The organism is Microcoleus sp. B3-D2 (assembly GCF_036705345.1).
Taxonomy (GTDB): domain Bacteria; phylum Cyanobacteriota; class Cyanobacteriia; order Cyanobacteriales; family Microcoleaceae; genus Microcoleus.
Map to the genome: position 1 here is coordinate 1 of NZ_JAUBUG010000045.1, position 57,544 is coordinate 57,544.

53 protein-coding genes, 2 tRNA genes and 2 pseudogenes are annotated in these 57,544 nt (G+C 45.5%); 33 read left to right on the forward strand and 24 right to left on the reverse strand.

Annotation, left to right across the window (positions count from 1 at the left end):
- From QUB14_RS17655 to QUB14_RS17690, 8 genes and pseudogenes are all read left to right on the forward strand, one after another.
- On the forward strand, positions 1-1,560 hold a 1,560-nt coding region (locus QUB14_RS17655; RefSeq protein ID WP_333218375.1), incomplete at its 5' end, for a reverse transcriptase domain-containing protein.
- Between the two features lie 24 nt (positions 1,561-1,584).
- A pseudogene (locus QUB14_RS17660) lies at positions 1,585-1,929 on the forward strand (four helix bundle protein); the annotation flags it as partial.
- A 62-nt stretch (positions 1,930-1,991) separates the two neighbouring features.
- On the forward strand, positions 1,992-3,515 hold the full coding sequence (locus tag QUB14_RS17665; RefSeq protein ID WP_333218376.1) for an MlaD family protein: 1,524 nt from the start codon (positions 1,992-1,994) through the stop codon (positions 3,513-3,515).
- Positions 3,516-3,695: 180 nt separating this feature from the next.
- On the forward strand, positions 3,696-4,451 hold the full coding sequence (locus QUB14_RS17670) for a Uma2 family endonuclease (protein WP_333218426.1): 756 nt from the start codon (positions 3,696-3,698) through the stop codon (positions 4,449-4,451).
- Between the two features lie 115 nt (positions 4,452-4,566).
- The gene (locus tag QUB14_RS17675; RefSeq protein ID WP_333218377.1) at positions 4,567-4,719 is read left to right on the forward strand and encodes a hypothetical protein; all 153 of its coding nucleotides are present in this window, start codon (positions 4,567-4,569) and stop codon (positions 4,717-4,719) included.
- Between the two features lie 96 nt (positions 4,720-4,815).
- Positions 4,816-5,346 carry a tetratricopeptide repeat protein gene (locus QUB14_RS17680; protein WP_333218378.1) on the forward strand — a complete coding sequence of 177 codons (531 nt, stop codon included), beginning with the start codon at positions 4,816-4,818 and terminating at the stop codon, positions 5,344-5,346.
- Between the two features lie 90 nt (positions 5,347-5,436).
- Positions 5,437-7,674 (forward strand): methyltransferase domain-containing protein, encoded by a 2,238-nt coding sequence (locus QUB14_RS17685; RefSeq protein ID WP_333218379.1) that lies wholly within the window; start codon positions 5,437-5,439, stop codon positions 7,672-7,674.
- Positions 7,675-8,279: 605 nt separating this feature from the next.
- A complete protein-coding gene (locus tag QUB14_RS17690; protein WP_333218380.1) occupies positions 8,280-9,314 on the forward strand; it encodes a hypothetical protein in 1,035 nt (344 codons plus the stop codon).
- A 59-nt stretch (positions 9,315-9,373) separates the two neighbouring features.
- Here the strand turns inward: QUB14_RS17690 and QUB14_RS17695 are convergent, their stop codons facing one another.
- The 3 genes from QUB14_RS17695 to QUB14_RS17705 form a co-directional block, all read right to left on the reverse strand.
- Complete coding sequence (locus tag QUB14_RS17695; RefSeq protein ID WP_333218381.1) at positions 9,374-11,614, reverse strand: O-linked N-acetylglucosamine transferase family protein; 2,241 nt, start codon at positions 11,612-11,614, stop codon at positions 9,374-9,376.
- A gap of 110 nt (positions 11,615-11,724) precedes the next feature.
- On the reverse strand, positions 11,725-12,255 hold the full coding sequence (locus tag QUB14_RS17700) for a type IV pilin-like G/H family protein (RefSeq protein ID WP_333218382.1): 531 nt from the start codon (positions 12,253-12,255) through the stop codon (positions 11,725-11,727).
- Between the two features lie 113 nt (positions 12,256-12,368).
- Positions 12,369-13,688, reverse strand: a complete 1,320-nt coding sequence (locus QUB14_RS17705) for a methyltransferase domain-containing protein (protein ID WP_333218383.1) — start codon at positions 13,686-13,688, stop codon at positions 12,369-12,371.
- Positions 13,689-13,814: 126 nt separating this feature from the next.
- Between QUB14_RS17705 and QUB14_RS17710 the strand changes: the two genes are divergently transcribed.
- The 4 genes from QUB14_RS17710 to QUB14_RS17725 all read left to right on the forward strand — a co-directional run bounded on the left by QUB14_RS17710 (position 13,815) and on the right by QUB14_RS17725 (position 18,021).
- Positions 13,815-14,003 carry a hypothetical protein gene (locus QUB14_RS17710; RefSeq protein WP_333218384.1) on the forward strand — a complete coding sequence of 63 codons (189 nt, stop codon included), beginning with the start codon at positions 13,815-13,817 and terminating at the stop codon, positions 14,001-14,003.
- 147 nt (positions 14,004-14,150) lie between these two features.
- Complete coding sequence (locus tag QUB14_RS17715; protein ID WP_333218427.1) at positions 14,151-14,726, forward strand: Uma2 family endonuclease; 576 nt, start codon at positions 14,151-14,153, stop codon at positions 14,724-14,726.
- A 165-nt stretch (positions 14,727-14,891) separates the two neighbouring features.
- Positions 14,892-16,064 carry an AI-2E family transporter gene (locus tag QUB14_RS17720; RefSeq protein WP_190660080.1) on the forward strand — a complete coding sequence of 391 codons (1,173 nt, stop codon included), beginning with the start codon at positions 14,892-14,894 and terminating at the stop codon, positions 16,062-16,064.
- A gap of 781 nt (positions 16,065-16,845) precedes the next feature.
- On the forward strand, positions 16,846-18,021 hold the full coding sequence (locus tag QUB14_RS17725; protein WP_333218385.1) for a homocysteine biosynthesis protein: 1,176 nt from the start codon (positions 16,846-16,848) through the stop codon (positions 18,019-18,021).
- Between the two features lie 85 nt (positions 18,022-18,106).
- Here QUB14_RS17725 and QUB14_RS17730 read toward each other — a convergent pair whose 3' ends face one another.
- A complete protein-coding gene (locus QUB14_RS17730) occupies positions 18,107-19,354 on the reverse strand; it encodes a hypothetical protein (protein WP_333218386.1) in 1,248 nt (415 codons plus the stop codon).
- Positions 19,355-19,936: 582 nt separating this feature from the next.
- On the opposite strand from QUB14_RS17730, the gene QUB14_RS17735 reads away from it, so the two are divergent.
- On the forward strand, positions 19,937-20,845 hold the full coding sequence (locus QUB14_RS17735; RefSeq protein WP_333218387.1) for a tetratricopeptide repeat protein: 909 nt from the start codon (positions 19,937-19,939) through the stop codon (positions 20,843-20,845).
- A gap of 206 nt (positions 20,846-21,051) precedes the next feature.
- Here QUB14_RS17735 and QUB14_RS17740 read toward each other — a convergent pair whose 3' ends face one another.
- The 3 genes from QUB14_RS17740 to QUB14_RS17750 all read right to left on the reverse strand — a co-directional run bounded on the left by QUB14_RS17740 (position 21,052) and on the right by QUB14_RS17750 (position 27,491).
- Positions 21,052-25,092 carry an AAA domain-containing protein gene (locus tag QUB14_RS17740; protein ID WP_333218388.1) on the reverse strand — a complete coding sequence of 1,347 codons (4,041 nt, stop codon included), beginning with the start codon at positions 25,090-25,092 and terminating at the stop codon, positions 21,052-21,054.
- Positions 25,093-25,319: 227 nt separating this feature from the next.
- The gene (locus QUB14_RS17745) at positions 25,320-27,047 is read right to left on the reverse strand and encodes a succinate dehydrogenase/fumarate reductase flavoprotein subunit (protein ID WP_333218389.1); all 1,728 of its coding nucleotides are present in this window, start codon (positions 27,045-27,047) and stop codon (positions 25,320-25,322) included.
- 129 nt (positions 27,048-27,176) lie between these two features.
- Positions 27,177-27,491, reverse strand: coding sequence for a hypothetical protein (locus QUB14_RS17750; RefSeq protein ID WP_006633212.1), 315 nt, complete (start codon positions 27,489-27,491; stop codon positions 27,177-27,179).
- Between the two features lie 840 nt (positions 27,492-28,331).
- Between QUB14_RS17750 and QUB14_RS17755 the strand changes: the two genes are divergently transcribed.
- The gene (locus QUB14_RS17755) at positions 28,332-29,057 is read left to right on the forward strand and encodes a lysophospholipid acyltransferase family protein (protein WP_333218390.1); all 726 of its coding nucleotides are present in this window, start codon (positions 28,332-28,334) and stop codon (positions 29,055-29,057) included.
- A 114-nt stretch (positions 29,058-29,171) separates the two neighbouring features.
- On the forward strand, positions 29,172-29,993 hold the full coding sequence (locus QUB14_RS17760) for an alpha/beta hydrolase (RefSeq protein ID WP_333218391.1): 822 nt from the start codon (positions 29,172-29,174) through the stop codon (positions 29,991-29,993).
- A 166-nt stretch (positions 29,994-30,159) separates the two neighbouring features.
- On the opposite strand, the gene QUB14_RS17765 is transcribed toward QUB14_RS17760, so the two are convergent.
- From QUB14_RS17765 to nadA, 8 genes are all read right to left on the reverse strand, one after another.
- Positions 30,160-30,876: a DUF2996 domain-containing protein gene (locus QUB14_RS17765; protein ID WP_333218392.1), complete on the reverse strand. Its 717-nt coding sequence runs from the start codon at positions 30,874-30,876 to the stop codon at positions 30,160-30,162.
- A gap of 187 nt (positions 30,877-31,063) precedes the next feature.
- Positions 31,064-31,951: a hypothetical protein gene (locus tag QUB14_RS17770; RefSeq protein ID WP_333218393.1), complete on the reverse strand. Its 888-nt coding sequence runs from the start codon at positions 31,949-31,951 to the stop codon at positions 31,064-31,066.
- Between the two features lie 137 nt (positions 31,952-32,088).
- Positions 32,089-32,643 carry a hypothetical protein gene (locus QUB14_RS17775; protein WP_333218394.1) on the reverse strand — a complete coding sequence of 185 codons (555 nt, stop codon included), beginning with the start codon at positions 32,641-32,643 and terminating at the stop codon, positions 32,089-32,091.
- A gap of 337 nt (positions 32,644-32,980) precedes the next feature.
- On the reverse strand, positions 32,981-33,097 hold the full coding sequence (locus QUB14_RS17780; RefSeq protein WP_006633218.1) for a photosystem I reaction center subunit VIII: 117 nt from the start codon (positions 33,095-33,097) through the stop codon (positions 32,981-32,983).
- A 57-nt stretch (positions 33,098-33,154) separates the two neighbouring features.
- Positions 33,155-33,664, reverse strand: a complete 510-nt coding sequence (locus QUB14_RS17785; RefSeq protein ID WP_333218395.1) for a photosystem I reaction center protein subunit XI — start codon at positions 33,662-33,664, stop codon at positions 33,155-33,157.
- Between the two features lie 114 nt (positions 33,665-33,778).
- A complete protein-coding gene (locus tag QUB14_RS17790; RefSeq protein WP_333218396.1) occupies positions 33,779-34,495 on the reverse strand; it encodes a TIGR04283 family arsenosugar biosynthesis glycosyltransferase in 717 nt (238 codons plus the stop codon).
- A 424-nt stretch (positions 34,496-34,919) separates the two neighbouring features.
- Complete coding sequence (locus tag QUB14_RS17795) at positions 34,920-35,537, reverse strand: TIGR04282 family arsenosugar biosynthesis glycosyltransferase (protein ID WP_333218397.1); 618 nt, start codon at positions 35,535-35,537, stop codon at positions 34,920-34,922.
- A 177-nt stretch (positions 35,538-35,714) separates the two neighbouring features.
- The gene (nadA, locus tag QUB14_RS17800) at positions 35,715-36,683 is read right to left on the reverse strand and encodes a quinolinate synthase NadA (RefSeq protein ID WP_333218398.1); all 969 of its coding nucleotides are present in this window, start codon (positions 36,681-36,683) and stop codon (positions 35,715-35,717) included.
- 211 nt (positions 36,684-36,894) lie between these two features.
- Here nadA and QUB14_RS17805 point away from each other — a divergent pair, with 211 nt between their 5' ends.
- Both QUB14_RS17805 and QUB14_RS17810 read left to right on the forward strand, forming a co-directional pair.
- The gene (locus QUB14_RS17805) at positions 36,895-37,812 is read left to right on the forward strand and encodes a TIGR04168 family protein (protein ID WP_333218399.1); all 918 of its coding nucleotides are present in this window, start codon (positions 36,895-36,897) and stop codon (positions 37,810-37,812) included.
- 34 nt (positions 37,813-37,846) lie between these two features.
- A tRNA-Ser gene (locus tag QUB14_RS17810) sits at positions 37,847-37,931 on the forward strand.
- A gap of 88 nt (positions 37,932-38,019) precedes the next feature.
- Here the strand turns inward: QUB14_RS17810 and QUB14_RS17815 are convergent.
- Both QUB14_RS17815 and QUB14_RS17820 read right to left on the reverse strand, forming a co-directional pair.
- Positions 38,020-38,460 (reverse strand): translation initiation factor, encoded by a 441-nt coding sequence (locus tag QUB14_RS17815; RefSeq protein ID WP_333218400.1) that lies wholly within the window; start codon positions 38,458-38,460, stop codon positions 38,020-38,022.
- 108 nt (positions 38,461-38,568) lie between these two features.
- Positions 38,569-39,072 (reverse strand): hypothetical protein, encoded by a 504-nt coding sequence (locus tag QUB14_RS17820; protein WP_333218401.1) that lies wholly within the window; start codon positions 39,070-39,072, stop codon positions 38,569-38,571.
- 282 nt (positions 39,073-39,354) lie between these two features.
- Between QUB14_RS17820 and QUB14_RS17825 the strand changes: the two genes are divergently transcribed.
- Together QUB14_RS17825 and QUB14_RS17830 are read left to right on the forward strand one after the other, a co-directional pair.
- On the forward strand, positions 39,355-39,537 hold the full coding sequence (locus tag QUB14_RS17825; RefSeq protein WP_333218402.1) for a hypothetical protein: 183 nt from the start codon (positions 39,355-39,357) through the stop codon (positions 39,535-39,537).
- A gap of 47 nt (positions 39,538-39,584) precedes the next feature.
- Positions 39,585-40,103, forward strand: coding sequence for a pentapeptide repeat-containing protein (locus tag QUB14_RS17830; protein ID WP_333218403.1), 519 nt, complete (start codon positions 39,585-39,587; stop codon positions 40,101-40,103).
- Positions 40,104-40,202: 99 nt separating this feature from the next.
- On the opposite strand, the gene QUB14_RS17835 is transcribed toward QUB14_RS17830, so the two are convergent.
- Complete coding sequence (locus QUB14_RS17835) at positions 40,203-40,325, reverse strand: hypothetical protein (protein ID WP_006633228.1); 123 nt, start codon at positions 40,323-40,325, stop codon at positions 40,203-40,205.
- A gap of 20 nt (positions 40,326-40,345) precedes the next feature.
- On the opposite strand from QUB14_RS17835, the gene QUB14_RS17840 reads away from it, so the two are divergent.
- The gene (locus tag QUB14_RS17840; RefSeq protein ID WP_333218404.1) at positions 40,346-40,957 is read left to right on the forward strand and encodes a DNA-3-methyladenine glycosylase; all 612 of its coding nucleotides are present in this window, start codon (positions 40,346-40,348) and stop codon (positions 40,955-40,957) included.
- A gap of 49 nt (positions 40,958-41,006) precedes the next feature.
- Entirely contained in the window at positions 41,007-41,306 is a 300-nt protein-coding gene (locus QUB14_RS17845; RefSeq protein WP_006633230.1) for a hypothetical protein, read from the forward strand.
- A gap of 143 nt (positions 41,307-41,449) precedes the next feature.
- Here the strand turns inward: QUB14_RS17845 and QUB14_RS17850 are convergent, their stop codons facing one another.
- Positions 41,450-42,946: a glycosyl hydrolase family 57 gene (locus QUB14_RS17850; RefSeq protein WP_333218405.1), complete on the reverse strand. Its 1,497-nt coding sequence runs from the start codon at positions 42,944-42,946 to the stop codon at positions 41,450-41,452.
- 180 nt (positions 42,947-43,126) lie between these two features.
- Between QUB14_RS17850 and QUB14_RS17855 the strand changes: the two genes are divergently transcribed.
- The 6 genes from QUB14_RS17855 to QUB14_RS17880 all read left to right on the forward strand — a co-directional run bounded on the left by QUB14_RS17855 (position 43,127) and on the right by QUB14_RS17880 (position 47,464).
- Positions 43,127-43,855, forward strand: coding sequence for an AIM24 family protein (locus QUB14_RS17855; protein ID WP_333218406.1), 729 nt, complete (start codon positions 43,127-43,129; stop codon positions 43,853-43,855).
- A gap of 173 nt (positions 43,856-44,028) precedes the next feature.
- Entirely contained in the window at positions 44,029-44,184 is a 156-nt protein-coding gene (locus QUB14_RS17860; protein WP_333218407.1) for a hypothetical protein, read from the forward strand.
- Positions 44,185-44,245: 61 nt separating this feature from the next.
- On the forward strand, positions 44,246-44,395 hold the full coding sequence (locus QUB14_RS17865; protein ID WP_333218408.1) for a hypothetical protein: 150 nt from the start codon (positions 44,246-44,248) through the stop codon (positions 44,393-44,395).
- A 108-nt stretch (positions 44,396-44,503) separates the two neighbouring features.
- Positions 44,504-45,682, forward strand: coding sequence for a DNA cytosine methyltransferase (locus QUB14_RS17870; protein ID WP_333218409.1), 1,179 nt, complete (start codon positions 44,504-44,506; stop codon positions 45,680-45,682).
- Between the two features lie 4 nt (positions 45,683-45,686).
- Positions 45,687-46,769, forward strand: a complete 1,083-nt coding sequence (locus QUB14_RS17875; protein ID WP_333218410.1) for a DUF262 domain-containing protein — start codon at positions 45,687-45,689, stop codon at positions 46,767-46,769.
- Complete coding sequence (locus tag QUB14_RS17880; RefSeq protein ID WP_333218411.1) at positions 46,766-47,464, forward strand: MAE_28990/MAE_18760 family HEPN-like nuclease; 699 nt, start codon at positions 46,766-46,768, stop codon at positions 47,462-47,464. The genes QUB14_RS17875 and QUB14_RS17880 overlap by 4 nt, the downstream gene beginning before the upstream one ends.
- A 226-nt stretch (positions 47,465-47,690) precedes the next feature.
- On the opposite strand, the gene QUB14_RS17885 is transcribed toward QUB14_RS17880, so the two are convergent.
- Positions 47,691-47,852 carry a hypothetical protein gene (locus tag QUB14_RS17885; RefSeq protein ID WP_333218412.1) on the reverse strand — a complete coding sequence of 54 codons (162 nt, stop codon included), beginning with the start codon at positions 47,850-47,852 and terminating at the stop codon, positions 47,691-47,693.
- 309 nt (positions 47,853-48,161) lie between these two features.
- Between QUB14_RS17885 and glgA the strand changes: the two genes are divergently transcribed.
- Together glgA and QUB14_RS17895 are read left to right on the forward strand one after the other, a co-directional pair.
- Positions 48,162-49,637, forward strand: coding sequence for a glycogen synthase GlgA (glgA, locus tag QUB14_RS17890; RefSeq protein WP_333218413.1), 1,476 nt, complete (start codon positions 48,162-48,164; stop codon positions 49,635-49,637).
- 766 nt (positions 49,638-50,403) lie between these two features.
- A complete protein-coding gene (locus tag QUB14_RS17895; protein WP_190660146.1) occupies positions 50,404-51,453 on the forward strand; it encodes a Fe(3+) ABC transporter substrate-binding protein in 1,050 nt (349 codons plus the stop codon).
- A 72-nt stretch (positions 51,454-51,525) separates the two neighbouring features.
- Here the strand turns inward: QUB14_RS17895 and QUB14_RS17900 are convergent, their stop codons facing one another.
- Both QUB14_RS17900 and QUB14_RS17905 read right to left on the reverse strand, forming a co-directional pair.
- Complete coding sequence (locus tag QUB14_RS17900) at positions 51,526-52,047, reverse strand: pentapeptide repeat-containing protein (RefSeq protein ID WP_333218414.1); 522 nt, start codon at positions 52,045-52,047, stop codon at positions 51,526-51,528.
- A 29-nt stretch (positions 52,048-52,076) separates the two neighbouring features.
- Positions 52,077-53,798: an iron ABC transporter permease gene (locus QUB14_RS17905; protein WP_333218415.1), complete on the reverse strand. Its 1,722-nt coding sequence runs from the start codon at positions 53,796-53,798 to the stop codon at positions 52,077-52,079.
- 126 nt (positions 53,799-53,924) lie between these two features.
- Between QUB14_RS17905 and QUB14_RS17910 the strand changes: the two genes are divergently transcribed.
- The 4 genes from QUB14_RS17910 (at position 53,925) to QUB14_RS17925 (ending at position 56,310) form a co-directional block, all read left to right on the forward strand.
- Complete coding sequence (locus QUB14_RS17910) at positions 53,925-55,013, forward strand: ABC transporter ATP-binding protein (RefSeq protein WP_333218416.1); 1,089 nt, start codon at positions 53,925-53,927, stop codon at positions 55,011-55,013.
- A 188-nt stretch (positions 55,014-55,201) separates the two neighbouring features.
- Positions 55,202-55,275: transfer RNA gene (locus tag QUB14_RS17915), tRNA-Cys, on the forward strand.
- A 17-nt stretch (positions 55,276-55,292) separates the two neighbouring features.
- On the forward strand, positions 55,293-56,003 hold the full coding sequence (locus QUB14_RS17920; protein ID WP_333218417.1) for a hypothetical protein: 711 nt from the start codon (positions 55,293-55,295) through the stop codon (positions 56,001-56,003).
- A gap of 100 nt (positions 56,004-56,103) precedes the next feature.
- Complete coding sequence (locus tag QUB14_RS17925; protein ID WP_333218418.1) at positions 56,104-56,310, forward strand: type II toxin-antitoxin system HigB family toxin; 207 nt, start codon at positions 56,104-56,106, stop codon at positions 56,308-56,310.
- 126 nt (positions 56,311-56,436) lie between these two features.
- Here the strand turns inward: QUB14_RS17925 and QUB14_RS28765 are convergent.
- Together QUB14_RS28765 and QUB14_RS17935 are read right to left on the reverse strand one after the other, a co-directional pair.
- Positions 56,437-56,553 (reverse strand): annotated as a pseudogene (locus QUB14_RS28765) (Uma2 family endonuclease); the annotation flags it as partial.
- 139 nt (positions 56,554-56,692) lie between these two features.
- Entirely contained in the window at positions 56,693-57,463 is a 771-nt protein-coding gene (locus QUB14_RS17935) for a TerC family protein (RefSeq protein WP_333218419.1), read from the reverse strand.
- Positions 57,464-57,544 lie beyond the last annotated feature (81 nt).

Below are 57,544 nucleotides of genomic sequence, written 5' to 3' on the forward strand. Positions count from 1 at the left end.
AATGTTAGTGAATCTTGGAAAACGTTACCGTGGAAGAAATTCCGCCGTAATTTATTCCGCCTACAAAAGCGCGTGTATAAAGCGATTCAGGTTGGAGACAAGCCGAAAGCGAAGTCCCTTCAAAAGCTAATTCTGAAATCTTGGGCTGCAAGAATGCTGGCGATACGTCAAGTAACTCAACTAAATGCTGGCAAAAAGACTGCGGGAATCGATGTCCAAGCCTCACTCACATTTGAGGAAAGGTTTGCCCTGGGGGAAGAACTCAGAGCCAAAAGTAACAACTGGAAACACCAGAAGCTACGTTCAATACCAATCCCTAAAAAGGATGGGAGTACCCGCCTCCTCAAGATACCGACTATCGCAGATAGAGCGTGGCAATGCCTCGCAAAATACGCGCTAGAGCCAGCACACGAAGCAACTTTTCACGCCCGGAGTTATGGGTTTAGAACAGGAAGGTCGGCGCACGACGCGCAGAAGACTCTGTTCAGCAATCTACGCTCCAATAGTAACGGAATAGAGAAGCGAGTTATCGAACTCGATATCGAAAAATGCTTCGACAGGATAAGCCATATCAGTATAATGGAAAGACTCATCGCCCCAAAGGGCATTAAGACCGGAATATTCCGTTGTCTAAAAGCAGGAGTCAACCCAGAATTTCCAGAACAAGGAACCCCACAAGGGGGTGTGGTAAGTCCATTACTAGCCAATATCGCGCTCAATGGAATTGAGGAGATACACCAATCAGTCCGCTATGCGGATGACATGGTAATAATTCTGAAACCTAAAGATGATGCGAAGGCAATACTTGATAAAGTCAGCGAATTTCTGGCAGAACGAGGGATGAAGGTTAGTGAAAAGAAAACCAAGTTGACGGCTACGACAGATGGGTTTGACTTCCTCGGTTGGCATTTCAAAGTGCAAAACAACGGGAAATTTAGAAGCGTTCCATCAGCGGACAATTTTAAAGCGTTCCGTCAGAAGGTAAAACACATCGTCAACAACTCGAATTATGGAGCCACGCTCAAGGCTGAGAAATTAGCTTCTGTGGTTAGAGGCTGGAGAAATTACCATCGCTACTGTAAGTTACATGGGTCACGGTTCTCGCTGTGGTTCATCGAAAATAGAGCCTTCAAGGTATTCAATAAGGAATCGAAACAGAACCGTTATACTGTCGAGAAATTGATAGAAAAAGCGTTCCCGGCGGTTCCCTACTCCGAAAACAAATTTGCCAATGTCAAAGGAGAGAAATCTCCCTACGACGGAGACATAGCCTACTGGAGCGAGCGTAACAGCAAACTCTACGACGGACAAACCTCTAAAGCTTTAAAACGGCAAAACCATAAATGTGGAAAATGTGGCTTAAAAATGCTAGGCGATGAAAAGGTACATCTACATCATGTAGACTGTTGCCATAATAATTGGAAAATAAATAACCTTCTAGCGGTTCACGAAAGCTGCCACGATTATCTCCACATGAGCAAAGGCGCAAGCCAAGAACATCGGGAGCTGGGTGCGGTGAAAGTCGCACGCCCCGATCTAACTGAGAGGGGCGGGGAATAATATCCCCCCTCGACTCAACCAGATGTTTATAAATTAGCTGAAAAATTAGCTGATGAAATTTGGAATATTGTTATAAAATGGGACGCACTAGCAAAAGATACTGTCGGCAAGCAAATTATTCGCTCTGCTGATAGTATTGGTGCTAACCTTGCTGAAGGAGATGGTCGAGGTAGTTATCAGGATCATCGGAGATTTATCAAGATTGCCCGAGGCTCTTTATATGAAACAAAGCACTGGTTGAGACGGGCTTATACTAGGCAACTACTAACAAGTACGCAAGTAGAAACACTCAAGCCAATTATTGACGAACTGTCGCCCAGGCTAAACGCCTATCTAAAATCTATAGGCAACACATCAGAAAAAAATTAACAACTATCAACGATCAACTATCAACTGCCCACTATCAACTGCCAACTGCCTAAGGAGGTAATATGCGATCGCGAACTGTAAGAGAAGGTTCTGTCGGGCTCTTAATTTTAGTAGGAATCGGTTTATTTGGCGGCTTAGTGCTGTGGCTGCGGGGCGTGCAGCTAGGAAACCGCAGCTACAAATTCGCCGTAGAATTTGGCAGCGCCCAAGGAATGCAAATAGGCACGCCCATCAGGTATCGTGGGGTTGCAGTCGGTAAAATTACCGCCCTCCAACCGGGTTCCAACGGCGTAGACGTGACGCTGGAGATTGCCCCCGGTACTTTAGTGATTCCCCGGGATGTGGTGATCGAAGCGAATAAATCCGGTTTAATTGGCGAATCGTCGATCGACATTACCCCCAACTCGATTTTGCCAGAATCGTTACTTACCGCAAATCCCGTTAGTGCCGACTGTCCCCCTGAGATTATCTGCAACAATTCGCGCTTAAAAGGTCAAGCTGGAGTTACTATCGACGAACTTATTCGATCCACAGTCCGCCTAGCTAACTTCTACACTGACCCCGCGCTGTTTAACAATATTAAATCTCTTGCCGAGAATACAGCCAACACCGCTAAAGGTGCAGCTAAACTCACTCAAGATTTATCGACTTTAACTAAAACTGCCCAAGCGGAAATAAAAACTTTAAATCAATCTGTAAGGGGGGACATTGGCAGCTTAAATCAATCTGTAAAAACCGAAATAGCAAGTTTAAATCAATCATTAAAGGGGGAAACCCGCAGTTTAAATCAATCATTAAAGGGGGAAGCCCGCAGTTTAAATCAATCATTAAAGGGAGAAGCAAGCACCTTAAATCAATCGCTCACGACGGAAATATCAGCAGTCGCCGCTGATGTTTCTAAAGTAGCAGCTACGGCGGACACTTCCACAAAAGCCGTATCGGCCGCTGCGATAAATTCTGCTAATTCAGTAACTCAAGCAGCCAATCAAATTACCTTAACAGCAAACCAAGTCAATTCTTTAGTAACAACCAACCGCGCCAGTTTAGTCTCAACTCTGAATAACATCAATCAAAGCAGTCAGGAACTGCAGGTAGCTGTCAGCAGTTTGAACCCGACAATTAATCGAATCAACCAAGGACAATTGCTGAACAATTTAGAAGTTTTATCAGCGAATGCTGCCCAAGCTTCTGGTAGTTTGCGAGATTTATCCAACCAGGTAAACAATCCCGCCACTTTGCTATTATTGCAGCAAACTCTAGATTCTGCACGAGCTACATTTCAGAACGTGCAGAAAATTACTTCCGACGTAGATGATTTGACAGGAGATCCGGCTTTCCGCAACAACATTCGCAGGTTGTTCAACGGATTGGGAGGCTTATTGGGTTCGACCGAACAACTACGACACCAAGTTAAAGTGACTCAAACATTAGCTCCCCTTTCTGAGAAAGTAAATGCGAGTACCCCTGCCAAAAATCAATCAGTAGAGCCTGGATTTCCCAGCTTGAACAAACAGCAAAAATTGCCTGTTATACCTTCTCAAACTGCCAGGTCAGCCGAACGATTTGCTCCCGAAAATCCCCCTTAAAACAGGGTATCATTGAATAACTGCCCTTGCAAAAATCGCAAGTTCCTCTAGTTAGTAAGGGGCGCAATTCACACCCCGATTACAGCTAGTTAGTAAGGTGCGCCATGCACACTCCGCCATTAAACTTATTGTGCAAATGCTATTAACAAAAAACTATTTCAATTTCAACAAGAAAAACCACTGACGCAAACATTATCGAAATCGGCTGAAACCAAAAAACAGTATACTGTAACTTGGGAAAACTTGCCAGATGACTTTAAATTACCAGACAATCCTCTAGAAAACATCGACCAACCAGTTTTAGCCGCCGCCCTGCGAGAAGCCTTGGATATGGCAGGATTTATCCTAGCTTCAATGCTAATAGCTTCCAATTTTGGGCTATGTGCCAAAGTCAATGACAAAACAGTAGTAAAAGCACCAGATTGGGTGTTCGTTCCCTTGGTATTGCCAGCAGAACGAGGAGAAGTTCGCCGCAGTTATATGCCCAATGCTGAGGGAGAAGTACCCGCAGTAGTGATGGAATTTTTATCGGATACTGACGGTAGTGAATATTCAAATAAACCGACATATCCTTACGAAAAATGGCGGTTTTACGAGCGAATTTTGCAAGTACCGATTTATGTAATTTTTGAACCTAAATCGGGAGTATTGGAAGTGTACAGACTCTCGATCTCGGGAGAATACGAACTGCAAGAAGCGGATGCTAATCAGCGATTCTGGATAGAATCAATGGGTTTTTTTCTGGGGGTTTGGGAAGGTGAAAAATCTCAGAGAACCGGTTATTGGTTGCGCTGGTGGGATGAGAATGGCAATTTGCTGCTGTGGGGTGCGGAACGGGTGGAAGAGGAACGCCAGCGCGCCGAAGAGGAACGCGAGAGGGTCGATCGACTAATGGCATACTTGAGAAGTCAGGGTATCGATCCTGATGGCATTTGAAGGTGTGGGATGTCGATCGACCTTTCGGCCCTTAATCCAATCCCATTTTGATTGCACAATCGAGTCAGCAAGGGCGTTTAAGATTAAAAATAACCACAATTAAGGAGCGATCGGCATGACTGCAACAACATTAGAAGAAAAATTAGATCGGCTTTCTGATGAATTAGCCTCAGCACTAGAAGCGGAACGCCAGCGTGATCCTGAACTCACATCTTTGCTAGCGCGTTACCGATCTCGGTTTGGCGAATTGCCTGAGAGTAACGGCTAAAAAGTAAGGGTGCGATCGCCATTCACCGTTCTCGCCCGCGTGTTATTGTCACCTAAATGCCCTTGACAAATCTTAGATTTTGTGTGATGGCTAGAATTGGTTTCAAATTTTAAATGGCGAAGGGCGATCGTTTTGCGCTCGAACTTGGGCAATCTAGAGATAGGTGCTTTGCGAGTGCCTGGAAAACAGCGAGGCCAAGTGTTAGCAATGGAAAGTACACAGAAAAAATCTAGTGATAGTCGCGTTCATCGGAGCGATCGAATTAAGCAGATTTTTGCGTTAGTATCAATGGTTTCGTTTGGTGGTTCGGCAATTTTTGGTATTGTCAATCTGTTCAGCAGCGGTTTGAGCAGCCAGCACCAGCAAAAATCTGCTCCGGTAGAAGTTTCTCAGGAATCTTTGCTGGCGGCCCAGGAACGGGGATATGAAACTGTTTTGCAGCGGGAACCGCAGAATCAGACGGCTCTGGAAGGGTTGGCAAATGTGCGGTTGCAGATGAATAATAAGGTGGGGGCGATCGAGCCTTTGGAGAAGTTGGTGAAGCTAAATCCCGACAGAGCTGATTATAAGGCGCTGTTGGGGCAGGCGCGACAGCAAATGGATGGAAAAAATAAAGCGAATAATTAGTTACAATAAGTTAAAAATTTACTATATTATATGCCACTTAAATGCAAAGTTTGCGAATCTGATTCCCATCATTTGGCCCAGGGTAAAGTTATGGGAAAATATGATGTAGATTATTTTCAATGTTCAAACTGCGGATTTGTTCAAACTGAGGAACCATACTGGTTAGAGGAAGCTTATTCTCAGCCAATAGCGAGCAGTGATGTTGGCTTAGCGTTCAGAAATTTGTCATTTTCACAAATAACACAAAATTTATTATTTAACTTCTTTAATCATCAGTCAAGATTTCTCGACTACGGTGGCGGCTACGGCCTATTTGTCAGGCTGATGAGAGATGCGGGATTTGACTTTTACTGGCTAGACAAATTTTGTCAAAATATATTTGCTCAAGGATTTGAGATTGATGCAGCCGCAAATAACCAATTTGAATTAGTGACGGCGTTTGAAGTATTTGAGCATCTGGTTCACCCCATAGATGAGCTGGAAGAATTGTTAAAAAAATCCCGCAATATTTTATTGAGTACAGAATTGCTGCCAGAAAGCAATCCTAAACCTGATGAGTGGTGGTACTACGTGCTTCACGAAGGTCAGCACGTTTCTCTTTACACAGCTAAAGCTCTTTCCATAATTGCTACTAAATTTAATCTGAATTTCTACTCGAATAGTTCGTCTCTGCATTTACTAACAGAAAAAGAATTGCCGGAGAATTTATTTGAACAATTAGGGAAAAGAGAATTAGCGACGGTTAATAAGGTGTCACTTTTACAGAATGACTTCTTAAAAGCTGTTAGCAAAATTACTCATATTCAACAGGAAGCAAAGATACAACTTGCTGAAATAGAAGAGGACGACGACTCGCGAAGCGGGTTAACAATCCTGATTGACGGTGTATTTTTTCAAATGTACAAAACAGGAATTGCCCGTGTTTGGAGGTCGCTACTAGAAGAATGGGCAGAAAATGGTTTTGCCAAGCACATAATTGTATTGGATAGGGTGGGAACCTCGCCAAAAGTTCCGGGAATTAGGTATTGCACCGTGCCTGCTTATGATTATAGTAAAACTGAGGCTGACCGGGAAATGTTACAGCAAATCTGCGATGAAGAAGGTGCAGATTTATTTATCTCCACTTACTATACAACGCCACTATCAACCCCTTCTGTCTTCATGGCTTATGACATGATTCCTGAAGTTTTAGGGGCAAATTTTAATGAACCTATGTGGCAAGAAAAGCACTATGCAATTCGCCACGCATCTGCATACATTTCAATTTCCGAAAATACAGCTCGTGACCTGATAGACTTCTTTCCCGAGGTTTATTCAGAGTTGGTAAGAGTTGCTCACTGTGGAGTTTCAAGTATTTTTTCACCAGCCAGCAAAGAAGATATTAATCGTTTTAAAACCAAGTATGGGATATCCAAACCCTACTTTATTTCTGTCGGAGGTGGCTCGGGCTATAAAAATATTAGATTATTCTTTCAAGCTTTTGGTCAACTTGCCAGCAAACAAGGCTTTGAAATTGTGTGTACAGGGAGTGGAGTGTTATTAGAAGCAGAATTTAGAGCTTATACTTCAGGTACTGTAATTCACAAGCTGCAACTTAATGATGAGGAGTTGAGACTAGCTTATTCAGGTGCGCTCGCCTTAGTTTACCCATCAAAGTATGAAGGTTTTGGCTTACCTATTCTTGAAGCAATAACTTGCGGTTGTCCAGTGATTACCTGTCCTAATTCTTCTCTTCCAGAAGTTGCAGGCGAAGCTGCATTATACGTGAAGGATGATGATGCTGATGGATTGGCTAATGCACTTTGCGAAATACAAAAACCGAAGATTCGCAACTCATTAATTGCGGCTGGATTGGAACAAGCTAAAAAGTTCTCTTGGTCAAAAATGGCGAAAACGATTAGTTCAGCACTGATTGACGCAACTCTAGTGCGTTTAAACTTGAAAGAAATTAATCTAATTGTTTTTCCAGAGTGGACGCAGCCAGAAGAGTCTCTGGGTTTAGAATTGGAACGAGTGGTGAGATTGATCGCAACTCACCCAGACAAAAGCAAGATGACTCTCCTGGTAGACCACAGTAACATTTCTGAAGAAGATGCTAATCTGGCTTTGTCTAGCGTGGCGATGAATCTTTTAATGGAAGAAGATTTAGATGTTTCTGATGGACCAGAAATTTCACTGATTGGACAGTTGAGCGAAATTCAGTGGTCAGCTTTGATACCTCGACTTTACGGTCGAATTTTATTGGAGAATGAGAGTAGAGAGGTCATCGCAGTGGCAGGACATGAAGAAATCCCATCTTATTTACTGGACAGTTTTATGAATATGTAATCTTGACAGAAAAGCTCAGCAATGATTGTATAGTTACTATTAATATGAACAGCGATATGTCAAAATCCCAACCCCCTCTCAACCCAACTGTGGACAGACCTATATTTTTCTATTGCTGTGAAGGAGTCTATTCACCTTTAAGTATATGTTTAGCGGAAGGTTTTAAAGAACTCGGAATACCTTTTTATTCAAACATCAATCATTGGAAGATTGACCCCGATACAGAAGAATATTTATTTTGTTATGTGCCAAGTGTGACTCATCACGATTGCTCGATTGTGATTTTGGACTTCCGATGGATGAGCAACGCAACATCTTTTCCTGAAAATCTATTTCACTCAGAGCGAAAATATGTTACTGTCTTTCTGGATGACATGGATGGTTTTACCATCTGGAATCCCGAGTTAGAGAACTTCGATTTCAGATTTAGAACTCACGGCAACAGCAAATCTATGGAGCCTTCAAACTGTTTAACGTGGGTTTTTGGTCTTTCTAACCGTATACTTAGAGAAACCCGTGAAGTTAATCATTTTCAGAACAGGAAAAAATGCTTGCTTGTCAATTTCCGCAACGATCACAGGCAATTGTCATACAAGAGCAGTTTGATGAAAGTTCTTCAGGGTTATTTATGGGCTGATAGTGGAGTAATGATAGTTGACAACCCTCTAAGGCAGATTGTTCGCGAACAATTCTTGCCATTAATTCAACATATTTTGCCCCAGGATGATACCACTGAGAATTTTGATAAATCTCCCTCAGACAGTTACCACTACTTGCAGTGGCAGCAAACAGGTCAACGCCACTATCCGAGTTACTACCAACGTTTGAAGGAATCTTTGGCTTGTGCGTGTTTTGGGGGTGCTGTTACCTCCAGCTATTTTACAGGAGAACCAATCGTAGAATGGTGGGATAGTTGGCGTTTTTGGGAGTCATTGGCGGCTGGGTGCGTAACATTTCACGTAGATTTTGATAAGTATGGAGTTAAACTGCCAGTAATGCCAGAAAACTGGCGGCACTATGTAGGAATTGATTTAGACAATATGCAGGATACTGTCGATCGCATTGCTGATGACCCAGGAATTTTAGAAAAAATCTCTGCTGAAGGTCGGCAGTGGGCTATTGAAAATTACTCTCCTGTTCCTACAGCTTTGCGTTTTCTGGAAATGGTCGGTTATTACACTCCAAAACAGCAGAAAGGACAGGAAAACAAAGGTGAAAAAGCGATATTTTTAGATGCAATTAAGTTGAGAGAGATTAACTTAATTATTTTTCCAGCTTGGTCGTCGCCAGAAGAGTCTCTGGCTTTAGAATTGGAACGAGTGGTGAGGGCGATCGCAACTCATCCCGACAAAAGCAAGATGACTATATTAGTAGACAGCAGGGATATTTCTGACGAAGATGCTAATCTTGCTTTATCAAGCGTAGCGATGAATCTTTTAATGGAAGAAGATTTAGATGTTTCCGACGGCCCCGAAATTTCACTGATTGGACAGTTGAGTGAAATTCAGTGGTCAGCTTTGATACCTCGAATTTACGGTCGAATTGTGTTGGCTCATGAGAATACAGAGGCGATAGTGCAGGCAAAAGCACAAAACATTCCCACATTTGAGCCAGACAGTTTTATACAGGAGAGTCAGTGATAATTTTAATAATTTGTGCAGCAACTCCCTGCACAAATTATTAACTGCGACAATCACTATCAATCATGACTGTCAAGATACCTTTGCCACATTTGCTCATAAGCTTTCTCCATCTCTCGCGTAAATTGCTTGCCATTCCACAGCGGAGCCGTTTGTCGTGACTGCCGCAGTTGCCAGGATATTTGCTGCCGCAGAGCCGCGTCTTTCCCTAAACGAATACCCCATCCTACATACTCTTCATCAGTCCAAGCAATCCCTTCGGAAATACCAGCATTCATCATCATTCCGTAACTGTTGCGACTAGAAAACTGGTGCCCTACTCGTGTCACCAAAGGAATGCACATCCAGAGAGTTTCCATAGTTGTTGTAGCTCCGTTATAGGGATAGGTATCTAGCACCACATCAGCAATACCTAAATTAGCCCGGTGTACTGCCTCTGAAGGAGCGTGAGGCAAAAATCGCAAGCGCTCCGCACTCACCCCCTCTGATTCCGCAATCTGAATAAAAAAGTTTTTTAGCGATTCTTGCTCAGCAAACCATTTAGTTACAAAGTAGCTATTCGGGACTGCTTTAATAATTTGCATTTGCAGCCGAGCTGTGTTGGGATTGTACTTGTATCCCATCTGACTACAGTAGTATATGACTGCATCGCTAGGAATATCCAGCGAATCCCGTCGAACCGTCGGCACTCCCACTTCAAAACCATCTACTGCTACATAAGTGGCAGGCAATCGCCATATTTTTTCCGCATAGTAATCCTGTGCTGATTCCGGTAAAACGTAATTATCTGCAATATAGTAATCAACATTTGGTACGCCCGAAGCATCCCATCCCAACCAACTAACTTGTACAGGGGCAGGCTTAATTGCCATTACCTCACAGCTAGAATTCATCGTAATGCTATCAAGATCGATCAATATATCAATTTCATCTTCGTAAATTTTTTCAGCAGCTTCAGTACCCGAAATACCTAGTTTATAAGCTTTGTCAGCTTTGCTAATATACCATTGCTGAATGGGATCATTTGTCAGTTTGGCTCCAATTAGATAAGCGCATATTTCAAAACGATCGCGGTCGTGATGTTCAAACAACCAGCGTGTAAGCCATCCTACAGAATGGCTACGTAAGCAATAAGATAAATAACCAACTTTATAACGTCTTTTTTCATTACCTCCCTGAACCAGAGGCAACGAGCGATGGCAGCACTTCTCTACTATTGGCTTAGCATAATTTTCAACATTTGCTTGAAAAAGATTACCAATTTGGATGCGAATTCTCCCGGCTTCTTGAGGTCTATCTTCAAAGTAAGGAAAGAAAAATAACGAACTCATCAAGCGAAGCGCAGCAGCCGAATCCAGATTAGTCGGAGCTTCCTCAATAATAGCCCTCATCATTAATTTATGTGTCTCAAACGCCGACCAAGAATCTTCCCAATTACCACCAGCCAGCATCAGTCCACGCAGCAACAAATGATTGGCAAAAATTTTATCTACCAACTGTTCCATCACTGAGTAGCAAATCTTAGCAGTTTCTATCCCTTTAGAAAAATTTCCTATATCTTGGTAAAAACTAGCCAATGCCCGCAAAACTTCTTGGTGTTTAGCTTCTAACCGCAAGGCAAGTTCTGCATAACGGGTCGCTAAGTGAAATTGCTTTCCTGAATATGCGATGTCATAAGCAAAGTAAAGTAAAGTTTCAATAACAGGTAGAGGGTCTTTAACATGGTTAAAACAAGCTTCTGTAAATTCAAATGATGAAGGGTGGAAGGGAGCAACATCTAAAACAGTCTTCCAAACTTGCAGCAAGAGGTCGTAGTCTAATGCTATTGGAGGCTCGGACTTCAGAAGCTCGACGATCGTGTCCAAAGCGTCTGATTCTTCACCTCTGTAAATTTTCCGCAGGATGGAAAGTCCCACCGAATGCAACAGGTTATTAATATCCCCAGGATTGATTTCTCGGATGTGCTGCCGAATCGCCCACGCTACTTCATAATTTACCAAATCCAGCCGTTGTCGTTCAGCCTCGGCTTCCAGCACTTCCAACAGTTCTGCCGTCCAGAGTTCAATTTCTTCAGATTCACCCTCAGCCATTGCCAGCAGCCAAGTTGTTTGAGCTTCTGCTTCTTGTTCTTGCAACAGCAATATCAATCCTAAGTGCCAGTAGTAAGATTTAACGCTTGGTTGCTCTGTAATTGCCTGTTCGTAGAGGATGGCTGCCTGAGCGTAATTTTCTTTAAGCAGGAGTTGCTCGGCTGTTTGCTGCCAATCCGGCGCCAGTTCTAATAAATTGTCATAAATCATAAAGTCAGCCGATAAAATCAGTTTCCTATCTACAGTAAAGCGGGCAGCATCGATAACGCTAACCCGCTCTTTGTTTTTTTTTTCACAAGCATGGCTTGTGTACTAAGCAGTTACTTAGTGACGAGTGTCATAGTACCACACGTAGTACCGCTACCCGCAAGATTAATTTGGGCCGGAGCTCCAACACCCGTCGTTTCACAAAGGAGTGTCTGTGTGCCTGAAGCCCCTGAAGCATCGGGGAGTGTCACTGCTACAGCTCCTCCATATCCCTTCAGTGTCGTGAGATTCTTAGGGGTTGCGGCCGAAGTTGATCCGCCGTTTGTGCCCGTACCACCATCGCTAATGTTGTATGTATAGTTGGTGGTGTCAGTTTTGAGACCAAGACCCAACACAGTGACATCTGTTGTAAACTTGGTGTTTTCTGCAAAGTAAGCCTGCGTACCCTTGTTAAGGGAACTGATATACTGCTTAGCTTCTGTCTGCTTGGCTTTGTTTGCTTGGCTGAGGAAGGAAGGCAAAGCAATAGCAGAAAGAATACCGATGATGATGATAACAACCAGCAGTTCAATCAGTGTGAAACCTTGATCCTGTCTTCTTTTGTTGATGTGTTGCAGGAACTTGGCTTTAAATTCAGTCTTCATAAGTCTTTTCTCCGTGAGGGGTGGGATGCTTGATTTCTAACTCTTATATGTAACTTACCCAGTTATCGACGCTTTAATATCACCCCAAACAATTTTTTTTTCAATTCCTGCCTCTAAGGCTCCAAAAGCACATACAAAAAGACTTCCAGCCTAATCAACAGTTCCTTGACTTCCTCAAAGGCAGTCTCATCACTAACAGACTCTAGGTTAACACCGATCTGCGAGCGGATTTGGAGCCACTGTTCCACGAGGGACACCACAGACTGCGGCCCATCCCAAAGAGGTAGTAAGCAAGCAGCCATTGTAGTGTCGATCGCCACCGGCGCTAAAGTTGGCACAATAATATAACGGCTAATCTCAAACGGCGTCTGGCTGTCAATGCAATTACTCAAGTCTTCCCTAATCTGGGAAGTCTTCAGTTGCGGGTGCAGGTGTACCCGTGCTTCCCGCCATTGGGCCTCCGTCCATTCCGCAACTGGCACAAAAGCCTGAGTTCGATCGGGATTGCCGCACCAGAAATCAAACAAACGGTGCAGGGGATGTAACAAGTCAAATAAATGCAGCCGCTCTTCCAGAGAAGCTTCTGGCAGACTCATCGCCAAAAACGGAGGCAAATCATCTGGCTCTTTGAACAAATCCATCAACTCCCACCTGCGCCAAGCCACCATACTGATAAACTCTAAATCCGCACCTCTCAACATTCCGAATACTTCAGGAATGCTACAACCTTTATCACCCACTAATAAATAGTTAGCCATAATCCATCCCTCATCCTGCGCGCGCTCGGAATTCCAGGTGAATGCCTTAAGCCCTACTTCATCTTGTAATGCTTCCATTGTTTCCCGGACTATTTCTATCTCCAATTCTCCCGGATATCCATTCATTAATCCCATTGCTTTGAAAGCAGCTTGAGCGCGAAATACTCCGGCTCTACCATTTGAACTGTGAAGGTTTGTGCGGATAATTCCGTCTGGAGACAGAACCGATTTCATTGCTTGCAATCCAGCAACAGCATCGGGCAAGAGATACAGAACTTCGTCAGCATTGATATAGTCAAACTGTAAGCCTAAACTTGGTAATTCTTCTATTTTCAAAGCATAAAACTCTGCATTAGCAACCCCATGATACTGTAAACGTTGCTCAGCTAGTTTCACAGATTCTTCGGATAAATCGATGCCTACTATTTTCGCTCCCGGATTGGCTAGAGCTAAAACCAAGGATTTATAACCTGTGCCGCATCCCGCATCTAGGATAACTTTACTTTCTGTATTAATAACTCTTCTATTTCTGAAGTAGTAAGCAGTTACAAGATTATGAAGGTAGAGCAATTCACTGTTGTCTTTTGGAGATTGTTCCAGCGGGATTCTGGGAAAAGGAGTATTGTCAAATTGCTGGCGAATGTTTTCTATTAACTCTAAATTTTGGTGATCCATTTTCAATTACACTCAACGCTGGCAAATTACCTTAGTATCTCAGAAAATATCCGATCGCCCGCTCACCCGCAACACATACTTGCAATAATAGTCGGAAAACCGATCACCCAACCCACTACCACGTCCATGAACACCAACATCAGCCCCATCCTCAAAGTATTCACCCTATCCGCCGCGCTTTCCCTCGCCATCAAGTACGCAGGGCCTAGCTTATCCATACCCTCTACGGATCTCAACGCCCTAATCGCCGTCTTTACCCCCAGTATCATCTTAGCTGCCATCCTCGGCTGGCGATCGCAACAACAGCAGCAGTAGAGGCACAATCAAAAAGCGCGATCGCTACTTGGTCTAAAGACTGTGTTTTTGCCCAAATCTTAATTTCCCGTACAGCTTATCAAAACCAATGTTGAGGCACTTACCATGATTCAAATCATACCTGAATTAGTAACATTCGATTAATTCATTGACGGGTATCCAGAGAATTCAGAACACCGCTACGAACTGCACAATGGAGAAATTCTTGAGATACCAAAAGCTACAGGCAAACCTTCTAAAATGGCCGGTTTTAGCGCACGGAAAGTCGGAACTGAAATTGAGTGTCTTAACTTGCCCTACTTCATCCCCAAAGAATGCGTCATCAAACCCATGCGCCAGGAATCGGGGTATGAGCCAGATATCATTGTACTTAACGAGCAAGCCATTGGAAACGAGCCGCGATGGGAGAAATTATTAATTATCACAATGGGTTTATCAGTTCCCCTAATTGTAGAAGTAACTACCACTAATTGGGGTGATGATTATGCCCTAAATCTTGAGGCATATGAGTCAATGGGTATTCAAGAATATTGGATTGTAGATTATCTAGGATTGGGTGGCAGACGGTTCATTGGCAACCCCAAGCAACCAACCTTTTCGGTTTACCAACTAATTGACGGGGAATACCCACTCAAACTGTTCCGAAGGGGCGAGTGTATTGAGTCCCCAACTTTCCCAGAATTGAAGCTGACAGCGCAGCAGGTGTTTGCAAAAGGGAATTGAGGTGGCTGCTTATGCTAATGTCCGAGTAGGGGTATCCGATTAAAGATGCGATCGCGCGCATCTGCTGTATCTTGTATAGAGGCGATTCATCGCGTCTGGGGAGCAGAGCAATTAGCAAGCAGCCATTCCCAATACCCTATTCCTTAATCTAAAATCTAAAATCTAATGAAGCTAGGACAGTGGATGGGCTTATTAGCCCTCATCGCATCTTGTTACATCCTGTGGCAAATCAGGCAGGCCCTACTGCTGCTATTTGCCGCCGTCGTCTTAGCCACCGCCTTAAACAGGCTAGCACGCTACTTGCAAAAATTCGGACTCAAAAGATCGATCGCCGTACTCTTATCAGTCAGCTTCCTAGTCCTCATCTTCGTAGGATTATTCCTCATCATTGTACCACCCTTTGCCGAACAGTTTCAACAACTTACCCAAAGAGGCCCTCAAGGAATAGCAAAATTAAATGAGTGGATCGATCAGATTGAAAGTCGCTTTTCGGGACAAATTGGTCAGCGGCTACCGAATCTTGATATTAACGACATTATCCAACAACTGCAACCCCTATTCAATCAACTCGTCGGCGGTGCAGGAGCCTTTGTCGGCAACACCTTAGGCGTTATTCTCAGCTTTTTGCTAGTGATAGTTTTGACCTTGATGACATTAGCAGATCCATTATCATACCGCCAAGGATTTATCCAACTATTTCCCTCTTTTTATCGGCGGCGAATCGAGGGAATCTTAGATGAATGCGAAATAGCCCTCGGTCGATGGGTAATCGGTGCTTTAATTAGCATGAGCGTCATCACTTTTCTCAGCCTAATTGGTTTATCAGTATTGCAGGTTCCCCTAGCCCTAGCTCACGCTGTTTTAGCCGGCTTGCTGAACTTAATACCCAATATCGGGCCCGGCTTGAGCGTCATTCCTCCAGTGACGATCGCACTTTTAGACTCTCCCTTAAAATCAGGTTTTGTGTTCATCCTCTACTTTCTAATTCAACAATTTGAAAGCAACCTCCTCACCCCTTACGTTATGGCGCAGCAAGTAGCGCTACTGCCGGCTGTTACCTTAATAGCTCAAGTATTTTTCGCCACCTTCTTTGGATTTTTAGGACTATTGCTTGCCCTTCCTCTCACCGTTGTCGCTCAAGTTTGGGTTAGAGAAGTTTTAATTAAAGACATTCTCAACCAGTGGCACACCAATCCCAGACACCTAGCAGCGATCGACACCGCTATTGACGAGGAGTACGAATCTATAGGAGTAACACATAGCAAGCCAGAAAGCCTGCCAGAACACAAATTAGAAATCCCAAATAATACCGAAAGCCACACTCCTGAAAATCAATAATTGAAATCGAGCGATGATGACTGTTGCATCCATTGAAAATTTCAGTTTAAAAACTACTCAAAGAGTGGTTTTATCAAATATCATTTGGCAAACTTATCAGACATTATTGGCAGAATCTGGAGAGCGCAGATCCTCTGAATTCCCTGACAGTCGAGGCGTGCTATAAATCATGATGCCGTCCGACTTGCACGAAAACATAAATTGCCCGAGAAAAAACATCGTTAGCGCATTAAATAAAGAGGTTTAATTGAGAAGTACAGGATTGGGTTCGATGAGTTTAAATAGCACCGATTTACAACAAGGAAGCGAACCACATTCATGTTTTTATAGGCAAAATCTTGACAGTATTTTTTGTAAAAAAAATGAAATTTTAAACAATCCGCCACCAGGTTTTGTCATTGAAGTCTATGTTACCAGTGTTTCATCGAATCGATAACCAATTTATAAGATAGGAATTCTTTAAAGTGGGCGGTATAGGGAGGAAAGATTAAAATTTACCAACTTAAAAATCCCAGATATAATATTTTTGTGCGAATACAGTCTCGAATTTATAATTATGCCTGCAACCTTCCTGAATCCTCATCTAGTACAAATTTCAGAAACTCAGGACGATAATGCTATTGTCCGGTATTGGCGGCAGTGGGTGAGGCAGCAATTGCAAACACAGAGTTGGTAGCTAATTTATAGCGAAGACCAACAAGGAGGTCGATCGCCAACACTGCATTCGCTCGATCGACATTCCATCACACTAAAATCTAAATCTAAAATCTAAAATAGTCTTATGAGATCGATCGACGAAATCAACGATAAAATCAGCCAAGGCAAAGCCACCGTCTGGACAATCGAAGAACTCAAAACTAGAGTTCAAGAAACCAGCATTACCCAAGCAGCCAAAGAAGTCGATGTGATTACCGCAGGCACCTTCGAGCCGATGGAATCCTCCGGTGCAATCATCAACCTCGGCCATACCGACCCGCCGATAAAAATCCGCCAGTGCTGGCTAGACGGCGTTTTAGCCTACTCCGGCTTCGGGGCAGTAGACCTGTACCTGGGAGCCACCCAAGTAGCCGAAGACGGCGAAGAATCCCGGGAACGGGGCGGCGGACACGTCATCGAAGACCTGATTGCCGGGAAACCCGTGCAGTTGCGAGCCTTGGGGCAGGTAACAGACTGTTACCCCCGCGCCTCCTTTGAAACCACGATTACCCGCGATACCATCAACCAGTTTTATTTATTCAATCCCCGCAACGCATATCAAAACTTTATTGTTGGCGTCAATGGGGGCGATCGCCCGCTGTTCACTTACCTCGGGCCCCTGCAACCAAACCTCGGCAACGCCGTCTACTCCAACCTTGGAGCCATGTCTCCCCTGCTCAACGACCCCGACCTCCAAATCATCGGCATCGGCACCCGCATCTTCCTAGGAGGCGCTCAGGGCTACATCACCTGGGAAGGGACCCAGCACTTCCCGCTGCAAAAACGCCAGCCTAACCGCACCCCCATCGGCCCGGCCGCCACCCTCGCAGTCATCGGCGACGCCAAACAGATGAACTCGAAATGGGTGCGCGGCTGCTACTTCAAAAACTACGGCCCATCCCTGATGCTGGGAGTCGGCATCCCCTTTCCCGTCTTAAACGAAACCGTCGTCGCCAACTGTGCAGTATCCGACAAAAAAATAGTAGCGCCGGTGGTAGATTTCTCTATCCCCCGGCGCGTTCGTCCCACCTTCGGTTTAGTCAGCTATGCTCAATTAAAGACTGGTCGCATCCTGATAGAGGGCAAACCTGTGCGGGCCGCCCCCCTTGCGAGTATGTTTCTGTCCCGGCAAGTAGCATTGGAATTGAAGCAGCAAATTGAAGCGGGTCAATTTACCCTTACGGCCCCAGTTGCTCCCCTACCCACTGACAGAGTATTTCTCCCCCAAGATTTGTGGGGCGCACAAGTCCGGCTCGAATAAACGATTTTAGATTGGCGATTTAGCGGTTATAAATTAGTCTTGGACACACTAATCTAAAATCTAAAATCTAAAATCTAAAATTGGTTCATTCCTCGATCGGCTTAGGCTTCTTAACCGGCTTAGGAAGAGGTTCCTTCGGGACAGGCGGTGGTGCTGCTGCTGCGGACTTGATGGTAGGACGCCCTACAGGAGCACCGTCACCGCTGGGCCTAGGAGTAAACGGACGCTTCCCTCCTCCTTTGAAGCCACCGGGCGGCTTGCTGCCAGGGGGGAATTTCCGCTTTTTAATCGGCAGGGCACCAATATTATTAGCCTGCTCAATCATCAGACTGTCAGCTTTCAATTTGACGTGGAAATCCCAAAAAAACCCGATCGCTTTTGTTCCTAAATCTCCCTTGAGTTTCAGCTTAAAAAACTTCATCTTGTCGTCATTCTTGCGCGGAGCTTGCTTGATTTTGACGATGACATACTTTTCTTGGTCTTGGGATTGGTAAATCACCTCACCTCTAATCGAAAAATAGCCATCTTCAACATCAGGTTCCGAGGGAGGCAAAGATGCGGTCGATGCTTCGCCGCTAGCCTCAATCTCCGCTGCTTCCTGATTTTCCTCATCAGAGGACGGTTCGGGAGGTTTCTTGAGCGTTTCCGGCTCCCAAACTCCCATAATCTGGGCGTGCAAGTTCCCGTCTTCTTGCCTGGTGCGGGGATAGACCACCCACAGGTGTTCTTGTTCCAGATCCAGGTGATTTTTGACTAAACTCATGACTCTACCCAGCAAAACGGCGTCAATGGCAGTTCCGTCGGCAGCTATCAGCATACCCCGGGTGAATTGCTCTTCTGATTGCGTGTAGCGGCCCCGCACCAAACCAACAGCTCGGTACTGTCTGGGTTCGCTGGGGGGGGGAATGGGATGTTGGCGCATGACGGAGGGTATGTCCTCATCGGCCGGACTTTCGTTAGCGGGTGGCTCGGCGTTTGCGGGCGGTGCGACTGCTAGGGCTGGAGTATCGCTGACAGGTGTCGAAGACGCTGCAGGCGCGGGGGGTGCAGGAGCATTGCTGGGCTGGTCTTGTGGCTTTGTTTTGTCCTTGTCGGGGGCAGAACTGTAGCGTGGTCGTTGCAGCCTATCCTTGGACGCTGGGGCGTCTGTTGGTGTTGCCGGTTGATTTGGGTCAACAGGTGCAGCCGACGCCGAAGGCACCGAACTTTCGTCTGGTGTCTCAGGAATGGAATCTGGATCATTAGGCGGATTGACGGCCTGTTCGCTGGGCTGAGCCTTGCGAGTTGAAGTAGATTTGGACGATTTGGAAGACCGGTTGGGAGAGGGGTTCATAAAAACTCCTTGCAGCGGAGACACATCCCTTAAGGGAAATTAGGAATAAACTGAAGAAACTGCTTTAAAAACTACTAGCACCAGACTTGGGGCTTGCGCCCGCAGGTCTGGTTGTGACCCGTCAACGCCAACTTTCAACGCTACGAGTGCCGATCGGTTCGCTGGCTGCTAAAATCCTTGCGAGCAAGGACTTTGGGAGTTGCTGACCGATCGATCCTGCGATCGCGCCGAGTTGGAGTTGCTGGCTAATAGCATTTAGGATATTCAGCTTGCCTATTTTACTTAATCCAATTACCTAACGGCCTGATCCGCCATATTTTCGGTAATTTTTAGCTTGACCAGACTAAATTGGACAGACACCGCAGTCCTTGGGGCTGCGGGTCTGAGTGTCCAAAATTGTTTAGCTAGCATGGAGTTGTGGGTCTGTTACCATATTAGCTGCAAGTAAAAGGCTGCTTTGTCCGTTCGGACTTTGAAGTTAAGAACTTTTATGGTTGCATGGATCTAGTTAAATGGCAGACGCCCCCGGGCGATGCGTTAATTCTTAGAAAATAGTAGATTTTAAGCTGGGATAGTTGAATTATGGAAAAAGCAAATAAGCGTCGTGGGTTGATTACTGTGGTGGTGGTGCTGTCGCTCATCGCTTTTTTGGGATTTTCCCTTGTGCCAATTTTGGACAGTATTCTCAAGGCCAGCCAAGCGCAAAGTCGGTCAACTCCAACGCCTACTCAGACGGCGCAGTCTGGGGAGAAGCAATCAGAGTTGCTGCAAGCTCAGGCTAGGGGATACGAATTGGTTTTGCAGCGGGAACCTGACAATGTAACGGCTTTGCGGGGATTGTTGCAGGTGCGGCTGGAGTTGATCGGGCAAGGAGTGGGAGACATTAAGGATGCGATCGGTCCTTTGGAAAAGTTGGCTTCGCTGAATCCCGAGACTACTGAATACGGAATTTTGCTGGCTCAGGCTAAGGAACGCACGGGCGATCGCGAAGGAGCTGCTCAAGCTTACAGGTCAATTTTAGCGTCTAAGCCTGGGGAAATTAAGGCTTTGCAGGGGTTGGTGAATTTGCTGCTGGTGCAGCAGCGGCCCGAAGCTGCGATCGGATTGCTGCAAGATACGCTGAAGGCTGCTCCGGCTGCAAATCTGGCGAAACCAGAAAGTGTTGATGTAACTTCAGTGCAGTTGATTTTGGGACAGGTTTATGCTGTGCAGAAGCGCTACGAGGAGGCGATCGCGATTTATGACGAATCTGCTAAGGCTAATCCCAAAGATTTTCGCCCGACTTTAGGAAAGGCGATCGTGCTGAAGGAACAGGGCAAAACAGATGAGGCAAAAACGCTGTTCGATCGAGCTACTGAGTTAGCTCCTCCTAACTATAAAGACCAAATAAATCAGTTAGCTAGTGGCACTCCTTCGCCTTCTCCTGCGGCTACGACGACTCCCGAACCGGCTGCTTCTCCTAGTCCAGAAGGTGCGCTACCCAAACCTTAAGAAGTGTTTTAAGTTTTGAGTTATAAGTTAAAAAGTTTAAAATTCAACACTTAATACTTATAATTCAAAACTCTTCGCCAATTACCAATTACAAGCTGCAGCGGCATCCTGACGGAAAATTTTGGTTCTCCCTAAAGGATAAGCTGTTAGAGGACTATGCTGCAAGGCAGTTTTAGTATGATGAGTGCAAAATTTTAACTTCATCCTCACCTAGAAGAACGCAGCCTCTCAATAGCTGCAAAAACTGCTTGATCAATTCGCGCTCCCCGGCGTTTGAACCCCAGCTCTGGTAGCATTACTTTCAAAATTTCCTCATCGGTACGCAGACAACCATCTGATAATATCCACCGAATTAGCGACATAAGTTCAGTCTGAGTGTAATCGTCAATTTTGGATCGTTTTGGAACATTGGGTCGCGTTCCCCGCAATGCTGTAGGAGAGTTTATTTCTGGAGTGAGTGATTGGGATGTACAAGGTTGGGCAGTTTGTGGAACTGGCTTGGTCGGTTTATTCTTCTGTGCATCTACCTGGTTAGCATACTTAACAGCAGCTTCGTAAGCATCCACAGCGCGTTGTATCTCCTTGTCCCGCCGCAGGAACCAGTCAGTTGACCAAATACGGTGAAAGCGCCAGCCGAGTGCTTCCAGTTGTTGCTGTCGCAGTCGATCGCGATCGCGTGCGGTTGGTAGAGAATGGTAACTCGCCCCATCACACTCAATTGCCAGCACAAATCGCCCGGGCTGCTGCGGATGTTGCGCCACCATATCAATTCGATAACTCGAAACTCCCCACTGAGGCAGAAGCGAGATGCCCTTGCCTGTTAGTGCATCATAGATATCCTTTTCAAAGGGATTGAGTGGCACGCCAGACTGTTCGGTTTCGCCAAGAATCTTGCCCTCACTCGCTGCATACTGAATGTAAAGTCGCAACAGTTCCACACCTCGCGATGACGATCGATTCGGGTCCATATCGTGGTGGTCAAATGACGAAACCAGAGTCATACGCTGCCTTGCCCGCGTAACTGCAACATTGAGACGGCGTTCCCCTCCCTTGGTCAGCAACGGGCCAAATCGATACACCAGCCTGCCCGAACGGTCTTTGCCATAGCCTACAGACAACAGGATTGCATCCCGCTCATCCCCTTGAACCCGTTCGAGGTTTTTGACAAAAAAGCGTTCCGGACGACCCTCGTCAAAGAAAGCTGCTAATTCAGGACGTTCCCCAAGCGCTGCATCGAGGGCTGCTTCAATGCGCTGTGCGTGTTTGATGCCCATTGTAATTACGCCAAGTGTTTCGTTAGGTCGTTCAGTGGCGTGTTGGAGCACTAACTCAACTACTCGCTGGACTTCCCTGGAAGCGCTTTCTTCCTGACCCTCCTGACCGGGAATACACGACACAAGAACGTGAGAAATAGATGGTGAACCACCAGAACTGGGAAATGTAATCAGGCGAGCGTTGTAAATGTGGCGGTTGGAGAAGGCAATTAACGCTTCATCTCGACTTCGATAGTGCCACAAAAGCTCCCAGGTTTCCAGGAAAGAGGACATCAAATCGAGCAGACTCTCCAACCCTTCAACGGGGGATGGAGATTCGGCTTCCTCTTCCTCATCCAGACCCCCTGCAAAAAATGTTGTCGGTGGGAGTTGGTATTTATCCCCGGCGACAACTGCCCTTTGGGCCCGCAGTAATGCCGGAACTGCATCCTCTGGCAATACCTGACTGGCTTCATCGAAAATGACAACATCGAAATAACGACGGTCAGCGTCGAGTAACTGGCTCACTGAGAGGGGACTAGCCATCCAGCAGGGACTAATGCTGGTTAAAACATCGGGAGCTTCTGCCAAAAGCTTACGCAGTGGCAGATGTCGGGCTTTTTTAGCGGCTTCGCGCCGTACCAACGCTTCCTGTTCTGGATAGGCATTCATTGCAGCGATCACACGTTCCGCATGGGCGCGTCGGACTCGATTGGAAGAGATCTTCACTCTTTCCTGGTCTAGGGCGCGAAATTCTTCAATCAACTGTTCATGAGTTTCTCTATTGAAGACTGTTAAGGCTGAATCTTGGGCACGCGCCTGGTCGAGACAGGAGGCCAACCAGGCATACTTGAATTGCTTCGACCATAGGGAGGGATCAGATTTTAGCCGCCTGAATTCCGCAATAATTGACGACGCACCACAATGTTCAATTTCGCGCTCAATTTCCTTAAGACGCGCCACCAGTAGCGGTATGTTGAGGTCTGCTGCCAGCTCATTAAAAAGTTCTTTTAAATTTTGGAGCGGTAACTGACTTAGATTACCCTGCCCCAAATCGGGTTCAATACGATTTAGGTCTGTAAGGAGCACTTTCAGGTTGTCTCGTGCTGCACTCAAAGACGTGACTTGGCACGGAACTGAAGCCGAACGCGACAGCCATCGCCAACGACTCAACTGTTCCGATGCTTTGGTTACTTCCTGAAATAATTGCCCATTTGAGGTTTCTCCAGCTTTTCGTAGTTTCTTAAGAGTAGATATTGCATTTTTGAAGTTGCTATCAAAGAGCCATGCCAAGTTCTCTGCGATGAAACCGTTTCTTAATGGTGACAGCGCATTGACTTGCTTTTCTAGGTCTTGTTTAAAAATATCTTCCGAATAGAGAAAGAGGGTTTTTTCAACATCTTCGATGAGTGTTATTAGCTGCTCGGCTTCGTTAAGGTTAGTAGGTGGCTCTAGCTTGGTAGTAAAAATGAGCGTTTCTAGGCACTCATAAAATGCTGGTAAACGATCTCTAGCAATCTTCCGCACTACATCAGATGCCAGCAACGCAGCGTTTCCCGACAATAACTTGACTTTCATCCAAGGGGAGGGATGGTCGCCAAGAAAGAGACTGGTTAATTCTCCACTACTTATTTCTGCCAGGAGTTGCTCTACAGTGCCAGCCTTTTCTGCACTGAGTCGATTAAGTTCGACACCGCGAAAGCGGATATTGATCCGCTCCGATTCAGAAAATTGCAACAAAAGCTCAGCCTGAATCTCGTAGACACTCTTAACTGATGGTTGGCGCTTATCGTGCAGTCGTGCTACATGGTCATTGAGCCGCTTCCTTCGATCGACAAAGCGTTGGTGGAGATTGCCGGTGTCTGCTGGGGAAATATTGCGTACCAGTGTCAAGCTTTCTGCTACTTGCTGTAATACCTCTCGCCGCGAGATAGCTGCACCGTGTAGATCAAGCAATAAATGCCCCAGTCCTTTTTGCTCTAATCGAGTTTTCACCACTTCCAAAGCGGCACGCTTTTCAGCAACAAACAGGATGCGCTGTCCTGATGCGGCTAAGGTGGCAATCAGATTAGCAATGGTCTGGCTTTTTCCTGTACCGGGAGGGCCTTGAATGACTCCATTTCGCCCTGCCAGAGCTGCATGAATCACCTGCTGCTGACTTGAGTCGGCATCGAAGACGAGAAATTCGTTGTCTGGTGAGATGCGATCGAGTTCTCTAAGGTCAATGTTTTGAGTCGTACCCCGGACATTTTGACGGGCTCTCATGTCCCCAGCGATCGCGGAAATCATATCATTGGCTACCATCTCACTCAAGCGATCGCGCAGGTCTCTCACCATCGCCATCTTTTGGAAAGAGAAATTACTGAGGACTGCCCGGGTTTTAATCTCAAAGCCTTTTACTTCAGAGGCAGCTTTGGTTAACTCAGAATAAACAGCTTCTAGGTCTGGACTCTCGTCTTCCCCTAGGCTTTCTGCCTCCCCTAGCAGATGTTCGGGCGTGACTTGGCATCCATATTCTGTCTCTAGTACGTGCAACAGTACGGGGTTAACCTGGACTTCGCCGCTACGTTTTAGTTTGATTGCGCCACGCGCATCTACATGAATTGGCACCAGAAGGACAGCAGCTTCTGGCGGACGACCTCCATCAGTTGGAGTCCAAGTTGCCATTCCCAAAGCGAGGAAAAGCGTTTCTAGCCCCTTTTCTTCTAAGTTGGCAAGTGCGCGGCGGCGGATTCCCTGTACCTGTGCTGCGGCTTTGAGTTCTTCAGCCTGCGGTAACAGACGAATTAACGGAACTGTCTTGCCAGTCAGCAACTCTTTCAATGCCTTGGAGTTACAGTCCGAGAAATCAAGTGTCCCCCTCTTAAGTTCGCGATAGTATAGCAGGTTGTTGCGCCGTGACAGATCGATTAGGCGTCGAATCCAACCCTCCCGTACTCGCTCCACAGCAGCATAGCGCGAGCGCTTCGCCTCATCCTTAACAAAGTTGCTCATACCAAAACTCTTTTCCCACAGCATATCCCCTGAAGACTCTCAACGCTTGTCTAATATCTGCCAGATGGATATTACTGTTACTGCCTCTTGAGTCTGATGCAAAGCTTCTCAATCCTTATTTTTCCATACTTTACAAGTATTACTGCTGGGCCGCCACTCGGATTTCTCGATCAAAGAATCTAGAATCTATAGTTGACACAAATGGTGGGCCTTGCCCACCCTACAAATTAATACTTCCTCTCCTGCGGCTCAAACATCGTAATCGCCACCGGCATATAAGCCAAATCAATCCCTGCAGGCGAATAATACGCCATTGTATGCTTCAAGAAATTGCCGTCATCGCGCTCAGTAAAATCTTCCCGCGAATGAGCTCCCCGACTTTCCTGCCGGTTCAAAGCAGAAGTTAAAATCATTTTCCCGACAATTATCAAACTCCGCAACTCCAAAGCTTCCACAATTTCCGTATTCCACAACTTGCCTTTATCGTCTAAGTAAACCTCCTCATATTGTCGCTCTAAATCCTGCAATTTCTTTAAACCTTCCTGCATCAATTCGGCGCTACGAAATACGCCACAATACTCCGTCATAGTATCTTGATACTGCTGCCGGATTTGATTAATGCGGTATTTTCCGGGACGTTCTACAAGTGCCTGAATTTGCTCTTTTGCTTCCGTAATATAACGCTGTTCGTCTACGGCAGGCAACTTGCGATTTTGTACGAATTGTGCTATAGTTGCGCCAGTAACTTTGCCGTAAACTACGCATTCCAACAGCGAATTGCTGCCCAAACGGTTGGCGCCGTGAACAGACACGCAAGCTGCTTCGCCGGCTGCAAAAAAACCGTCCACCAAACTGTCAGGACTACTGCGAACTTGCCCGCTAACATTAGTAGGAATTCCCCCCATTGAATAGTGAACTGTAGGGCGCACGGGCATCGGCTGATTTACGGCATCAATTCCTAACAAACGGTGGGCTTCTTCCCAAGCAAAAGGAATTTTGCTCATAATTTTTTCGCGTCCCATGTGCCGTAAATCCAGATAGATAAAGGGGCCGCCGGCACTACCATCAACATTAATTCCTCGGCCGGCGCGAATTTCTATGGAAATTGACCGCGAAGTGATATCTCTGGGCGCTAATTCCATGCGCGAGGGGGCATAATTGGCCATAAATCGATCGCCCTCTGAATTAATCAAATAAGCGCCTTCGCCCCGCACAGCCTCCGAAATCAACACTCCCACGGGATACAAACCAGTCGGGTGAAACTGTACGAATTCCATATCTTCCAGCGGCAATCCAGCTAAAGCCGTCATCGCCAAACCGTCTCCCGTCGAGGCGTAATCGTTCGACGTGGTATTGTAAACTCGGCCGTAACCCCCCGTAGCAAACATCACCGCCTTAGCACGCACGACCTCAATTTGACCGTCTAGCAGGCGGTACATAACTACCCCCTTGGCTTGGCCTTCTTCCAAAATCAGGCGCGTGACATACCACTCCTGATAGATGTGAACTCCGCAGCGGCGCAGATTGTTGACCAATTCGTGGAGGATGGCGTGACCGGTTTTGTCGGCGGCGTAGCAGGTGCGGCGGTGGGAATGTCCGCCGAAAGCGCGCTGGGCAATTCTGCCGTCTGGGAGGCGGGAGAAGAGGACTCCCATGTGTTCTAAATCTATGACTACACCGGGGGCTTCGCGGGTAAGGATTTCTACCGCGTCTTGGTCGGCTAAATAGTCTGAACCTTTTACTGTGTCGAAGGCGTGGGCTTTCCAACTGTCTTCGGGATCGACATTTTGGAGGCTGGAGGCCATGCCGCCTTGGGCTGCGACGGAGTGCGATCGAATCGGGTGAGTTTTGGCGACGACAGCTACCTTTAAACTGGGGTCAGTCCGAGCAATTTCTACTGCGGCGCGGCAACCTGCTAAACCGCCGCCTACAATGATTACGTCGTGTTCTAGCATTTTTTTTAATTGTTTTGAGTGTTCTGCTCAACTTATGGTGACGCAAAAAAAAACTTCCTACCAAAAGAGCAGGAAGTTTTTTAACTTTTGATTTGAATGGAAAATCAAAAGTTAAAATTTCAAATTGGACTAGCCGGCGCTTTCGGCAGGATTCTGAAGCGACTGATTTCCCGTTGCAGAAGGTTGAGGTTCCGTACCGGGTTCTACAGCAAGCACTTCAATGTTATTTAGCAGAGTTGTAACGAAAGCAAACAGCAAGAAGGGCAGAGACAGCACTAAAATCAAGCCGACGGTAGCCAAGGCGAAGATTTGGCGGGCGCTACTCCACAAGGCGAGTGCCGACGCTAGACTTAGGAAGATGACTATCAGCCAAACAATGATTTGACCGTAAATGTCGCCAAAGGTGAGGGTACATTTAAGGCGATAGTTTTGGATGTTATTCATTTGATGCCTCGCGAGATTGCTATTACGACTTGTCCAAAAATACTTTGACAGTGCGTCAATGCCGACTGTAAATTTCTAAGTTTAGCTGCCGCAACTTGGTTTTGGGGTTGTTGTAAACATTCTTTATTGACACTCCCCAGCGTGAACGCACGGGGATTCTTAATTCATCGACTGACCTTTAAGCGCTGTGTCCTTGCGGCAATCCTTAAACTCTTCAACCGTGCAATTGCACCAATTGACCAGCTTAACTCACAACCACCCCAGAGAGCCTATCTCCAAAAGCGTACGCTTGATACGAGCAAGCGAGTTCGGGTGTGCCCCACCCTACTTGACTGAAACAAATTATTGATTTTCTGGTGAGAATGCGTTGATTCCCTAGCTCTGTTTTACAAGGTTTTCGCTACCCTTCTTTTTGCTCTCAAAAAGCTTTCAGGTTCTAGGGTGCCGACGATGGCGCCGCTTCACAACCGCCCACCTTGGGAATTACAACCATGTCTATTGTATCAAAAAGCCGTCCTATAACGACGGGGTTTTCCACCCAATTTCCTGATAAGTTGCCACAACACTTGATAAATTTTTGCTTCTGACTGGGAAATTCGGCCCAAACAGTTAGCTGACGCACTCCGAGGCCTAGAAACCTCGTTTTTTAGGGTTTTGGCCGGCTGACTAGAAATAAACGCGCGAAAAAACCAAGGTGATTGCCACCAGTGCGTCCAGGATTAGGAAACCAAGGCATAAGGGGAAAGTCTACTTTTTGAGGGAGCCCTGCCTTGGTAAAGTAATGTTAAGCTGCGTGGGAATGGAATCAACCTTTATAGTGTCCCACCTGTCTTTTGGCCCATGTTTTCAGAGAGCAAATTGCTGATTTCGCGCTGTTTCCTGGCTGGTTTGGGAACGCAGATGTTTATGTACCGCGAAGACCGGATTCCCCAGGAGAGTCCGGTACTGGTGGTCAGCAATCACCGCAGTTTCTTAGATCCTGTGCTGCTGACGGCGGCTTTGGGTCGATCGATCCGCTTTGCTTGTCATCATTACATGGGTCAAGTTCCGGTGATGAGAGAAATTGTCACGACTTTCGGCGCTTTCCCCTTGGAAGCACCGGAGCACCGACAGCAGCATTTTTTCTCTCAAGCGACAGCGCTGCTGCAAAGCGGGGAGATGGTGGGGGTGTTTCCAGAGGGTGCAGAACCGATGGTGAAGGTGACTGGGCCCAATACTGTGGGGAAGTTTCAGCGGGGATTTGCTCATTTGGCTTTGCGGGCGCCGGTGCGGGATTTGGCGGTTTTGCCGGTGGCGATTAGTTCTTTTGAGGAACACTCGGTACGATCGGGTGTACCGCTCAAGTTGTTGAGTTTTTTTGATCCTTCGGAACCGCTGTTCGATCGCTCTGGGTGGCATCCTGTGATAATTTATCAGCGAGTTAATGTTTTAATCGGCCAGCCTTACTGGATTACTGTAGAGAGACAGCAGCAATATCAAGGCAAAAAAGCCAAAGCAGTTGTGGCTGAACTCACAGACCACTGTCAGGGCGAAATTGCAGAATTACTCCAACGAGGTTGTTTGTAAGTTTGTAAGTTTGTTGACTGTTGACTGTTGGCTGTTGACTGTTGACTGTGGACTGGTGTCAGATTTCCAATCTAAAATCTAAAATCTAAAATCTAAAATCGATTGACTTGAATCATGGCAAATGCTAACAATAAGGTTCGTTTCCTAACCCCGAAACCCCCGAAACCCGATCGCCCTTTATTTGTATTTTTGCCCGGTATGGACGGGGGCGGTTTGCTGCTGCGATCCCAAATTCCTAAATTAGCCAATCATTTCGACATTCGTTGCTTAACTTTACCTGCCGACGATAGGCCTAGTTGGGATGTACTGGTTGGGGAAACAATTGCCTTAATTGAAGCCGAAAAGCAAGCCGGAAAGCCGAAGCGGCCGGTTTATCTGTGCGGCGAGTCATTTGGGGGGTGTTTAGCGATGAAAGTTATGTTAGAAGCTCCCCAATTGTGCGATCGATTAATCTTAGTCAATCCAGCTTCTTCGTTTCGACAGCAGCCTTGGGTGCAGTGGGGCTCGTACCTGACTCAGTGGCTGCCGGCCAACCTTTATCCGCTCTCGGTAATCGGTTTATTGCCGATATTAGCATCATTAGGAAAGATTGGGCGCGACGATCGCCGCGCTTTGCTAGAAGCGATGCAAGCGGTACCGCAAAACACGTCTGTGTGGAGATTGGCGTTAGTGCGATCGTTTAATGTTGACGAAAATCAGTTGCGCGGCATCAAACAGCCGACGCTAGTAATTGCTAGCGGTGCCGATCGGTTGCTGCCTTCCCTAGTAGAAGCGAAGCTTTTAGTCAAGGTAATTCCCAATGCTGAAATGGTGCTGCTGGCTAACAGCGGTCATGCTTGTTTGTTAGAAACAGATGTTAATCTTTACGGGATAATGCAAGATCGCAATTTTTTGACAAAATCCGAAGAAAATCTGTCATTAGTCAATAGTCATTAGTCCATAGTCATTAGCTATGACTTCTCACTTCTGAGTCAGTCGGGGCAAAAATAGAGATTGGGCGAGGGGTAAAATTTATATTCAAATTCACCAGCCCTGACACTCATTAGTAAGTGCCGGAAGAAAACCCACTAAGGACTAATAACTAATGACTAATGACTACTGACTAATTAAGATTTAGCCATTTTTGAGCGTTAAGCCGCTGGACGACACCAAACACCATGAGGTCTAGTGTTACCTTGCGCTCATCTATCAAAAAAGGCTCTAAAGTGCTAGTTTTGGTATTATTTTCAGCGCAGGAAAACGCCCTTTGACTTTGAATATTTTCTTGAGGAAAATATAGGTTAAATTGGCGCTGACCTTCTTGGAATTTCCCAATTACCTGCCAGCAATCCCCGGCGGAACTCATGCCCGCAACTGGGAATTTTTGCTTGGCCAAACTCACCTCTAAATCCTTAACGCCCTGCTTAGTCAAAGCAGTTTGCAAAGCGGGCAAATAATCTTGTTGAATAAATTCCGCAAAGGGCTTGTCTTCAACAGCAGGTGCTTTTTCCTTTTTAGCTTTAGCTGGGGGCTTGTCGCCTTCGGCCTTGGCTGCAGGCTTTTTAGCCGCCGCCTGGGGCTTGTCAGTGCTGGGTAAGTCGGTTGTCTCGGGTTCGTCGGAACTCGGGGGGTTCTCGATCGCAGCACTGGGAGTTTCGGATTCGCCAGCGGTAGGATTTTTCGGTTCTTTCTTGGCTGCGGGTTTTTTAGCAGTCGGCTGAGGCTTGTCAGTGCTGGGAAAGTCGCTTGTCTCGGGTTCGTCGGAACTCGGGGCGTTCTCGATCGAAGCACTGGGAGTTTCCGATTCTCCAGCGGTAGGGTTTTGCGGTTCTTCTGGCATTAACGCTTCCTTTTAAAAGTGATCGGTAAAAGGAGTTGTGAGTGCAGGTGGGGGCGATCGACTTTTGCGATCGCGCACACTGCTTATCGAAAACCAACCGAGAGAGAATTGCTCTTTCCAAAAAATTTGAACTCAAAACACTCTCAGAGGGCGATCGCCTGCCAATATCACAACTCCTTTGGTTATTCTAAATCTCAGCGACAGCTCGTTCAATCAAACGGCGGGCGAGAGTTTGAACACCAGTATGTTCGTAGTAGTTGGTAGTCATATCGAGGAATGCGCCCACGTAGTCCACCTTGTCAGCAGAAATTTCTACAAAATTCTGCAAGTTGCCGAGTACGTTTTGGGGAGTCAAACCTCGATCGCCCACAAAAGAGCTCATCCAGCCAGAAACCGAGTTAAAGCTTTCGCCGATAAAGCCGAGTTGGCCTGCGGGAGAGCCCCCAGGAATCATGCCGCCGATCGCATTAAATGACGGATTGGACTGCAAATCGCTAGGAGAGAGCTTTTGAATCCAAGACTGAGTTGCCATGATAAAGTCTGGCCCCAAAGGAATCAAACCGTCAAAACACACCAAAGCAGCCATCCGCATCAGGGATTCGCCGCCGTAGTCACCCAAGGATGCGGCAAAATCGCCGATGCTGTCGCCGGGAATGCCGTTGATTTGGCAAAACGCGAGCAACTCAGTGACTAACTTCAAAGAAAGGTCGATCGTTTGAGCTTTTTCTGCCTTGGGAGTGATATTGCCGAGGAACGACAAAAACGAGACATTTTCCGCAACCTTATTAGCGAGGGCGGCAGTGCCCAAAGCCTTGTCGGCGTTGTCAATAGTTTGGTAGAGCCAAAGAGCGCGCTGGTAGCCCTCTGATTTATCGTTGAAGAGGTAGATAGCGCGCTCGCCGATTTGCTGAATCAGTTCTTCGTCAGTTTCGCCAGTAACGGTGCGAATTGTATTTTCAAAGCCAACTAAATTGTTCCACTCGCCGGGAACCACAAAGTCAAGCGCTCGCAGGGCTTTGACAGTCATGTTGTCTTGAGGCAGTTGATCGACTAATTCAAAGACTGTTTTGCTCACAAAAAACTCCTTATGCTGGAACGAAAATCAAAGGTATTACTTTTGGCCGATTGCAAAACTTCACAGTCTCATTGTGGCAGACTTAGTGGTGATAGCGCCAGACTTGAGTCGGGCGCGGAGTTTGACAAAAGAGATTGCTACTTGAGGCGGGCGAGGCCGCCCAGGTTAAATTTTGACAGCCAAGCTTCGCGATCGCTAGCGGTAAAAGAGGTAGTGCGTGATTGAACTTTCACCTGATAGCGATTTGCCACTAAAACAGCGGTACCATTAGCACCCTGATTAACGGCGGGATAGCCACTGATTTGCTTGGTACTTTGCTTAAATTTTGCACCTGCGCTGGGGTTGCCGGCGATGTCGTTAATCGAGAGAACCGCGACATTTTTACCGCCTTTGTTCAGCTTAGCTTCAGCAAAACCGGATTTTTCTTGAGCAAAAACGCGATCGAATCCACCGCCAGAAGAGGGGAAATATTTATTTAACTTACCGCCTGCAACTGCCTTCTTGGGCAGGTTTTGATTACTAGCACTTGATTTGTCAGCAGTTGTCTGCTTGGCTTTAGCAGGTTTTTGGGTGCTTTCCTGCTGGGCTTTGTCCCAGCGGGAGGGGGCTTGAGTTTGACCGCAGGCGGTCACTAACAGTAGTACCGAGATCAGGAATGGAGCTAAGATGCGGCGTGCGGGGGAAAATTGCATCGCTGTCTCCTCATTAGTAGGTTTCCATAACAATTGTGGCTTAGAATTTGGCAATTTGTGTGCTCTGATCGGATGATTTGTCTTCTTTGCAAAAAAATCCTCTGCCTGCCGACAGAGGATTTTTTTGCAATTACGAGTTTTGAAGGAAGAAAACTGAAAGATTGCTCCACAGATAAATTCTGGGGATGGGGGTAAAGAAACTAAGTTTTCGGATAGCCAGCAATCTCAAAACAATTTTTGCTGATTTTCTCTAGATTTATCTAGAAATTTCAGAGCAATTGTTCGTCAATTGTCTTACTTCGGCTTTCCAACTTAGGTCTTACTTTAGGGGTAAGGCTCAGGCGTCGCTTTCAATGTAGATAAACAACAAACCCATTACCACAACCGGCATCAGCCAGGTGATTAGCGGAATCATGATCCAAGGCAAGAAAGAAGCAGCGTAGGAACCTGTCATATCAAATTCTCCAAACTAAAGTTAGTGTGTTCCAACAGGGATATTTGGGAGTCGAGTCTAATTATTGACTAAACCCCGGAAAATGGCATCGAGGCCATTAAAGTTTTCGAGTAAGAAGTAGGCAAGAAAGACGCCGCCCATCCCGCCAATGAAGAAACCAGCGGTATACTGGCTCCACCCTTCAGAATTTCTGAGGGCCTCGGGGGTCATGGGATTAGCGCTAGGGTAGCTGGTGTTGTCTTGTTTGAAAGAGACTAAACCGTAAAGAGACAGACCTATTGTGCCAAGCAGAACTAAGACGAGGGCTGTATATAATCCGCCGAGATTAGCTGCTTCTCCATAATCCCGCAGGGGTCCGAAGACGATTTGGGGGCCGATGAGGAAATAACCGTGTGCCAAACCGATTTCTAGACCTCGAACTAGGGGCGAGAGTCCTTTGCGGTAGATGGGCAAGTTCCCAAGGTATGCTTTTGTGAAATCAGAAGCACTGATGGGGGTGGCTAGATGACCCGTGAAGGGGTCGCCGTTAAAGGGTTTAATAAGCTCTGCATCTCTGGGATCGGGCATATTCTGTTTGTCCTCGCAGTTTAATAAAGTTGAGGCGTTCAAGTCATATTTTACGCAGGGAGGTGTTTCCTATTTGCATAATTGGCAGCAAGCTTTAGAAAAGTTCACTATTCTTTAGTTTTTGGAAGAATTTTTCTTTTGCCTCTTATACCAGAAAGCGAGTCGATCGGGCGACACTCCTAGGAAATAAGCGATGATTACTATTTGATTAATGGCGGTGGTTTTGATGACCCCAAGCTTCTGCCAGCGACGGGCGGAGGTCAGCACTGGCTGGGGTACTATTTCAATGCGGCCTTGTTTTTTCAATTGGCGCACGAATTCAAAGTCTTCCATGAGGGGTAAGTCGGGAAAACCGCCGATTTTGTCAAAGGTAACTGCGTGGAGGAAAATAGCTTGGTCGCCGTAGGGCATTTCCAAAAAGTTCGATCGCCAGTTTACCCCCTTTTCTACCAGCCGGAGGCTGAGCCTGCAGGCGTCAATCTTGAGTTCAAAGGCGCCTGCTACAGCAGACGGGTTAGCTAGTGCCCGACGCGCGCTATCGTCGTACCCGCGAGGCAAAAGAGTGTCTGCGTGGAGAAACAGCAGGATATCTCCAGTAGCAGCAGCAGCACCTGCATTCATTTGGGTGGCGCGGCCTGGGGCGGTGGAGATAACTCGCACGCCCAAAGATTTTGCTATATCTGCTGTACCGTCGCTGCTGCCGCCGTCGGCGACAATTATTTCGACATTTTTGGCCTCAAGGGCGGTGGAGATGACTCGGGCAATTGTAGGTGCTTCGTTTAAGACTGGAATGATAATGGAAATTTTGAGAGTGAGATTTTCTGGCGACATACAGAATTAAGCACCCCGTGAGAGAGGGCGGGTTTTGTACAAAGCTTATCTGTTATGAGAGCCAATTTTTTACGCCGCGATCGCCCCTACATGGGGCCTTAAGATGGGAGGGCGAGTTTTTTACAAAACAGAGCTGTTAGTTGCTAATTTTTTACGCCGGGCCCGCGCCTATATTGGGCTTTTATCTGCCAGGACGGGTTTCGTACAAAGCAGAGCTGTTAGTTGCTAATTTATTTGCTAATTTTTAACTTTTTCTCGCGCCTGGGACTATTGTCCCAAGCGCTGTCTAACCACTACTGATATTCAGCATTTGGTTAGACAAATACAATTACTATATTATGACGTTGTGGTTTTACAATCAAGCATTTTTATCAAAAAACATATAATAGTTTTTAATAATTTAGAAATCTTAAATAGACTTTAGTTATTTCAACATATTAATATCTAAACCGAGGAGGTCTTCTGGTAGATCAATATCTGTAAGAGTGGGAAGATAAGCAATATTGAGGTCTAGCTTTTGGGCGATCGCCCGCGTACAAGCCAATACTTCACTGGTTCCCCAGTGAATGCCACCGAACAATTCCGGTATCGATCGCCGCAACCCTATCAGATAATAACCTCCGTCTTTTGCGGGGCCCAAAACTAAATCATGCTGGCTCAGTTTCTCAAAAGCTTGTGCCATGATTTCTGCCTTCAAATCAGGACAATCTGTACCGATTATTGCAGTTTTTTCCGCCCCTGAATTAAAAGATTTTTCAAATGCTGCTGTCATTCTTGCGCCCAAATCGCCGTCTATTTGGTTTTCACAAATAATATCACTTCCCAACCAGTCTTGCATCAGTTGTTGGCTGCCGCCGGATCGGTGAATTTCTACCGATAATCGGCGGGATTTTTCGAGAGAGAGAGCGCAGGCGATCGTCCGTTGGGCCATCAAGCGGTGAAGGTTGGCAGCGCCTGTTTTTCCCAGCACCGGAATAAGTCGAGTTTTGGTTGTTCCCGGTTCGGGATAGCGGGTGAAAACAATCAGTTTTTCGGACATCATTTATAGTTGTTCATGAGTTTTAAAGGCTGAAACCCCAGAGGCGCATAGCCAGAGAAGAGAAGGAGCGGACAACTGATTCACAGATTGCCGATCGATGTTGGTGGGTTAGACAATGACTTAATTGGATCACCGCGCCCAACCCACCACACAATAAATTTACTTAAAAATAGCCAGCGGTTAGCTCATTTCTAACATTCGCTCGATCGGCTGCAAGGCTGCTAGTTGAATATCTAGCGGCATGGTAATTTCGGGGGTTTGATTTTTGAGGGAGAGATACAATTTTTCCAAGGTATTTAATCTCATGTGCGGGCATTCGTTGCAAGCACAGTTATTATTGGTTGAAGGAGCGGGAATGAATCGTTTGTGCGGAGCTTGCTTTTCCATTTGGTGAATGATTCCCGGTTCAGTCGCGACAATAAAAGCTTGGCTGGAAGAGGTTTGAGAATATTTGAGCAAAGCAGTGGTGGAGCCTATGTAATTGGCGTGGCGCAGCACAGGAGGTTCGCATTCTGGGTGAGCAATTATTTCGGCTTCGGGATTTTCGATTTTGAGTTGAACTATCTTTTTTTCTGAGAAGTTTTCGTGGACGATGCAGGCTCCTTGCCAAATCTCCATGTTTCTACCGGTTTGCTCCATGACGTAGCGGCCGAGATTGCGATCGGGCCCAAAAATTATCGGCTGATTTTTGGGAATTTGGTTGACAATTTTAACAGCGTTAGAACTGGTGCAAATTATATCGCTCATTGCCTTAATGGCGGCGCTACAATTAATGTAGGAAATTACTAAATGTCCTGGTCGATCGGCTTTGAAAGCTGCAAAGGCTTCGGGAGGGCAACTGTCGGCGAGGGAACACCCAGCATTTAAGTCTGGCAACAATACTAATTTGTCAGGATTGAGAATTTTTGCGGTTTCGGCCATGAAATGAACTCCGGCAAAAACTATGACATCGGCGCTGGTGTTGGCGGCTTTGCGGGCAAGTTCTAGGGAGTCGCCAATGAAGTCTGCGATGTCTTGAATGTCGGAGTCTTGGTAATAGTGGGCGAGAATGACGGCGTTCAACTCTTGTTTGAGGGCGTTAATTGCTGCAAACAAGTCGTTGGGCAGTCGGGTTTGAGTAAAGTTCGGAGCAGGTGCGGTGGTAAACACAGTTAGAATATTCCGGGGAAGGTGGCGAAGACAGCTAAAGTGTATTTTGAATTATAGTTGAATTCACCAAAAAGTGCTGGCTGTTCAGTGGAGCCCATCTAAAATCTCCAATCTAAAATCCAAAATATGCTGCGGGAGAGTGCAAAAATTGGTCGCTGTTTCTTATGCTGAGTAAGAAGGGGCTAGGGATCGATCGCACATAACAAATGAAATGAATAAAGCTAAATCTATCAAAATTGCGGTGGTGGGGGACGTTCATGATCGCTGGGAACCGGAAGACGGCGAGGCCCTGAAGCATATGGGCGTTGATTTGGTGCTGTTTGTGGGGGATTTTGGCAATGAGTCGGTGGAGGTGGTGCGGGCGATCGCCCAATTGGACATTCCGAAAGCAGCGGTTTTTGGGAACCACGACGCTTGGTACACGGCGACAGAGTGGGGCCGCAGTCAGTGCCCTTACGATCGCACTCAAGAAAATTGGGTAAAACAGCAGTTAGATTTAATGGGAGAAGCTCACGTCGGTTACCGGAAGCGTGATTTTCCAGAATTGGGCGTAACTGTGGTGGGAAGCCGCCCCTTTACTTGGGGGGGATCGGAGTGGAAGTACGGGGATTTTTACTCGGAGTGGTTTGGGGTAGAGAGTTTTGAAGAATCAGCGCGACGCATTGCAGAAGCTGCGGCGGAGGCGCACTGCGAAAATGTGATTTTTTTGGGTCACACGGGTCCGACCGGGTTGGGAGAGGCTCCTGAAGACCCCTGCGGGCGAGATTGGAAGCCGCTGGGAGGGGATTGGGGCGACCCGGATTTTGCGGAGGCGATCGATCGAACTCGTACCACAGGAAAGCACATACCGCTGGTAACTTTTGGTCATATGCACCACAAACTGCGGCACACGAAGCAGGAGTTGCGGAAGTCGCTGGAGGTGAGTGCGGAGGGTACAGTTTATTTGAATGCCGCCAGCGTACCGCGAATTGTGGAGAAAGACTGCTCGAAATTGCGGAATTTCTCGATCGTCCTGCTGGAAAATGGAGCAGTGTCCGAAGTGTCTCTGGTTTGGCTGGGGGCAGATTTCGCGGTGGCCTTAGAACAAATTCTTTATCGGGGCGGTGAATCTGCGGCTATTTGTAGTTAGAGACAATTGCTGGTATGATAAAATGAATGCGCCCGGAGAGGTGGCAGAGTGGTCGAATGCGCCTGACTTGAAATCAGGTGAACCGCAAGGTTCCGTGGGTTCAAATCCCACCCTCTCCGTTTTTGAGAACTAGCAAAAACAACTGGCAAAAAAAACACCCCCGCAGGGGTGCTGTTGCTTACCAGGTAATTTTTCTAGCCAACTGAGTTAACTAAAGCCTTCTTCATCCGCCGGGTCGCCGTAGGGATCTTCGCTCGCGGGGACGACATTGCCGAACATTCCAGCATCCGCTACGTAGTCTGCAGGGTCGCCGTAGGGGTCTTCGCTGGCCGGAGTCACGTTGCCGAACTGTGCGTAGTCGGTACCGGCGTCGTCTGCGGGGTCGCCGTAGGGGTCTTGGCTGGCCGGGGTCAGGTTGCCGTACTCTCCGTACTCAGCCGGGTCGCCGTAGGGGTCTTGGCTGGCTGGAGTCACGTTGCCGTACTCTCCGTACTCAGCCGGGTCGCCGTAGGGGTCTTGGCTGGCTGGAGTCACGTTGCCGTACTCTCCGGGATTTGAGGCATCTTCGTAATAGCCGTCAGGATCGACTTGCTCGCCGTCTGGTCCGACGATCGCATCTTTTAACTTCCGCAAAAATCCGTCTACCATGATAAAGTTCCTCTTTTTTATGTGTTGAAAAACGACTGTTTTAGATTGGGAATCCCAGATTTAATGGAAACTCACGGAACCTGCAATCTAAAATCTCAAATGCTTAGACTACTGTGCGGGAACAGGACTTGTAGCTTCCGGCAAGGTAGTAAGGTCTCGACCGGTATTTTGGTTGTTGTACCCCTGGAATTCGCGGTAACGCGCTGCCTCGGACTCCGGAACTTTAATTCCTTCAGGCGGGGGCGTTACCCAGACCGCGCGATTCTGGGCATCACGGTAGTAAACGCGACCGTTTTTGGAAAGGTAATGTTTTCCCTGCGGCCCCTTTTCTTGTTTATTTTTGTACTGATTGTAGATGTAGTAAAGGGCGGCTGCTCCTGCTAAAGTAATCCCTACTTTTTGAGCATTGTTCAGTCCTTTTTTTGCTTGTGGCGAAGGAGTGGAGGCACGATTAGTTTGCACTCCTCCAGCGCGAGTGTTATCAACAGGAGGCGGAGGAGCGGAATTTTGCTCGCTAGAACCGCAAGCACTCACAAAGGGAAAGGTCAGCAGCGTTGTCAGCAGCAGAGCCATGAAGCGCGATCTTTTGGGTTCGGGTTTGATTGTGTTCATTGCCGCTCCGAATTGTCGGGATTACAGGTAGGGTGTGTTCTGGCGAGGTTGAGGAACCTGAGCTGCTGCCAACAGTTTTTAGAGTAAATTAATTTCTCAAAGCAATTTTGACAAAAGTAGTTGCTGAGAACTTAACAGCGCAGGTACGGTATTGCCTTTGTATTCAATCATCCTCAAGTCTCTCGAAAATTAGCTCATTCCAGGGATATAAATAAAGTTTCTTTTATTTCAGTCTGGAGGTATATGCAAATGCGCGCCTTCGGGTAAGAATAAATTCTGTTTGTGGACTGCTCACAGCAAAGTGAAGCAGACGGACGCGGGGAGTCCGAAACTCAAAGCAGCACGGGCGAGGGAAAAAAGGCGGGATGTATAAGTCCGGCGGTGTTTAATTGCGCCGGAGTGCTTGACTCAGATGCCGACAATTTTGTTGGGGAAATTCTGGAGAGGTCGATCGCACTATTGTAGAAATCTATTAACAGCCAGAGAAAGCCCCCGAAGCTTTTCGGATATTTATGAAATTAAATAATTTATTTACTGCTGGATTGTCCATCGCAGTTGTATTTACTGCGGTAAAATATCTAACTTTTTCAAATCAACAAAACCAAGTCAAGGAATTGCTGCAAACCAAACAGTGTCCCGAATGCAATTTCAGCAATGCCAACCTAAAAGGATTAGACTTGCAAGGAGTCAACTTGCAGGGAGCCAACCTAGAAGGTGCTAACTTATCAGGAGCCAAATTGGCTAATGCCAACCTCAAAAATGCCAACTTAAATAGAGCCAACCTGACGGGAGCGGATTTGGGCTGTGCTGGCATCACTTTTAACCTTGAGGCTAATGAAAAAGAAGCAAATATGGATTTTAATGTCACCGCTGTTCCCGAACAGAATAACCCAAAAAATGCAGTAGTTGGTTTCAATATGAAAGCAACGGATCGAGGATCGACCATGCGTTTCAACCTCATGGGATGCGCTGACTTCTCGAATGCTAGCTTGCAAGAAGCTAAAATGCCAGATGGCACAATTCATCCTTAGTAAGGCCAGCAAATACTGTTTATATCTATTAAATCGAAAGAAAACCGCCGCCTGACAAACAGGCAGCGGTTTTTTAAGAAATGAACTGCACGCCTAAAATTAGTGAGCAGAACCGTTACCGTGATACTTGTCAGTATCGTAGAATCCGTTTTTTGTACCGAAGAACAGACAGCAAACCGTGAAAACTGCTGTCAAGACTGCTAAAACTAACTTAACGTCCATAATTTACCTGCTGTTGTTGAGTGAGTGCAAATACTCAGATTGTAGAATCTTTTTGGCTGGCGCGGCCATCTACCAGCGTAGCGCCAGATTTGCTGGGCTGTACTCTGGTGCGGCAGTTTCCTGACGGCGAGACGATTCGGGGAATTATTGTCGAAACCGAAGCTTACGGCCCAGGAGACCCCGCTTGTCATGCTTACCGACAGCGAACTTCTCGCAATGAGGTGATGTTCGGGCCTGCGGGTATGAGCTACGTTTACTTAATCTACGGGATGTATCACTGTTTTAACGTGGTGACGGATGCAGAGGGAGTTGCTAGTGCTGTGCTGGTTCGAGCTTTGCAGCTAGATGCGGTTCCCCAACAATTCGCTGGAATTCCCGATAAGAAGCGATCGCGCCTCGCCGCCGGGCCTGGGAAACTGTGTAAGGTACTGGATATCGATCGAACTTTAAGCGGTTTTCCCTTGGGTGCAGGCCAAGCGCTGCGGTTGGAACACCGGAGCGAGAACTTTCAGCAAGCTGTGGAGGAGGGTACAATAAATTTTGTGCAAACTACGCGGATCGGGATTTCTCAAGGAATTGATTTGCCTTGGCGGTGGTATGTAGGGAACTCTACCGCTGTGTCACAACTCTAGTAATGTCAAAGGTATCAGTGTAAATTTTGTCGCTTATCTCAGTGAAATTATGGCTTACTCTTCTGAAAATCCGATCGTACAACTCAAAAAATGCCTAAGCCTGGTTCAGGATGTTAGCACTCACACCGAAGCCAACCGGGCCTTCGAGCAATTGTGCGGGATTATCGATGCTGAAAACCCAATGGCGGCGCAACTTTTGGAGATGCTGTGGGAAGAGGCAATTATGGCGAGGCGATCGGCTTTATTTTGGCAACAAATGAGCGATGTTGAGAAAGATATGGCTAATAGAATGATGGAAAATATGACGCAGATGCGGCAAAACTATTTGCGGCTGATGCAGGAAATGTAGACAGTAATTGGTAAGTCTGTGTTTGTAGTGAGGACTTTAGTCCTCTCTTTATCAATAAAGTTTTCTAGATGTAGGGTGCGTCAGCGCTGATATTTGAGGAGGCTCAAACAGTTTGTTTCCCGGGCACCCTACAATAAATTCTGCTACTTCATTAAAGCAGCGCCGCGGTTGTAAAGTTCGCGCGCGTAATCAGTCCAAGTTCCCTGTCCCCAATAGCGGAAACAGCTTGTTTGTAGCAGCAAGTTGTAAAGCAAAGCTTGCTGGTATTCAAACTGCTTGGTAACTGAAGCATCTTGCTGCACCAGCGGGTCGTATTTTTTGTGAAATGCAGCGCTGAGTAGATTCATCGGTTCCAAGACATTTTCGTAGCCTTTCACCCAACTCAAATCGTTAGTCCAAGAAGCACCATCCATGTGAAAATTATGGTCGGTTTGCTTGAGTTGGGCGATCGCACTTTCCACTTTTTCCGGCGTCGCATTATCAGGATCGACTAGGTGCCAGATTTTGTGCTGGTTAATTCCCTGACAAACAGGATAATCTTCAGGATTAACCCCCGCCGCTTCAATTATCTCCAAATATTCAGTGCCGTTTAAACCAACAACGCCGGATTTTCCCCCGCCTTGTTCGCGGTTTTCGTGCCAAGCTTTGACAAAGGCGCTGGGAAATTCATTCATCATCACGCCGCCATTTTCGCCGTCGGCAATCTGAGTGACTAAAGAAGGAATTGTAATATTGCCAATTTGCTGTTTATTGCGTCCTTTCGCTTCGTAATACGGCTGCATTTGACCGACCAATTTCGTATCCGAACCTTGGGTTTTAATCAAAGCAGTGATACTGATTGTTTCGCCGTGAGAATTGCGGGCAACTAAACGGTTGGGAATATATTTTTGGTCTTGCGACAATCCCGAACCGTCGGGATTTTCTACAGAATGTTCCTGCACCATCAGCCAGCGGTAGCCGCATTCTTTCAAAGCTTTGATGTATTCGTACAGTGTATCTGGGTGATTTGGAAAGTGCATTTCTGGGGGCGAAAAACCTTTAACGCGCTTCAGGGCATCTATGCCAAAAATGGCGGCAAAATGATGTTGCCACGCTTGAATTTGAAGTTTTATATCGGGAATGGGAGTTGAGGGAATGACGGCGTGACTCCACATTGTCCCCAGCCATTCTACGTGAGGTTGATATTGAGGATCGCAGGTAATCCGCTTGAGATTATCAAAGATATCGTCCCGCCCCATTTGGCGCAATCCCCACAATAAATTGCCCGAATAGTCGAGCATAATTCGCGGGTTGCAGCCTTCAGCAATCAGTTGTGGGATGAATTCCCCCATGCGAGAATAGCACCAAGCAAACACTCCCGCATTGTGGTTATCTCCTTGGTTGGGATGTTCAAACATATTCTGGAGATTGCTGATCAGTTCGCCGTTTGCACCTGCAGGAATTGTCGGTTGGTGCATATGGAGGGCGCAGGCGAATCCGGCTTGAATGTTTTCGAGGCGGAGGTTTGTGGCAGGTAGAAAGACTGGTTCGTTGCTATTGGCTGCGGCACTGATTTCTGCTTCGGAGCCGCAAATATTGGGCAATCCTGAGTTGATTTCTTGTAAAATCGGTAAATTGGGAGATTGTGCGATCGCAGGCATAAATTTTTCTCAACAATTGTGGAGGGGCGTTGTCTGCTATTGCTAAGATAGCTAGATACTTTAACAGTAGCAGAGGATGTCTGCAAAAGATAAATTTCACAAGATAAGTCCGGCAGCTTGGAAGCCCCAAATCACGGGTCAAATGTTTAACACATTTCAAGTAAATAAGCGAGGGAAATTATGAAATACGAAATCAAGGTTTTGGAACCAACGGATTTGTGGTACATCCAAAATAACATCAATCCTGAAACCAATAAGTTTTACCATCCTACTAAGAATATTCCGTTGGTTCAGCAAGTAGAAATTAACTTGAACAATTCTGGAGTGATAATTCAAAAAGGTGCGCTGCATTGGTGTATGGGGAAATTAACTTCCGGTGTTTATAAAACGGATAACCGTTTGAAAGATATGTGGGTATCTTTGACAACGGAAATGGACTACAACGCTCCCGTATATCAAGGGACTGGTACGGTGAAACTGGAACCGAGACAAAAAGGCCATTTCCTGCATTATACGCCGATAGAGCTTTCGGATGCGGAGCAGTGGGAGTTTGATGACGGTATATTTCAGTTTTGTTCGGACAATGTAGTTATCGGTGCTAAAAAACTGAAATTCCGACAAGTGGCTGCTTCTAATGACGGTAGGTGGAGAATTGCTGTTACAGCTTTGCGCGAGCAAAAAGCTACTGTTTTAGCAGGTACAAGTTCACCGGCTAAGGTTGTCGAACTCAAACAAGGTGAAACTTTGATAGCTGATTGCGATTTGGTTAAAGGATTTACCAAGGGGATTGAAGAAGATTATCGAAAATTAGGTCATTTTGGCAAAGGGGGTGGAGAGGGTTATGTTTGGTATTATCAGGGGAAAGGTAAATTATTAGTATGTGAAAATGATGCTATGGATTTGGGTTGAGTTATTGACAGCGACAGAAGATTCGCTCGATGAAAAGGAATGAATTTGACAAATTAGTTTGATTGTTGCAAAACCTGGAAAAACAGGAGAGCGATTACACTTTGCCACATCACCGGGACGAAGCTATGATGGTAATTGTGGCTGTACTAGGGAAAGGGTAGGAAATTTAATTCTTGAGTGAGGCTTCGGTGGAGGTAGAGAAGTTGGTCAGTAATGGAGATTTTGCTGGAGAAAAAGCTTTGAGTGAGTTATTTGATAGAAATTCCGAACTAGACGAGACAACTGGCGATTTGCCTCAAAAGATTGAGTTGACAGAGGCGATAAAATGAGTTAAATTTTGTTTGCGGAATTTGCCATCGAGTTGCAGCAATTTGGGGGCATTACTTGCAGGTGATCGAATATTACCAGCAGTCATTAGATATGCAGCAGGAAATCGCGGCTATCGCTCTGGGGAAGCCAATTTCTGGCGATATCTGGGCAATGCTTACCGCTGTGTGGGGCGATGCCAGGGGGCGCTCGAATACAGCCCGCAGAGTTTAGCGTTCGCGCGGTCGATACGGGTCAGAAAACAGTGATCGCACTGTCCGCCAGCAGTGATATGATTAACCAAGATACGACCGTTAAGTAGAATTCAGCCTTTTGAAAAGCATGACTCAGATGCCCAAAAAATCAGTATTAAGGAGAACTTTATGCGATAAAAACTGGCTATTGTCTAAAGAACCGAGCAATTATCGATTTGAAGCGTCCCACGAAGTGAATGTCGTTGATTTGTTCTGCGGGTGTGGTGGGTTGACTCTGGGGGTAATGGAAGCTTTACGTTGTAATCAGATAGCCGGAAGCATTAAGCTAGCGATTGATAAAAACCCTCATGCTCTAGAAATATACAGAACTAACTTCGGGTTAGCTGATGATATCGTTCGTGAGTCCGATATTGGACGACTTCTATCAGGTAGTTTAGAGGAGTCTGCACAAGGTTGTGAGAAAGATTTGATAAAATCTCTTAGCAAAGTTGATATTCTTGTCGCTGGCCCGCCATGTCAGGGGAACTCTAACCTTAATAACTGGACGCGGGGCAATGATCCCAGAAACCTGCTTTATTTGAAGGTTGTCAGATTTGTAGAGTTAGTTAAGCCCAAGGTGGTGATTATCGAAAACGTTGCTACTGTTATTCACGATAAAAGCCAAGTAATAAATAAAAGCCAATTCATGTTGGAAAGGCTGGGTTATACAGTAGCGCAGTTCTTCGTAAAAGCCTCAAATATTGGGATTCCTCAAATACGCAAGAGGCATATACTTCTGGCCGTAAAGGATATGAAGTTTTCTCAAGACTCTTTAGTAAAATTATTTGAAACCTCTATTGCACCTCCCCTATCTGATTCTATAAACGATTTGCTGGATGAAGATAAAGACAAGAGTGGTATTTTCTATACACCTTCTCAAATGAGTGAAGAGAATATAAACAGAGTTAACTACTTGTTTGATAACGATTTGTATGACTTGCCTGATTCGGAAAGACCACCCTGTCACCGAACCAAGAAACACAAGTATAGAGCTGTGTACGGTCGGCTTCACTGGGATAAACCAGCCCCTACAATCACGGGTGGTTTTGGTTCAATGGGGCAAGGACGCTTTGTTCACCCTTTACGAAGAAGAGTCATCACTGCTCATGAAGCGGCGAGAATTCAGGGATTTCCGGATTTTTTCGACTTCACGTCAGTACCTACTAGAGGTGCACTCTATGAAATGATTGGCAATGCTGTGCCCCCTAAAATATCCGCATTAATCATAGATTTTATTGTTCAGCATGGAGCCTTTCAGGAGGATTGATCTGATGCAGTTAAACGAACCTGTCAGCCAAATTTCTGAGGAGATGAAAGAATTAGCTGAGAAGCAAATTCAGAAAGAAAGAAAAGTTGTAGACTATGATACTCGAGAACCATTAGTAGGAAGTTTAGTTCAAAAATTTATACGCCCTTACAATCCCGATGATCTACAAGATAGTAGTAGAGATATTTACCTTCCAGCTTACCAAAGAAAGTTCGTATGGAGCATTGAACGCCAAGCGAAGTTTATAGAGTCTATTTTGCTCGGTTTACCTCTTCCATTCATGATTCTCGCTGATATGCAAGATGGAAGGTTAGAAGTGGTAGATGGTTCACAAAGAATCCAGACTTTAGACAGTTTCCTAGATAATAGGCTAATTCTGGAAAAGCTTAAACGGCTTAATACTCTCAATGGATTTACCTTTGATGACCTCCCTCTTTCTCAACAAAGACGCTTCAAAAATCAACCAATTCGAGTAATTGTGCTGGGTGAAAAGGCTGTTGAATCTGTCAAAAAGGAGACTTTTGAACGTATTAATACAGGCAGTGATATTCTCAAAGATATGGAGGTTCGCAAAGGAGCCTATCAGGGTCCCTTTTATGACTTTGTAGAGGAATGTGCAGCTAATCCAAGATTAGTTGCTATGTGTCCTTTAAGTAAGGCTCGTGAAGATAGACAAGAGCGAGAAGAGCTTGTGCTACGCTTTTTTGCTTACTCCGAACGTTACTTGCTATTTAAGCATGAAGTCAAAGAGTTCTTGGATGCGTATATGCGCGATAAAGATACAGGTTTTAGCAAAGAGGAGTACAGACATGATTTCCTAAGAATGGTGGATTTTGTTGAGAAGTATTTCCCTTATGGTTTCCGCAAAGTTCCACGTGCGAAAAGTACTCCCAGAGTTAGATTTGAAGCTATTTCCGTTGGTGTCAATCTTGCTATTAAAGTCAATCCGGCTTTAGTACCTGTAAGTATGGATTGGCTAGATTCTAAGCAGTTTAACTATCACACAACAACTCATGCTAGTAATTCCAGTACTCGGCTAAAAGATAGAGTAGAGTTTGTAAGAGATTCTTTGCTAAACACGATATGAAAAAGATTTTGAAGGAGTTCAAAGAGCGTGTGAAGGAAGTAAATCTATACTTCGACTTTCTATCTACTGTTCTAAGTACAGATATTCATCTATGCTCAACTAAAAGTGATGTAATTAAACCTATAGATGTCGAGGTTCAGAAAATATTAAAAGCAAATTTTTTCCTGATACTTTATAACTTGACTGAGGCGATTATTAAAAAATCAATTCAAGAGATATATGACTCAATGGAGCGAGATGGATTGTCATATAAGTTAACAAGAACTGAGATACAAAAGATTTTAATTAGTTATAAGTATAAGCAGCTTCGAGACTCTAACTCTGGCAATTTTGTGCAGGCAATCGAAGAATTATTAGCTGATGCTCTTAATGATGCTGCAATGAAACTAGATCCTAAGTCAATTCCTATTTCTGGAAACCTTGATGCTCAAAAAATTCGAGAACTTGCTAGAACCTACGGCTTTTCGGAGATGACTAAAAAAGCTAAACGGGGAGGCTCAGATTTACTTACTGTGAAAAATCAGCGTAACTTGTTGGCGCATGGTGATCTAACATTTTCTGAATGTGGTCGTAACTACAATATTAGTGATTTGAAGAGGATTAAGAACGAGGTAATTTGCTTCCTTGAGGATATTATCAAGAACATCAAAACCTATATTGATGCAAAAGAATACTGCGATAGCTCAAAAAAGTAGAGTAAGATTTTCTGATTTTACAGTTTAATTTGAAGGTATAAAACCCTAACCGTGATGAATTGGACTACTCCTCGTCGTCATCGTCTAACTCTGCGTGTGAGTCCTTCAACTCATCCAGGAAATCCTCATCCTCTAATTCACCACTTATTGTCCAACAAATCCACCACACATTGAATCTGATATTTAATTTTTTTTTCACAACATTATTTATAAGTTGAATTGCTGCTTAGTCTTCTGGAATTAGCGGAAAAGCATCTCTAGCTTGCTGCTGCATTTGTTCGAGCCAGAAGTCTTGCAGCGGCATTTGCTGGTTGCATTTCCAAGGTAGAATCTCTGAGTTGATGTTTTGCAGCCGAACAGGTGCTGTCTGCAAATCAGTTATCAGCATCGTTCGAGAAAATTTCGCGCAAATTAGGCAAAAAATTTTAAAAATATTTAGTTGACAAATGCCAGCTAATGGGGTATTAAATCGATTTTAGATTGAACTCACGGATGGGTTCTCTGCCTCCTCTGCGGTTGAAATAATTCAGATATGAGCCGAAACGATATCACCGATCGCCCGAATCTGCGCCAACATCCGCTAGCTGTGCGTATTTCCGTGTATTCCCAATGGCCTACTTGCTTATTTGCCGAGAACTCCTATACTTTGTCAAGTTAAGAAAATATTTTTTTATTCATCCAGGAGCGAGAAAAAAAAATGTACATAGTACAAATTGCCTCGGAGTGCGCCCCCGTCATCAAAGCAGGAGGTTTGGGCGACGTAGTTTACGGTTTGAGTCGGGAGTTAGAGAATTCCGGCCACTGCGTCGAGGTTATTCTACCCAAGTACGACTGCATGAGGTACGACCACATTTGGGGACTTCACGAGGCCTACCGGGATCTGGCTGTGCCCTGGTACGGCGGCGAAATCCTCTGCGATGTCTTGTGCGGGTGGGTACACGGGCAGTTGTGTTTTTTCATCGAACCTCGCTCTCAAGATAACTTTTTTAATCGCGGCTGTTATTACGGGTGCAATGACGACAATATGCGGTTTGCATTTTTCAGCAAAGCCGCTTTGGAATTTTTGCTCAGAAGCAACAAGCGTCCCGATGTGATTCACTGTCACGATTGGCAAACTGGTTTGGTTCCAGTCATGCTTTTTGAAATATACAAATACAATTGGATGGAATATCAGCGAGTCTGCTATACCATTCACAATTTCAAACATCAAGGCATGGGAGGTAGCGATATTTTGCAAGCAACGGGTTTGCACAGACCGGATTATTATTTTGAGTACGATCGCCTCCGAGATAACTTTAACCCTTTTGCTATCAACTTTATGAAAGGCGGCATTGTTTACTCGAACTTTGTCACCACGGTTTCGCCACACCACGCTTGGGAAGCTCACCTCGGCGAGTTCGGCTACGGTTTGGGTCACACTTTGCACTTGTATCAAGAGAAGTTTCGCGGGGTGCTCAACGGCATTGATTACGATGTGTGGAATCCCGAGACCGATCGCTACATTCCGCACCACTACACTAAGGATGATTTGGCAGGAAAAGCCAAAACTAAAAAAGCTTTGCGCGATCGGCTGTTACTGCGCGATGCTGACAAGCCTATTATTACCTTTATCGGTCGTTTGGACGACCAAAAAGGTGTTCATCTCGTCCACCATGCAATTTATTACTCTCTGAGTAAGGGAGCGCAATTCGTTCTTTTGGGTTCCGCGACGGAAGCGGGAATTAACGCGCATTTCCAGCACGAGAAACAGTTTTTAAATGACAATCCCGACTGCCATTTAGAACTAGGTTTTAATGAGGAACTGTCGCACTTAATTTACGCCGGGGGGGATATGATTGTGGTTCCCAGCAATTACGAACCCTGCGGGCTGACTCAGATGATCGGGTTGAGGTACGGTACTGTTCCTGTGGTGCGGGGAGTGGGCGGTTTGGTGAATACTGTGTTCGATCGAGATTACGACACCCGCCACCTCCCGGAAGAACGCAACGGTTACGTGTTTTACCAAACAGACTACTCGGCTTTAGAGTCGGCGCTCGATCGGGCGATCGGATTGTGGTATGACTATCATGATGAATTTGAAAAACTCATGCTTCAAGGCATGAATTGTGACAATTCGTGGAAATATCCAGCTAAAGACTATGTGGAAATTTACGAGCTAATTAGACACAAATAATCCGTAGGATGGCAGTGTGCAACTTACTAACTGTAGGGTGTGCACTGCTAGCCGGCGTCTTGGTGGCTCTTGAGCCTGGTCGAGAATTCGGGCAGTTGATACATGGCGGTGACGCGAATCGCTTGGGAGATGGCTGTTGCTTTTTTTTTGGGAGTGCGAGGTTGTTTAAGGAATCTTTTTAAATTTACCTATGGGCCAAATCTAATAAAACCTCTGGAAGTTGTTGTCGGTCGCAATTAGTAAAAGCACTGTCTGCCCTTTGAGGGCAGACAGTCAGAAAGCTACGGAGAATAGGGCTTGGGAGTTTTTGGAGATGTCTATTGCCAACAAGTGTTGTGATACCTAGTCAGCAAAAATCTCTGTCATAAATACAGTCCTAGACGCATCAAGACCTTCATAAGCAAATTTTTTGACGTTGCATAATAGCGGGATGATGGGGATTTTTTTGTGGGATGGGATCTGTTCGCCCGAAGGCGTGTATTTTCACAGCAGGCGGGACACCCTACAATAATCATCCTCAAATTGAGCAACGCCAAATTTTTTACCTAATCTGCGGGCTATAACAAAATCTTTTCGGAAAAAAATTGCCGGTTGAGCGAAGTCGAGACCGGATTTCTGACCAGCAGTGCGTCAGCCCTAAAATAATTACGCTCTCGATCATCAAATAAGAATTACTTGCATTAATATAGTAAAGCAATGACTATAGATGGCTGTAGATACACCATCGTGTCAATTACCAGATGAAAAAATCTATTATTATAGAACAATGAGCATTTCTCGGCGTATTTTTCTTGCCAGCGGTACAGCAATGGCTGTCGTGGCAGTGGGGGAACTAAGCAAAAAAGCCCCTGTCGCAGCCCAAACCGGCACTCTCAACCTTTATTCAGCACGTCACTACGACACTGATAATCAGTTGTACCAAAGCTTCACCAAAAAAACTGGCATCAAGGTTAACCTCGTTGAAGCGGATGCTGACCAACTAATTGAACGGATCAAAAGTGAAGGTGCAAATAGCCCCGCTGATGTTTTCATCACGGTGGATGGTGGGCGTTTGTGGCGGGCAAAACAAGCAGGTATTCTGCAACCTGTTTCTTCAACAGTCCTGACATCGGCAATTCCAGCAAGTTTGCGAGATCCTCAAGGTTTCTGGTTTGGTCTATCGCGCCGGGCACGGGTGATTGTTTATAACAAAAGCAAGGTGAACCCTGCCCAGTTGTCAACCTATGAGGCGCTGACAGAACCTCGGTGGAAAGGCAAAGTTTTAGTGCGATCGTCCACTAATATCTATAATCAGTCTCTTGTTGGGGCTATGCTAGCCGTTCATGGAGCTCAAAAAACAGAAGCTTGGGCGCGAGGATTGGTGGCTAATTTTGCGCGTCCTCCAGAGGGAAATGATACAGCGCAAATCAAGGCGGTTGCTGATGGGGTAGGCGATATTGCCATTGTTAATACCTATTATGTAGCTCGCTTAATGAAATCGAAAGATCCCGCAGAACAGGCGATCGCGGCGAAAGTAGGTGTATTTTTCCCCAACCAGCGCGATCGCGGTACCCACGTCAACATTAGTGGTGGGGGTGTAGTCAAAACCTCCCGTAACAAAGCAGGCGCGACCAAATTCTTGGAACACTTAGCCAGTGCCGAAGCCCAACAAATTTTTGCTAGGAGTAATAACGAATACCCTGTGATTTCAGGTGTGGCGATCGATCCTGCAGTTGCCAGTTTTGGTACATTCAAATCTGATCCTCTCAACCCTGATGTGTTTGGGAAAAATAACGCCGACGCTTTAAAGATTGCCGATCGCGCCGGCTGGAAATAGAGGCTTTTTGAACAAGAAGCTACTCTTTGTGATTCGGCGGTTGAAACCGCCGAATTCAACCAACTTTAATTTTTAATTTTTAATTGTACCATCCGGCATTATAGCCCCTTTCAGGTTTGCCCCTTTCAGGTTTGCCCCTGTCAAATCAGCACTATTTAAGTCAGTTTCACTTAAATCGGCGTTACTAAGATTGGCATTATTCAGTTTGGCGCCTCGCAAAAAAGCCCCCTTGAGATTTGCATTACTCAAATCAGCATTTGTGAGATCTGCCCCAAATAAACCTGCTTTTTCCAGAGAAGCAGCTTTTAAATTTGCACCTTTGAGATTGACGCTATCGAGTAAGGCTTCATTAAGTTTGACCTTTTCTAGCACAGCACCTTCCAACTTAGCACCATTGAGATTAGCGCTTGTTAAATCAAGGTTGCTTAACTTAGCGGCACTCAGATCGCATCCTGGACATTGCTTAGTTTTTTGTAATGTTTCGAGGGGACTAGCCGCCTGTTTTTGGCATCCAAACGTGACAAAAATAGTAAGTAGTAAGAAAGAGATTGTGCCAGTCGTGCCGGTAAACATTGCTAATTTTTTATTAATCATCTTGATTTGTAAAGGGATAATTTTAACCTTTAACTGTTAACCGTTAACTCTGTTGAAGAATTGCGCGATCGCGCAATTTTCCAACTTAATAAAATTACCGGTAACATCCCCACTAAAACAATTGCCAATGCTGGGCCAGAAGCTTCAGCCAATCGCTCATCTGAGGCAAGTTGATAAGTTCGCACCGCCAAAGTATCAAAGTTAAAAGGTCTAATAATTATAGTAGCAGGTAACTCTTTCATTACATCAACGAATACTAACATCATGGCAGTTAGTAAACCTCCGGTCATCATTGGTGTATGAACTGTAACTAAAGTTTGCATCGGACTATAACCCAAACTTCTCGCCGCATCATCTAAATTAGGCTTGATTTTGCTCAAACTTGACTCCACCGCATTTAAAGAAACAGCTAGGAAGCGAACTATATAGGCAAATACCAAAGCTGCGATCGTACCACTTAACAACAAGCCTGTTGAAATCCCCCAGTTTTCACGCATCCAACTATCAAATAGATTGTCAATTTTTCCAATGGGAACCATAATCCCCACTGCAATCACAGAACCAGGTACAGCATAGCCCATTGCCGCAACTCTCGTTCCTAACTGCACTCCTAAATTAGGATATAACCGTAAACCATAAGCCATAATCAAGGCAATAATTACGGCTAAAAGGGCTGTCAGGGTCGCCAAAATTAAACTATGACGGGCAAAGATCCAAAAGCGTTCATCTAAGGTGAGTTGCCAGTTAGCTAATGTCAACTGGACTAAAAGACCCGCTGGCAATAAAAAACCAAAAAACAGCGGCATCAAACAAGCCATTACCGCTAAAATCTCCCTAACTCCTTTAAGTTGATAAGTTTGCAGTTGGCGATAGCGACTGCTAGCTTGATAATATTTAGTCCGACTGCGCGACCAGCGTTCTACTAAAATTAAAGCCAGAACAAATAATAATAGCAGGGCAGCTAATTGATTTGCTGCAATTCGTTCTCCCATGCCAAACCAAGTCCGATAAATACCTGTGGTGAATGTATCAACTCCAAAATACTGAACAGTGCCATAATCGTTGAGAGTTTCCATCAAAGCCAGTGCTAAACCTGCAACAATTGCGGGTCTTGCCATGGGTAAGGCAACTGTAATAAAACTCCGCCAAGGACTACAGCCAAGTATTCTACTAGCTTCTAGGGTACAAGTGGATTGCTCCAAAAATGCAACTCTTGTTAATAGGTAGACATAGGGATATAAAACTAAGATTAGCATTAAGATTGCTCCAGGGAGCGATCGCACGTTAGGAAACCAATAGTCTCCATAACTCCAGCCAAAAATATAACGCAAAGCACTTTGAACTGGGCCGGAAAATTCTAAAAAGTCTGTATAAGTATAAGCTAGCACATAAGCTGGGGCCGCTAAGGGTAACAGTAATGCCCATTCAAATACGCGACTGGCCCGAAAGCGACACATTGTTACTAGCCACGCACATCCTACGCCAATCACGACAACACCAAAGCCTACGCCGATCATTAACAATAAAGAGTTGACTATATAACGGGTTAAAACTGTATCGGTTAAATGTTGCCATGTATCTTTAGCTTCAAAAAAGATACTGGATAAGACACTGAGAACTGGTATGGCGATCGGCAATGCTAAAGCGATAACCGCAAGTGTCCACCCACTAGCCGATAAACCGCGTAAGGTCGATCGCCATTGGATTGTGCTGATTGCTGTTTGCTGTAGTGATTTTTGGGAATTTTTCATTGCTAGTAAAAAGTCTAGCTTGCTAGTTTATCAGTATGTGTAAACATTTGTCAAGTCTTTCTGACAATTTATATCACTAAACTGGTTTATTGTAGAATAGTAAGTTGTTGATTATTTATAGCAATAATGGTTCGACCTATAATTCTGCATTTGGATGGTGTAACAAAACAGTATTCCCAAGCAGCATCACCTGCGGTGGCATCTGTCACCCTGACATTACATCAAGGAGATATACTGGGGTTGTTGGGGCCATCGGGTTGTGGGAAAACAACGTTGCTGCGGTTAATTGCTGGTTTTGAACAGCTACAAGCAGGGACGATCGCTTTAGCAGGAAAAACTGTAGCCAGTGTTAATATGTCAGTCCCGCCGGAACAGCGAGACATTGGTATGGTGTTTCAAGACTATGCACTCTTCCCCCATTTGACAGTCGCGAAAAATGTAGCTTTTGGCTTAACGCATCAAGGAAAAGAGTCAAAGCATAATATTCAGAAAGGTGTCACCGAAGCATTAGCGCTGGTGGGATTAGAAGGATTGGAAAATCGTTATCCTCATGAATTATCCGGGGGTCAGCAACAGCGAGTGGCGCTGGCCCGTGCTTTAGCCCCTAGACCTGCGATTATTTTACTAGATGAACCGTTGAGTAATTTAGATGTACAAGTACGGTTAAGATTGCGTCAGGAAGTCCGCGAGATTCTCAAAGCAACGGGAACCTCTGGTGTATTTGTCACCCACGATCGCGAAGAAGCACTTTCGATTTCAGATTGGGTAGCGGTGATGCGTCAAGGCCAATTAGAACAGTTTGGCACTCCAGAGGAAGTTTATCAAGAACCAGCATCTCGATTTGTGGCTGAGTTTGTGACGCAAGCTAATTTTCTTTCTGCATCCCTAAAGCAGGATTTTTGGGAAACAGAAGTAGGTTGTTTTGCTGTTAAAGGAAATTCATGTTCACAAGTTCCCTGTGATGTTTCTACTGAAGGAGAATTGATGATCCGGCAGGAAGATTTAAGTTTATTCTTAGATGAAGATTCGGCTGTTGTGATTTGCGATCGCCAATTTTTAGGCCGAGAAAATCGTTATTGTTTAAAAACTCCTTCGGGCGAAAAGTTATATGCACTCACAACCACAGGAAATGTTTTTCCCATTGGTTCTAAAGTTCGGTTATCTTGTGGTGATAATTCTCCCTTAGCTTTCTTTGTCGGTAAGCCTAAGCCATAGCTAATGACTAATTGCTAATTAATTATAGTCAGGGGAAAAATCCTCCCACTCTTCTCGTCTCTCAGTCTCCCCCTCTTCCTTCTTCCTTATTTAAGAGGACTTACGCAGGCACACTAAATTTAGGGCGCCGAAAAATTGCGATCGCCTACAACTTCTTCCGATACATGATATAATGGGCTACAGAACATGGGGGTAGCATAATATGGCTAATGCGACTCATTGCATAAATGAGTAGATGGAGGTTCGATTCCTCCTTCCCCCACAGATATTTTCTTGGTTATGACAAATGAGGAAATCTTGGAGCTTTATAAGCTGCAAAGCTGTAATGTAAGAAAGTTAAATCAAGTCCAGAAAAGTCTAATTAAGGATATAAACTTTTACCTAAGAAAATCCGATGACTTTCAGGTAGAGGTAAAAACAAAGCTTTTAGCTATTCTGTATGTTGCTTGGTCTGAAGCTCAATTTATTCAAATAGTTTACACTCCCTCCGCATTTTCTCCCTCAGAAATTGACGAAATTAAGAAGATTAAAAAAAATAATGGACTTGCTGAGGGATGGAAAAAGATGGTTGAGTTAGCTCTAAAAAAGGTTGGTAAATGGTCAAAAAACTCAGATTTGCAAAATAGAAGGAAAAGACTAGGTGAAATTATTGAAAATTACATAAATTCTCCTAGTGTTTTGAGAAACAAAGTTGCTCATGGGCAATGGTTTCATGCTTTGAATACAGATAATACTGCCGAAAATATCGACTTAACGAGGAAGTTGGCAGAACTGGATTCTGTAGAACTAGCTAAGCAATTTGAAGTTCATAAATACTTAGGTTTAATTATCCGAGATTTAGTTCAATCCCCAAAGAAAGGTTTTCATCATAACTATTGGGTTCGCATGACCACCTTAGAAGAATATCTTGATCATACCCGAAACTGGAACATTGAATCTAAAAAATCTAAGCTATCCAAAAAAAAGCCTAAAAATATTAAAGATAACTGATTACTTATAGCGGTTCTTGAGTAGATGAGGTACACAATTCCATTTAAAAAGCTTGCGAACACAAGGTTTGGGCGTACTCCATCTTTATGAGAAAGGCTATATGTCTCTTCTATCAGCACCAAAGCATCTTAATGCTTGCGTCGGTAGAAACGGCGACCCTCTTGTAATGCCAGCCCGCATCATTGCAAACAACAGTGTCGTTTTCAATATCAAAGGCAACAGCTATCGGCTGATTGTGGAAATTCCCTATGACAAAAGGTGTGGGTTGCTGCTGAATGCAACCGTTACATTTTTTCCCAATAGGTGAAACCCGATCGCCTGCAACTCCTTCCCCTCGCCCCCTTTATTTCCCTAAAGCTTCAAAAAATACAGCCACCACCAAGGCTAAAATCAGATCCTGATCGATCGCCTGCGATCGCCAATATGCCGCCAACCCCGTCAGCAACAAATTCCCCTCGCTATCCCACCAGCGCAACCATTGCTGAGTCTGATTTTGATAACTGCCTTCCCATAGGCCCAATTGTACTCCTATAAGTTCGATCGGGTAGTGAAGGAAACAATATTACAAAATAAAAGCCTTTCATCCCGGTGACTTTAGTCCGGGGGTGAAAGGCTTTTGCAGGTTTTAACCAGCTTTCAATCTTGTTGGCTTGACAGATTTAAGCTACTTTTATTCAGAGGAAAGTATGTTAAATTTCGGACTTCTGTCCTTGCGATTCCGGCACAGCAACTTCTGAATCCGGCTGAGTGAGAGCCATTTCTAGAGATTTTGCAATCTCGACTGGCTCGGGAGTACGCTTAGAAAATCCCCAGACAAACATCAAGACGATACTGGAAACTAGCAGCCATTGCGGAGGAACTAAATCCGGATTAATTACTTTCACCAACAACCGCATTCCCACGAACCCAACTGTGATGTAACCAGCACTTTCTAGGTGAACGAATTCATCCAGCCAGCGGATGAACAACCCGGCCATGAATCGCAGGGCAATAATTCCAATAGTAGCGCCTGTTACGACGATAAAAGTGTTGTCAGACACAGCGATCGCAGTAGTAACGCTATCCAATGAAAACGCTAAATCCGTAAAAGCAATCATGGGAATTGCTTGCCACACAGAGGCAAATCTGGGCCCATGATGTTCTCCTTCGGAGTCTGTATCTGAAGTAAAATGTTGGAAAACAAGCCACAGCAGGTAGAGAGCACCAAGCAGTTCAAACTGCCAGAACTGGATCACCCAAGTAGCCGTTAAAATTAGGGATATCCGCAGTACAAAAGCAATTATCAAACCCAAGTTGAGAGCTTTTTGCTGATCCTTGGCATCTTCCAAACCTTTAGAAATAGACGCCAAGGCGATCGCGTTGTCAGCCGAAAGTACAGCCTCCAAAGCCACCAAAACCAACAATAATAAAAAGCCGTCAACTCCAAAATTGGGTGAAGCGTCGAGAAATTGATCTATCATTAACTATTTTGTGCACCTAAGATTGGCAAGGGTCGAGCGCAGCGCAAATTACCCGCTCTGTCTAACATTAGTGTCACCTTC

What these genes read in the sequence shown, in the direction of transcription:
- QUB14_RS17665 (WP_333218376.1), top strand. Translation starts at nt 1,992, where the DNA reads ATGCGATCGCGAACTGTAAGAGAAGGTTCTGTCGGGCTCTTAATTTTA.
- QUB14_RS17675 (WP_333218377.1), top strand. Translation starts at nt 4,567, where the DNA reads ATGACTGCAACAACATTAGAAGAAAAATTAGATCGGCTTTCTGATGAA.
- QUB14_RS17685 (WP_333218379.1), top strand. Translation starts at nt 5,437, where the DNA reads ATGGGAAAATATGATGTAGATTATTTTCAATGTTCAAACTGCGGATTT.
- QUB14_RS17690 (WP_333218380.1), top strand. Translation starts at nt 8,280, where the DNA reads ATGAAAGTTCTTCAGGGTTATTTATGGGCTGATAGTGGAGTAATGATA.
- QUB14_RS17695 (WP_333218381.1), bottom strand. Translation starts at nt 11,614, where the DNA reads ATGATTTATGACAATTTATTAGAACTGGCGCCGGATTGGCAGCAAACA.
- QUB14_RS17700 (WP_333218382.1), bottom strand. Translation starts at nt 12,255, where the DNA reads ATGAAGACTGAATTTAAAGCCAAGTTCCTGCAACACATCAACAAAAGA.
- QUB14_RS17705 (WP_333218383.1), bottom strand. Translation starts at nt 13,688, where the DNA reads ATGGATCACCAAAATTTAGAGTTAATAGAAAACATTCGCCAGCAATTT.
- QUB14_RS17710 (WP_333218384.1), top strand. Translation starts at nt 13,815, where the DNA reads ATGAACACCAACATCAGCCCCATCCTCAAAGTATTCACCCTATCCGCC.
- QUB14_RS17720 (WP_190660080.1), top strand. Translation starts at nt 14,892, where the DNA reads ATGAAGCTAGGACAGTGGATGGGCTTATTAGCCCTCATCGCATCTTGT.
- QUB14_RS17725 (WP_333218385.1), top strand. Translation starts at nt 16,846, where the DNA reads ATGAGATCGATCGACGAAATCAACGATAAAATCAGCCAAGGCAAAGCC.
- QUB14_RS17730 (WP_333218386.1), bottom strand. Translation starts at nt 19,354, where the DNA reads ATGAACCCCTCTCCCAACCGGTCTTCCAAATCGTCCAAATCTACTTCA.
- QUB14_RS17735 (WP_333218387.1), top strand. Translation starts at nt 19,937, where the DNA reads ATGGAAAAAGCAAATAAGCGTCGTGGGTTGATTACTGTGGTGGTGGTG.
- QUB14_RS17740 (WP_333218388.1), bottom strand. Translation starts at nt 25,092, where the DNA reads ATGAGCAACTTTGTTAAGGATGAGGCGAAGCGCTCGCGCTATGCTGCT.
- QUB14_RS17745 (WP_333218389.1), bottom strand. Translation starts at nt 27,047, where the DNA reads ATGCTAGAACACGACGTAATCATTGTAGGCGGCGGTTTAGCAGGTTGC.
- QUB14_RS17750 (WP_006633212.1), bottom strand. Translation starts at nt 27,491, where the DNA reads ATGAATAACATCCAAAACTATCGCCTTAAATGTACCCTCACCTTTGGC.
- QUB14_RS17755 (WP_333218390.1), top strand. Translation starts at nt 28,332, where the DNA reads ATGTTTTCAGAGAGCAAATTGCTGATTTCGCGCTGTTTCCTGGCTGGT.
- QUB14_RS17760 (WP_333218391.1), top strand. Translation starts at nt 29,172, where the DNA reads ATGGCAAATGCTAACAATAAGGTTCGTTTCCTAACCCCGAAACCCCCG.
- QUB14_RS17765 (WP_333218392.1), bottom strand. Translation starts at nt 30,876, where the DNA reads ATGCCAGAAGAACCGCAAAACCCTACCGCTGGAGAATCGGAAACTCCC.
- QUB14_RS17775 (WP_333218394.1), bottom strand. Translation starts at nt 32,643, where the DNA reads ATGCAATTTTCCCCCGCACGCCGCATCTTAGCTCCATTCCTGATCTCG.
- QUB14_RS17780 (WP_006633218.1), bottom strand. Translation starts at nt 33,097, where the DNA reads ATGACAGGTTCCTACGCTGCTTCTTTCTTGCCTTGGATCATGATTCCG.
- QUB14_RS17785 (WP_333218395.1), bottom strand. Translation starts at nt 33,664, where the DNA reads ATGCCCGATCCCAGAGATGCAGAGCTTATTAAACCCTTTAACGGCGAC.
- QUB14_RS17790 (WP_333218396.1), bottom strand. Translation starts at nt 34,495, where the DNA reads ATGTCGCCAGAAAATCTCACTCTCAAAATTTCCATTATCATTCCAGTC.
- QUB14_RS17795 (WP_333218397.1), bottom strand. Translation starts at nt 35,537, where the DNA reads ATGATGTCCGAAAAACTGATTGTTTTCACCCGCTATCCCGAACCGGGA.
- QUB14_RS17805 (WP_333218399.1), top strand. Translation starts at nt 36,895, where the DNA reads ATGAATAAAGCTAAATCTATCAAAATTGCGGTGGTGGGGGACGTTCAT.
- QUB14_RS17815 (WP_333218400.1), bottom strand. Translation starts at nt 38,460, where the DNA reads ATGGTAGACGGATTTTTGCGGAAGTTAAAAGATGCGATCGTCGGACCA.
- QUB14_RS17820 (WP_333218401.1), bottom strand. Translation starts at nt 39,072, where the DNA reads ATGAACACAATCAAACCCGAACCCAAAAGATCGCGCTTCATGGCTCTG.
- QUB14_RS17830 (WP_333218403.1), top strand. Translation starts at nt 39,585, where the DNA reads ATGAAATTAAATAATTTATTTACTGCTGGATTGTCCATCGCAGTTGTA.
- QUB14_RS17835 (WP_006633228.1), bottom strand. Translation starts at nt 40,325, where the DNA reads ATGGACGTTAAGTTAGTTTTAGCAGTCTTGACAGCAGTTTTCACGGTT.
- QUB14_RS17845 (WP_006633230.1), top strand. Translation starts at nt 41,007, where the DNA reads ATGGCTTACTCTTCTGAAAATCCGATCGTACAACTCAAAAAATGCCTA.
- QUB14_RS17850 (WP_333218405.1), bottom strand. Translation starts at nt 42,946, where the DNA reads ATGCCTGCGATCGCACAATCTCCCAATTTACCGATTTTACAAGAAATC.
- QUB14_RS17855 (WP_333218406.1), top strand. Translation starts at nt 43,127, where the DNA reads ATGAAATACGAAATCAAGGTTTTGGAACCAACGGATTTGTGGTACATC.
- QUB14_RS17870 (WP_333218409.1), top strand. Translation starts at nt 44,504, where the DNA reads ATGACTCAGATGCCCAAAAAATCAGTATTAAGGAGAACTTTATGCGAT.
- QUB14_RS17875 (WP_333218410.1), top strand. Translation starts at nt 45,687, where the DNA reads ATGCAGTTAAACGAACCTGTCAGCCAAATTTCTGAGGAGATGAAAGAA.
- QUB14_RS17880 (WP_333218411.1), top strand. Translation starts at nt 46,766, where the DNA reads ATGAAAAAGATTTTGAAGGAGTTCAAAGAGCGTGTGAAGGAAGTAAAT.
- QUB14_RS17885 (WP_333218412.1), bottom strand. Translation starts at nt 47,852, where the DNA reads ATGCTGATAACTGATTTGCAGACAGCACCTGTTCGGCTGCAAAACATC.
- glgA (WP_333218413.1), top strand. Translation starts at nt 48,162, where the DNA reads ATGTACATAGTACAAATTGCCTCGGAGTGCGCCCCCGTCATCAAAGCA.
- QUB14_RS17895 (WP_190660146.1), top strand. Translation starts at nt 50,404, where the DNA reads ATGAGCATTTCTCGGCGTATTTTTCTTGCCAGCGGTACAGCAATGGCT.
- QUB14_RS17900 (WP_333218414.1), bottom strand. Translation starts at nt 52,047, where the DNA reads ATGATTAATAAAAAATTAGCAATGTTTACCGGCACGACTGGCACAATC.
- QUB14_RS17905 (WP_333218415.1), bottom strand. Translation starts at nt 53,798, where the DNA reads ATGAAAAATTCCCAAAAATCACTACAGCAAACAGCAATCAGCACAATC.
- QUB14_RS17910 (WP_333218416.1), top strand. Translation starts at nt 53,925, where the DNA reads ATGGTTCGACCTATAATTCTGCATTTGGATGGTGTAACAAAACAGTAT.
- QUB14_RS17920 (WP_333218417.1), top strand. Translation starts at nt 55,293, where the DNA reads ATGACAAATGAGGAAATCTTGGAGCTTTATAAGCTGCAAAGCTGTAAT.
- QUB14_RS17925 (WP_333218418.1), top strand. Translation starts at nt 56,104, where the DNA reads ATGTCTCTTCTATCAGCACCAAAGCATCTTAATGCTTGCGTCGGTAGA.
- QUB14_RS17935 (WP_333218419.1), bottom strand. Translation starts at nt 57,463, where the DNA reads ATGATAGATCAATTTCTCGACGCTTCACCCAATTTTGGAGTTGACGGC.